Origin of the sequence: Stenotrophomonas sp. TWI169 (assembly GCF_039674705.1) — a bacterium.
In the GTDB taxonomy this organism is placed as follows: Bacteria; Pseudomonadota; Gammaproteobacteria; order Xanthomonadales; family Xanthomonadaceae; genus Stenotrophomonas; species Stenotrophomonas maltophilia_P.
In genome coordinates, this window is sequence record NZ_JBDJOB010000026.1 from 1 (window position 1) to 47,574 (window position 47,574).

Consider the following 47,574-nt stretch of genomic DNA (forward strand, 5'->3'; position numbering starts at 1 on the left):
CGCAGCTGGGAAGGACAGCGTTCGCGCCATCCGTTGGGTCGTGTGCTGGAACCGGTGCGTGCGCCGTGGGCGCGGTTGGCGGAAACGCTGCCGGATCTGGTGGAGGCACGCGGGTTACTTCCGCTCCAGCACCAGCAGCGGATCGATGCGGGTGTCGAACCAGTTCATGCCCCAGTGCAGGTGTGGGCCGGTGGCACGGCCGGTGGCGCCAACCGCGGCAATGACCTGGCCCTGCTCGACGCGATCACCGACCTTGACGTCGATGCGCGACAGATGCAGGAAGTTCGAGCTGACGCCGTAGCCATGGTCGATCAGCAGCGTGCCACCGGTCAGGTACAGGTCGGGGCCGGCAAAGGTGACCACCCCGGCGGCGGGTGCCTTCACCGGCGTGCCGGTCGGTACCGCGATGTCCATGCCGGAATGGCCGGCACCGGGCTGGCCGTTGTAGACGCGGGCATTGCCGAAGCGGCCGCTGATGCGGCCCTGCACCGGCCAGATGAAGGTCTGGGTGAAGTCGGTGCGGTCATCGTCGCGGGCACGCGCGGCGGTTACCTGTGCCTGCTCGCGCTTGATCCGTTCGGCAATGGCGGGCGGAGGATTGACCGTCTTCGGCGGTACACCGTTGACCCGTTCGGTCGGCCAGTCACGCGGCGTCACCGAGATGGTGGCCGTTTCGCTGCCGCCGTCCGGGCGCTGCACCTGCACGCGCAGCGGTCCCTTTTCATCACGGCCGATACCGAACACCACGCTGCCGTAACCGCTCACGCGCAGCGAGCGGCCGGCATACTGCACGCGGCTGCCGGCGGGAACCTTGCCGATCACCAGCGCGCCCTGCGACGCACTGGCAGGAAACACCACGCGGCTGTCGATCAGGCTGCCGATGCCATCCTGGGCCTGTGCCGCAGATACGGCCCAGAGGGGGGCGGCAACCAGCACCCCCAACATGAGGAACCCACGCATCAGCGGTCGTAGGTCAAGCGCTGGCCGGCCGGCTCGCCCACCAGCGTGCTGCCGTCCCACACCCGCTGGCCGTTGACCCAGGTGGAGGCGATGCGCGACCGGAAGGTCGTGCCTTCAAACGGCGACCAGCCGCACTTGGAGAGCACGTCCTCGCGCTTGACCGTGAACGGCACGTCTTCCACCAGCACGAGATCGGCGAAATAGCCTTCGCGCAGGAAGCCGCGCTGTTCCACGTCGAACAGCTGGGCCGGGGCATGCGCGAATTTCTGCACCACCTGCTCACGGGTCAGTTTGCCCTCGTGCACGCGCTCCAGTGCGGCCACCAGCGCGTACTGCACCAGCGGCAGGCCGGACGGCGCCTGCGCATAGGGCTTCTGCTTCTCCTCCCAGGTGTGCGGGGCATGGTCGGTGGCCAGCACGTCCAGCACGTCGTCGGCCAGCGCGGCGGTGATCGCCTCGCGGTCGGCCACGTCCTTGATGGCCGGATTGCACTTGATCAGGTTGCCCTTGGTGGCGTAATCCGGGCGGGCGAAGTGCAGGAAGTGCACGCAGGTTTCGGCGGTGATCTGCTTGCGGCTGCCATCGGCCCGGATCAGCGGGCCCTTCTCGAACAGTGCCAGTTCGTCGGCGGTGGAGATATGCAGGACGTGCAGGCGGGTGCCGTGCTTGCGTGCCAGCGACAGCGCCAGCCGCGTCGACTTGATGCAGGCTTCGCGCGAGCGGATGTCCGGGTGCATGTCCGGGGTCAGCGCGTCGCCGTATTTTTCCTGGAAGGCTTTCAGGTTGGCATCGATCATCGGCGTGTCTTCACAGTGCGTGATGATCGGGGTCGGACACTCGCGGAAGATCGCGTCCAGTGTTTCCGGGTTGTCCACCAGCATGTTGCCGGTGGACGCGCCCATGAACACTTTCACGCCCGGCGCCTTCTTCGGATCGAGCTGGCGGATGGCCTCAAGATTGTCGTTGCTGGCCCCGTGGTAGAAGCCGTAGTTGGCCCAGGCGCGGCCACGCGCCAGTTCGTACTTGGCTTCCAGGATGGTGGAGTCCAGCGTCGGCGGATTGGTGTTGGGCATGTCCATGAAGCTGGTCAGGCCACCGGCCACGGCCGCTGCCGATTCACTGGCGATATCGCCCTTGTGGGTCAGGCCCGGCTCGCGGAAGTGCACCTGGTCGTCGATCATGCCGGGCAACAGCCAGCGGCCGGCGGCGTCCACCACCTGGTCACCCTCGCGCGGCGCCAGCCCGGTGCCGATCTGCGCGATGCGACCGTTCTCGATGCGCAGGTCGCCATCGAAGGTGCGGCCTTCATTGACCATGCGGGCATTGGTGATGAGCGTGGAGGACATGTCAGTGTTTTCCTGTGCAACGGCATGAAGGGGTGTCGGTGCGTTCGGGCACGAGGTCGACACCGCCGGGGTGGAAGGGGTGGCAGCGGCCGAGCCGGCGCGCGGCCAGCCAGCTGCCGCGCAGCGGGCCATGCAGGGAGATGGCTTCCATCGCGTATTCAGAACAGCTGGGCACGAAACGGCAGCGTGGCCCCAGCAGGGGGCTGATGAAGCGCTTGTAGAAGCGCAGCAGGGCAATGAGCAGGCGCGAGATCACCCAGTCATCTTATGCCAGTTGGCATGAAGGCCGCATTTGTGCAGGATGGGCCGTTGGTCGCATGTCGCCGATGGCCTGCGACCGGTACCGGCACCTTCGGGTGCCGGCCAGGTTCCGTACCGCGCGAGGCGGTCCGTGTTCGTCGGACTGCCCCTTGGGGGCCTTGACTCCAGGACTGAATGGAGCGGGGCTGTCGAGGTTGCTGCTGCGGGTCGGGTAGGCTATAAAGGCCCGCTTTCCCGGGCCCCGGGGAATCCAAGGAAGAGCGTTTCGTGGCTGCTAAAAAAACTGCAAAGAAGGCCGCAAAGGCCGCCAAGAAAACCGCCAAGCCTGTTGTGAAGAAGTTGGCGGCAAAGCCCGTTGTCAAGAAGCCGGCGGCCAAGCCGGCGACGAAGGCAGCGTCCTCGCAACCGGCGGCCAGGAAGGCCACCGCGAAAAAAACGCCGGCCAAGGCAAGCAAAGCGGCCGTCAAGAAGGCCGCTGCGCCGGTCAAGGCCAAACCTGCTGCTGCCAGCAAGAAGGCGCCGGCAGTGAAAAAGGCCGCCAGCAAGGCGGTGCCGGTCAAGAAGGCTGCTGCCAAACCGGCTGCGAAGAAGCCGGCAGCGAAGCCGGCGCCGAAGGCGGCGGTGAAAAAGCCGGTTGCACCGCCAGCGGCAAAGAAGGCCGCGGCGCTCAAGCCGGCGGCCAAGCCTGCCGCTGTAAAGAAGGTCACCAAGAATATCGCCACGCCGGCTGCCAAGCCGGCAACGGCCCCCGTAGTGAAGTCCGCACCGAAGCCTGCCGCAACGCAGGCTCCGGCCAAGCCTGTCCCGGCCAAGACCGCGGCAGGTGCTGCAGCCAAACCGGCATCCAAGCCGGCCTCGGCCGCTGCATCTTCCGCATCGACCGCCCCGCAATCCAAGAATCCCGTGCCCGTTTCGAAATCGCCTGCCAAAACCGCCGTGAAATCCGATCCCGCTCCGAAGACCGTGTCGCGCCCTGTCGGCAAGGTCGCCGTGGCCGTCGCCGCCCGCTCGGCCGCGCCGGCCCCGCGCAGCAAGTACAAGGTTGTCGAGTACAAGACCGACGAGGCCACCGGCCGCCCGATCCTGCCGGCCGGTTACAAGCCGTCGTCGGAAGAGGAATACATGAGCCCGCTGCAGCAGGAGTACTTCCGCCAGCGCCTGCAGAACTGGCGCGCGGACCTGGTGGAGGAGTCCAAGCAGACCATCGAGAATCTGCGCGAGGAAGTGCGTGACATCGGCGACGAGGCCGAGCGTGCGACCCGTGAGACCGAGAACTCGCTGGAGCTGCGCACCCGCGACCGCTACCGCAAGCTGATCGGCAAGATCGACAGCACGCTCAAGCGCCTGGAAGCCGGTGATTACGGCTACTGCGTGGACACGGGTGAAGAGATCGGTCTGGAGCGCCTGGAAGCCCGTCTCACGGCCGAGCGCACCATCGACGCCCAGGAGCGTTGGGAACACCTGCAGAAGCAGCAGGGCGACTGATTCCCGGTCGTTGTCTCGTCATGCAGAAAACCCGGCCTTGGCCGGGTTTTTTGTTGGGTTCACGTTGGCTGTGTAGAGCAGCGCCTTCCGGGTATCAGGTGGAGCCCGCGGTTGGAGCCGGGCAGGACACGCTGCAAGTACATCCCTGTAAGCTCGGCCGCGGCATCCATGCCGCGGACGGTCCTGCCCGGCCCCACCCACAGGCTCTCGACACTTCCCTGCGTGCGCGGCCGATGTAGAGCCGAGCCCACGCTCGGCTCAGGCCGAAGCCGGAGGGCAAGGAATAGCAAAAGCAAAAGCAAAAGCAGCCAAGCATGGCTTGGCTCTACCAGGAGCGGTCATGCGTGCGCTCGCGGCTGTTGGGTCCGCCTTGTAGCGAGCCGAGCACCGCAGGGCACTGGCGCGCAGCGCCGGCTCGCGGATGGCGACGTGTTTCTTTGGTGACTTTCTTTGCACGAGCAAAGAAAGTTACACCCCGCCGCGGTCGCGGAAGAAGCCCGCCGGGCGCGGCCCGGCGCAACCGCTGCGTGGGCGCACGGAAATGCGCAGCCGAGCATGGGCTCGGCTCTACAGGTTCACTGCAGGTCGCGAAGATTCAACTTGCGCAGCGTCGGGTTCTTCCACGCGGTGATCCCGGCCACGCTCAGCACCGCGAAGCCCCCCAGCACCACTGCCGGTACCAGGCCCAGCAGCCGTGCCATCGTGCCGGCATAGAACGCGCCCAGTTCGTTGGACGAACTGATGAAGATGCCGTTGATCGACGATACCCGCCCACGCATTTCCTCGGGCGTCGCCAGCTGCAGGATGGTCGAGCGGACCACCACCGACACGCCATCGAAGGCGCCGTAGAACAGCAGGATCAGCGCCGACAGCCAGAAGTGCTGCGACAGCCCGAAACCGATCACGCACAGCCCGAAGCCCGCGACCGCAGACAACAGCACCCGGCCGGCGTTGCGGTGCAGGGGGTGCCGGGCAAGCCACAGGCCCACGCCGATCGAGCCCAGAGCGGGCGCAGCGCGCAGGATGCCCAGCCCTTCGGGGCCATGGTGCAGGATCTCATGCAGGAAGGCCGGCAGCATCGCCACCACACCGCCCAGCAGCACCGAGAACATGTCCAGCGCCATCGCGCCGACCATGATGCGGTTGCCGACCACGAAGCGGGCACCTTCGGCGATGCTCTGGAAGATCGGTGCTGCGGGGCCGCTGTGCACCGGTTCCTCCACCTTCAGCGTGGCCAGGCAGGCCACTGCCACCAGCGCGAAGGCCGTCGCCACGCCATAGGACAGCCCCTTGCCTCCCAGGCCGACCAGTACGCCGCCCAGCGCCGGACCCACCACCATGCCGGCCTGGAACACCACGGCGCCCAGTCCCGCACCGCGTGCGAACTGCTCGCGCGCCAGCACGCGGGCGAACAATGCATTGTAGATCGGCGAAAGAAAGGCACGGACCATGCCGGTCAGTGCGATCGCCGCATAGATCGGCCATACGCCGTGGAACGGCAGCCAGCCCATGGCGACGCTGGTCAGTACCAGTGCGGTGGCGATCAGGCCGGAGCAGGCGACCATTCCCAGCTTGCGCCGCGGTAGATGGTCGACCAGATAGCCGGCGAACGGGGCCACGCAGAAGAACGGCAGCACTTCGGCCAGACCGATCAGGCCCAGCGAGAACGGATTGCGGGTAACTTCGTAGATGTGCCAGCCGACGGTGACGGCCACCACCTGGTAGGACAACATGGCGAAGATGCGGTAGGCCAGCAGCTTGGCGAAGCCCGGCCGGGCCAGCAGGCCCAGCGCCGTGTCTTCGGCCGGGGCGGTCCCGCTCACGGGTGTCCGCGCTGCAGCTGGGCCTGCGCCGTCTCGCGGATGAAGGCCAGCATCGCTGCGACGCCGTTGCTGCGGGTCGGCGAAAGATGGCGGGCCAGGCCGATGTCCTGGATGTAGCTCGGCTGCGTGTCCAGGATTTCCTGTGCCGAGCGCCCGGAATAGACACGCAGGGCCAGGAAGATCAGGCCGGAGACGATCGCCGAATCACTGATGGCGTGGAAGCGCAGCGACTGCGCATTGCCTTCCGGAACGATCCAGACCATCGACTGGCAGCCGAGCAGGCGGTGTTCTTCGGTCTTCCACTCTTCGGGGAAGGCCGGCAGCTTGCGGCCGAGGTCGATCAGGTACTGGTAGCGCTCGGACCAGTCGCCGAAGAAGCCGAATTCCTCGGCGATGGCGGCCTGGGCCTCGGCGGTGGTGGGTTCAAGCGGGAACGGGGAGTCGATCACTGCAATCTCTTGGGTGGGGGCGTGGCGGGCGCGGATCAGCCGCGCTTGCGCGACCAGCGCACGCCCTGCGGGGTGTCTTCCAGCACGATGCCTTCGGCGGCCAGCTGGTCGCGGATGGCGTCGGAGCGGGCGAAGTCACGCGCCTTCTTGGCGGCGGCGCGTTCATCGATGAGGCCCTGGATGCGCGCATCCTCGCCATCATCGTGGGCAACGGTGCCGAACCACTGCGCCGGGTCGGCCTGCAGCAGGCCCAGCGCCAGACCCGCACCGAGCAGCTCGCCTTTCAGGCGCGCCTGTTCGGCCGGCTCGATGGCGCGGCGTGCTTCGGCGGCGATGCGCGCCAGTTCGGCCAGTGCCTGCGGCGTGTTGAGGTCGTCATCCAGGGTTGCCTCGATCGTGGCCGGGATCACCGCCACGGCCGGAACCGCGGCGAGCTCGCGCAGGGTGCCGTAGAGGCGGTCCAGCGTGCGCACCGACTGTTCGATCAGCGCGTCGGACCAGTCCAGCGGCTGCCGGTAGTGGGCCGACAGCAGGGCCAGGCGCAGCGCTTCCGGCGGGTGCTGGCGCACCAGGTCGTGCACGCGTTCGATGTTGCCCAGCGACTTGCTCATCTTGGCACCACCGAAATTGAGCATGCCGTTGTGCAGCCAGAAGCGGGCGAAGATCTTTCCGCCATGGGCGCATTCGCTCTGCGCGATTTCGTTCTCGTGGTGCGGGAACTGCAGGTCGACACCACCGGCATGGATGTCGATGGTCTCGCCCAGATGGGCGGCAGCCATCGCCGAGCATTCGATGTGCCAGCCGGGGCGGCCACGGCCCCACGGCGACGCCCAGCCCGGCAGGTCGTCGGTGGACGGCTTCCACAGCACGAAATCGCCTGGATCGCGCTTGTACGGCGCGACATCGACGCGGGCGCCGGCCAGCATTTCTTCCGGGTCGCGGCGGGAGAGCTTGCCGTAGCCATCGAAGCTGGCCACGGCGAACAGCACGTGGCCCTCGGCAGCATAGGCATGACCGTTGGCGATGAGCTGCTCGATCATGGTGATGATCTGCGGCATGTGCGCGGTCACTTCCGGTTCGATGTCCGGCGGCACCACGCCCAGCGCGGCCATGTCCTCGCGGTAGGCGGCGGCGAAACGGTCGGTGATGGTGCTGATCGGCACCCCCTGTTCGCGCGCGGCCGTGTTGATCTTGTCATCCACGTCGGTGATGTTGCGGGCGTAGCGAAGGGCGCCGAAACGCCGCCGCAGCAGGTCGGCCAGCACGCCGAACACCACCGGCCCACGGGCATTGCCGATGTGCACGTAGTTGTAGACCGTCGGGCCGCACACATACAGGGTCGGACAGGCCGGGTCGAGCGGAATGAACGGTTCGAGCTGGCGTGTCAGGTTGTTGTGCAGGCGCAGGGTCATGGGGGTGTGGCTGGGGGACAAGCCTGCGATTTTAGAACGTGTCGGCCCCCTTTGGGGCGACCGCCTGCCACCGGTGGACCCGGGGGCCACCCAGGTGGGGTGGGCAGGAGCGGCGCGGACGGGTAATGTTCAGCCCCTTGCGCTCGTCACTGCCTACACTATTGCCGTGTCCTTGCTCCCGTCGCCAATGAAATCCACCGCGTTGCTGACCCTGGCCTGGCTGTCGGCGTTGCCGGCCGTGGCTCTGGCCCAGGAGGGGGAGCCGCGCAACCGGGTGGTGATCGTGGAGAACGTGAAGTTCGACTACGCCCAGGTGCTGAACGTCGAGCCGGTGTTCCAGACCCTGCGCGCGACCCGGACCGAGGAGCACTGCGAGCCGGTGTCGACCCGGACCCTGGCCCCGGTGAATGTCACCGGCGAGGAGCCGACGGAGGACAAGGGCCGGATCAGCCGCTTCTGGGACTCGGTGCGCTCGATGTTCAAGCGCAGCGACGAGGAGGCGGTGGACGAGACCGCAGCCGAGGCGCCCACCGCGCCCACCGGTCCCACCAACAACGGGCCGATGCTGACCCGCGACTGCCGGATCGTTCCCGTCGGGCGCGAGTTCCGTCGGCCCATCGCGTACGACGTGGATTACGTCTACAGGGGCACCAAGTACCGCTCGCGCCTGCCGGAAGACCCTGGCAACCGGCTCAAGGTCCGGGTCTCGATCACGCCCTGGGTCGGCCCGGAGCAGGGCACGGCCAGCAATCCCTGATTCTGGGACCCCGGCCCCTTGCGCCGGCGCCGGCCGCGTGCAAAGATGCCCGGCCATGAAGCTCACCGACTTCCAGCACGACAGCAGCGCAGCCCGACAGGCGTCGGGTATGACCTCGCGTGCCCGTCGACCGGAACCCCACATTCTCGCTGGGTAACCGGAGCTTTTTGCTGTTCGTCCGATAGAAACCCAGCCCGCCGGCTGGGTTTTTTCGTTTCCGCTTCCTGAAAGCTTCAACTGCAACGATTTCACCCCACCTTTGGTTTCCGCATTTCCCTTCCACCGCGTCGAACCTGACGCCGCCACGCAAGGAAAGATGATGTCCCCCAAGCACTTCCTGAACACCCAGGACTGGAGCCGCAGCGAGCTTGATGCGCTGCTGACCCAGGCAGCGCTGTTCAAGCGCAACAAGCTCGGCGACCAGCTCAAGGGCAAGTCGATCGCGCTGGTGTTCTTCAATCCGTCGATGCGCACCCGCACCAGCTTCGAGCTGGGCGCGTTCCAGCTGGGTGCGCACGCGGTGGTGCTGCAACCGGGCAAGGATGCGTGGCCGATCGAGTTCAACCTCGGTACGGTGATGGACGGCGATACCGAAGAACATATCGCCGAAGTGGCCAAGGTGCTGGGCCGCTACTGCGACATCATCGCCGTGCGCGCGTTCCCGAAGTTCGTGGACTGGGCCTATGACCGCCAGGACATCGTGCTCAACAGCTTCGCCAGGTATTCGCCGGTGCCGGTGATCAACATGGAGACCATCACCCACCCGTGCCAGGAACTGGCTCACGTGATGGCGCTGCAGGAGCACTTCGGCACCCAGGACCTGCGCGGCAAGAAGTACGTGCTGACCTGGACCTATCATCCCAAGCCGCTGAATACCGCCGTGGCCAACTCGGCGCTGACCATCGCCACCCGCATGGGCATGGACGTGACCCTGCTGTGCCCGACCGCCGACTACATTCTCGACGACCGCTACATGGGCTGGGCCGAGCAGAACGTGGCCGAGAGCGGCGGTTCGCTGAAGATCAGCCATGACATCGACAGCGCCTACGCCGGTGCCGATGTGGTCTACGCCAAGAGCTGGGGCGCGCTGCCGTTCTTCGGCAACTGGGAGCCGGAAAAGCCGATCCGCGACCAGTTCAAGCACTTCATCGTCGACGAACGCAAGATGGCGCTGACCAACAACGGTGTCTTCAGCCACTGCCTGCCGCTGCGCCGCAACGTGAAGGCGACCGACGCGGTGATGGACTCGCCGCAGTGCATCGCCATCAACGAGGCCGAGAACCGCCTGCACGTACAGAAGGCGATCATGGCGGCGGTTGCCGGGCGCTGATTCTTTCCCATTCAAAAACCCCGCCGGGCATGGCCCGGCGCTACCAGGACATTACCCCCCATGAGCAACAAAGACGTCGTCCTCGCCTTCTCCGGTGGCCTCGATACCAGCTTCTGCGTGCCGTACCTGCAGGAGCGCGGCTACAACGTGCATACCGTGTTCGCCGACACCGGCGGCGTGGATGATGAAGAGCGTGATTTCATCGAGAAGCGTGCCGCCGAGCTGGGCGTGACCAGCCATGTCACCGTCAACGGTGGCCCGGCCATCTGGGAGGGCTTCGTCAAGCCGTTCGTGTGGGCGGGCGAGGGCTACCAGGGCCAGTACCCGCTGCTGGTCTCGGACCGCTACCTGATCGTCGATGCCGCGCTGAAGCGTGCCGCCGAGCTGGGCACCAACATCATCGCCCACGGCTGCACCGGCATGGGCAACGACCAGGTCCGCTTCGATCTGGCGGTGAAGGCGCTGGGCGACTACCAGATCATCGCGCCGATCCGCGAGATCCAGAAGGAGCACACCCAGACCCGCGCCTACGAACAGAAGTACCTGGAAGAGCGTGGTTTCGGCGTGCGCGCCAAGCAGCAGGCCTACACCATCAATGAGAACCTGCTGGGCGTGACCATGTCCGGTGGCGAGATCGACCGCTGGGAAGCTCCGGGCGAGGGCGCACGTGGCTGGTGCTCGCCGCGCAGTGAATGGCCGGAACAGGCGCTGACCGTCACCCTGAAGTTCGTCGAGGGCGAAGCGGTCGAGCTCGACGGCAAGGCATTGCCGGGCGACCAGATCCTGGCCCAGCTCAACAAGCTGTTCGCTCCGTACGGCGTGGGCCGTGGCGTGTACACCGGCGACACCGTGATCGGCCTGAAGGGCCGCATCGTGTTCGAGGCCCCTGGCCTGGTTTCGCTGCTGGCCGCCCACCGCGCGCTGGAAGACGCGGTGTTGACCAAGCAGCAGAACCGCTTCAAGCCGGACGTGGCGCGCAAGTGGGTGGAGCTGGTCTACGAAGGCTTCTATCACGACCCGCTGAAGACCGACATCGAAGCGTTCCTGAAGTCCTCGCAGGCCAAGGTCAACGGCGAAGTGGTACTGGAGACCCGTGGCGGGCGCGTGGACGCGGTGGCGGTGAAGTCGCCGCATCTGCTCAATACCAAGGGCGCCACCTATGCGCAGTCGGCCGACTGGGGCGTGGAAGAGGCGGAAGGCTTCATCAAGCTGTTCGGCATGAGCTCCACGCTGTACGCGCAGGTCAATCGCGGTTGACCGCGATTGCGCTGGGGCGCTCCAGCAGAGGCGATACGGTAGCGCCGGGCCATGCCCGGCGGAATTTCACAGGAACTGTTGATTCATGCTTGAACAGACACTCGATCACCTGCAGGCCCTGGTGTCCTTCGACACCCGCAACCCACCGCGCGCGATCAGCACCGCCGGCATCTTCGATTACCTGCGCGCCAACCTGCCGGGTTTCACCGTTGAAGTGATCGATCACGGGGCCGGTGCGGTCAGCCTGTATGCCGTGCGCGGCACACCGAAGTACCTGTTCAACGTGCATCTGGACACGGTGCCGGATTCGCCACACTGGACTGCCGACCCGCACGTGATGCGCCGCCTGGACGATCGTGTGGTCGGCCTGGGCGTGTGTGACATCAAGGGCGCTGCGGCGGCGCTGGTGGCTGCGGCCAATGCCAGTGACGGCGACGCCGCGTTCCTGTTCTCCAGCGACGAGGAAGCCAACGATCCACGCTGCATCGCCGCGTTCCTGGCCCGTGGCATTGCCTATGACGCGGTGCTGGTGGCCGAGCCGACCATGAGCGAGGCCGTGCTCGCGCACCGTGGCATCAGCTCGGTGCTGATGCAGTTCGCCGGCCGTGCGGGCCATGCGTCCGGCAGGCAGGATGCCGCCGCCAGTGCGCTGCACCAGGCGATGCGCTGGGGCAATCGGGCCCTGGATCATGTGGATTCCCTTGCATCTGCACGCTTCGGTGGCCTGACCGGCCTGCGTTTCAACATCGGGCGCGTCGAAGGCGGGATCAAGGCCAACATGATCGCACCGGCAGCCGAAGTGCGTTTCGGCTTCCGCCCCCTGCCCTCGATGGACATCGATGCGCTGCTGGCGACCTTCGCGGGTCTTGCCGAACCGGAAGCCGCGCTGTTCACCGAAACCTTCCGTGGCCCCAGCCTCCCGGCCGGTGACATCGCCGAAGCCGAGAACCGCCGTCTGCTGGCGCGTGACGTGGCCGATGCGCTGGAGCTGCCGATCGGCAACGCGGTGGACTTCTGGACCGAGGCCTCGCTGTTCTCCGCGGCAGGCTATACCACGCTGGTGTTCGGCCCCGGCGACATTGCCCAGGCCCACACGGCCGATGAGTTCGTGACGCTGGAGCAGCTGCAACGCTATACCGACGCCGTGCACCGCATCATCGGCGCCGGCGCCTGATCAACCCCACAACGCCGCCACGCCCCGGCATGGTGGAACTGCAACGCGGCGACCGCCGCCCGTGACGAAACCGAAATGTCTCCTGCCCTCCAGCCCCACCGCCAGACCCGCCAGACCATCGTGCGCCTGCTGTCCAGCATGGCCAGCGCGAAGGAGATCAGCCAGTACCTCAAGCGCTTCTCGCAGCTGGACGCCAAGCGCTTCGCCGTGGTCAAGGTCGGTGGCGCCGTGCTGCGCGACGATCTTGAAGCGCTGACTTCCTCGCTGTCCTTCCTGCAGGAAGTCGGGCTGACCCCGATCGTGCTGCACGGTGCCGGCCCTCAGCTGGACGCCGAGCTGTCTGCCGCCGGCATCGAGAAGCAGACCGTCAACGGCCTGCGCGTGACCTCGCCGGAAGCACTGGCGATCGTGCGCCGGGTGTTCCAGCAATCCAACCTGCGCCTGGTCGAAGCCCTGCAGCAGAATGGAGCGCGTGCCACCTCGATCACCGGTGGCGTGTTCGAGGCCGAGTACCTGGACGTGGACACCTACGGCCTGGTCGGTGAAGTGAAGAAGGTCAACCTGGCGCCGATCGAAGCCAGCCTGCGCGCCGGATCGATCCCGGTCATCACCAGCCTGGGTGAGACCGCTGGCGGACAGATCCTGAACGTCAATGCCGACTTTGCCGCCAACGAACTGGTGCAGGAACTGCAGCCGTACAAGATCATCTTCCTGACCGGTACCGGTGGCCTGCTGGACGAGGCGGGCAACGTCATCGATTCAATCAACCTGTCCACCGAGTACGACCACCTGATCGCACAGCCGTGGATCCACGGCGGCATGAAGGTCAAGATCGAACAGATCAAGGATCTGCTCGATCGCTTGCCGCTGGAATCGTCGGTGTCGATCACCCGCCCGGCCGATCTGGCCAAGGAACTGTTCACCCACAAGGGCTCAGGCACGCTGGTGCGCAAGGGCGAGAAGGTGCTGCGTGCGGCCACGTGGGACGAGTTGGATCTGCCACGCCTGAAGGGCCTGATCGAATCCAGCTTCGGCCGCACCCTGGTGCCGGACTACTTCCAGAAGACCAGGCTGCTGCGCGCGTACGTCAGCGAGAACTATCGGACGGCCGTCATCCTGACCAACGAGGCCGAAGGTGTCTATCTGGACAAGTTCGCCGTGCTCGATGATGCGCAGGGCGAGGGCCTGGGGCGTGCGGTCTGGAACGTGATGCTGGAGGAAACGCCTCAGCTGTTCTGGCGCTCGCGTCACGGCAATCCGATCAATCACTTCTACTACGCCGAATCCGACGGCTGCTACAAGCAGGACCAGTGGAAGGTGTTCTGGTTCGGTGCCGATGGCATCGACCGCATCCGCACCTATGTCGATCACTGCGCTGCACGCGCACCGAGCCTGCAGGGCTGAACGATGACCGTCACCGACACCTGGGCGACGGTGCCGACCCTGCGCGGCCAGCATGTGACGCTGCAGCCCTTGCAGCAGGGACACGTGGACGGCCTGCGTGCCGCGCTGGAAGGCAGCGGACTGGACCGGCTCTGGTACACCCAGGTGCCGGCGCCGGCACAGGCAGGCGCCTACGTACAGGCCGCACTGCAGGCGCAGGCGGAGGGCAGGGTGCTGCCCTTCGTCATCCGTGATGCCGCTGGCGACATCGTCGGCAGCACCCGCTTCTATGACCTGGATGCCGCCGTGCCCAGGCTCAGTCTCGGCTATACCTGGTATGCACCGCGCGCGCAGCGTACCGGTGCCAATACCGAGGCCAAGCTGTTGCTGCTGCAGCATGCCTTCGAAGTCATGGGCTGCATCAGCGTGGTGCTGGAAACCAGCTGGTTCAACACCACCTCGCGCACCGCCATCGCCCGCCTGGGGGCCAAGCAGGATGGCGTGCTGCGCAACCACAAGCGGCATGCCGACGGCACGCCGCGCGACACCGTCATCTTTTCCATCATCGATGCGGAATGGCAGGGCGTGAAGCGCCACCTGCAGTACCGTCTGGACAGCCACGCATGAACGATTCGATTTTCTCCCTGGGCATCATCGGTGCCCGCGGCCATACCGGTGCCGAACTGATCAAGCTCGTTGCCGCGCATCCGCGCCTGCGCCTGGCGTTCGTATCCTCGCGCGAACGTGCAGGGCAGCGCCTGTCTGACCATCACCCGGAAGTGCAGGGTGATCTGCGCTACGAGAACCTCGACGCCGACGCGGTGGCGGCCAAGGGCGTGGACGCGGTGATCCTGGCGCTGCCCAATGGCCTGGCCGCACCGTTCGTGGCCGCGCTTGAAAGCGCCCGGCCCGATACGGTGATCGTGGACCTGTCGGCCGATTACCGCTTCGACCACAGCTGGTACTACGGTCTGCCGGAGCTGACCCGCGGTCGCTACACCGGGCAGAAGCACATCAGCAATCCTGGCTGCTACGCCACCGCGATGCAGCTGGCGATCCATCCGCTGCTGGACCTGCTGGCCGGGCCCCCGCAGTGCTTCGGCGTGTCCGGCTACTCCGGTGCGGGCACCACGCCCTCCGACAAGAACAACGTCGAACTGCTGGCCGACAACCTGATGCCGTACGCGCTGACCAACCACGTGCACGAGCGCGAGGTGTCGGTGCAGCTGGGGGTGGCAGTGGAGTTCATGCCGCATGTGGCGCCCCATTTCCGCGGCATCACCCTGACCGCCAATCTGTGGTTGAACCGCGCACAGACGCGCGAGCAGATCGTCGAGCGTTTCCAGCAGGCCTATGCCGGCGAAGCACTCATCGAGGTGGTGGATGACGCGCCGTGGGTCAGCCGCATCGCCGGCCGCCACGGTGCCCAGATCGGTGGCTTCACCCTGGCCCCGGGTGGCAAGCGGGTGGTGGTGGTGGCGACGCTGGACAACCTGCTGAAGGGCGCGGCCACCCAGGCCATGCAGAATCTCAACCTTGCGCTGGGCATCGACGAACTGACGTCGATCCCGCACTGAACCCGCATCCGGAGCCCCCATGGCAGACCTTCTTTGGCAGAAACCCGGCGTCGCTGTCGACGCCCAGATCCAGACCTTCCTCGCCGGCGATGACGTGATCCTCGACCGTGAGTTCTTCCTGCATGACATCGCGGCCAGCGCCGCGCATGCACAGGGCCTGCAGCACATCGGCATCCTCGCCGCCAGCGAGCTGGAGGGCCTGCTGCGCGAGCTGGAGGTGCTGGCAGACGACTTCCGCGCAGGCCGTTTCGTGCTGGATACGCGCTATGAAGACGGTCACTCGGCGATCGAAGCGCGCCTGACCGAGCGGTTGGGTGATGCCGGCCGCAAGATCCACACCGGTCGCAGCCGCAATGACCAGATCCTGGTCGCCACGCGCCTGTGGCTGAAGGAAAAGCTGCAGCGCGTCGCCCAGCTCAGCGCCGAGGTGGCCAAGGTCGCGCTCGACCGCGCTCAGGCGGAAAAGGACCTGCCGTTGCCGGGCTATACGCACATCCAGCGAGCCGTCGTGTCCTCGGCGGGCATGTGGTGGGCCGGCTGGGCGGAAGCCTTCATCGACAATGCCATCCGTGCACGTGACACCCATGCGCTGGTCGATGCCAACCCGCTGGGTACCGCCGCCGGGTATGGCGTGAACCTGCCGCTGGACCGTGAACACACCACGGCTGCGCTCGGTTTCGCGCGCATGCAGGTATCACCGATCTACGCACAGCTGTCGCGCGGCAAGTTCGAGCTGGCCGCCCTGGAGGCGCTGGGTGGCGCTACCCTGGACCTGCGTCGCATCGCCTGGGACCTGTCGCTGTTCACCAGCGCCGAATTCGGCTTCGTCGCACTGCCGGCGCAGTACACCACCGGCAGCTCGATCATGCCGAACAAGCGCAACCCCGATGTGATCGAACTGATGCGTGCCACCCACGCCAGCGTTGCGGCGGCGCGCACCGAAATCGAACAGCTGCTGTCGCTGCCGTCCGGCTACCATCGTGATCTGCAGTCGTCCAAGGGGGCCATCTTCCACGGCTTCGGTCGCGGCCTGGCCGCGCTGGAACTGCTGCCGGCGCTGCTGGCCAATCTGGAATGGCGCGAGGACAGGCTGCGCGCGGCGATCGATTCCGGCATGTATGCCACCGACGTCGCGGTCGAGGCCGCCGTGGCCGGCGTGCCGTTCCGCGACGCCTACAAGGCCGCCGCGGCAGGTGCCGACAGCGCAGGGCAGGGACGCACGCCGGAGGGCAGCCTGGCCGCGCGTGTCTCGCCGGGTTCGGCATCGGACCTGCGCCTGGATGAGCTGCGCGCGCGCTGGCAGGCGCTGTCCTGATGGCGGGCACCGTCTATCTGGTCCTGGCCATGCGCCGGCCCGGCTTCAGTGCCACCGCTGTGCAGCCGCATCTGGATTTCCTCGATGGACTGCGTGCGCAGGGCCAACTGCAGCTCACCGGTGGTTTCGCCGACGGCAGCGGCGGTGCCTACGTGCTGTGCAACGTGGAGAGCCTCGCACAGGCGCAGGCCATCGTCGCCACGGATCCGCTGGTGACGATGCAGGCCTCCGAGCTGACCGTGCACGAATGGAATACCCGCTGAGAGCCCGGCCATGACCCCGCACGCCGCCCCCGTCGCTTCGCCGTTTCCCGAACAGGCGCTGCCGCCATGGCGACGTGCCGTCCTGAAGGTGGGCAGCAGCCTGCTCGCTGCCGATGGAGGCGGCCTGTCACCACGCCACGCGCTGGGCCTGGCCCAGTTCGCCTCGGCCAATGTGCTGGCCGGCCGCGAAGTGGTGATCGTCTCGTCCGGCGCGGTCGCCGCCGGCCGCGCGATCCTGCCGCGTGCCGATGCGCCGGGCGCTGCGATGGCCGCGCGGCAGGCACTGGCTGCGCTTGGCCAGGCGCAGCTGATCGGCCTGTGGCAGCGCTTCTTCGAGCGCCCGGTCGCGCAGGTGCTGCTGACCCACGACGACCTGCGCAACCGCCGCCGCTACCTCAACGCCCGCGCCACCCTCACCGAACTGCTGCGGCTGGGTGCGCTGCCGGTGGTGAACGAGAACGACACCGTCTCGGTGGATGAACTCAAGCTCGGCGACAACGACAACCTGGCCGCGACCGTGGCGGCGCTGGTCGATGCCGACGCATTGTTCATCGCCACCGACATCGATGGCCTGTACAGCGCCGATCCGCGCACCGTGGCCGACGCGAGGCCGCTGCACGATGTGCCGGAACTGGGCCCGGACGTGCTGGCGATGGCCGGCGGCGCCGGCTCGCGCGCGGGCACCGGGGGCATGCGTACCAAGCTGGAGGCCGCAGCCAAGGCCGGCCGGCTGGGTATCGAAACCTATCTGTTCAACGGCCGCAGCGGCGAGGTGGTGCGCGCGCTGGCGCAGGATCGCCTGTTCGGCACCCGGATCCATGCCGCACGCAGCCGTGAAGCGGCGCGCAAGCACTGGCTGCGCCATGCCCCCCTGGCCGATGGCGCGATCGTGATCGACGCCGGCGCGGCGCAGGCGATGCGCGAGAAGGGCGCTTCGCTGCTGCCCGGCGGCATCACCGGTGCCGACGGTGATTTCCGCCGGGGCGACATGGTGCAGGTGTGCTGGAACACCGCCGAAGGGCGGGTCTGCGTTGCCCGTGGTGTCAGCCAGTACGCGGCTGACGACGTGCGCCGCATCGCTGGCCGCCATTCGCGCGACATCCAGGCCGTACTGGGCTACAACTATGGGGGCAGCGTCGTCCATCGTGACGATCTGGTGCTGCCATGACCGGACCGCAGGACACCCCGATGAGTGACATCCAAGCACAGGCACGCGCCTGCCGTGACGCGGCCCAGGCGGTTGCAGGCCTCGACAGCGAAGCGCGGCGCGCGCTGCTGCAGGCCATGGCACAGGCACTGGAAGTGAATGCCGGCCAGATCCTGGCCGGCAATGCGCGCGACCTGGCCGCCGCGCGCGACAAGGGCGTCGGCAGTGCCATGCTGGACCGGCTGGCACTGGACCCGCCGCGTCTGCTGGCGATGGCCGACGCGGTGCGTGAGGTTGCCGCGTTGCCCGATCCAGTCGGGCAGGTGACCCGCGACGACGTCCGCCCCAATGGCATCCGCGTGCAGAAAGTGCGGGTGCCGCTGGGCGTGATCGCGATGATCTACGAGGCGCGCCCGAACGTGACCGCCGAAGCGGCCGCACTGTGCCTGAAGGCAGGCAACGGCGTGATCCTGCGTGGTGGCTCCGAGGCGATCCATTCCAATACCGCCATTGCCCAGGCATTGGCCGGTGCGTTGCAGGCCAACGGTGTTCCCCCCGCAGCGGTGACTGTACTGACCGACCTGCGGCGTGAGGCGATGCTGGAGCTGCTGCAGCTGCACGAGCTGATCGACCTGGCGATTCCGCGGGGCGGCGAAGGCCTGATCCGCTTTGTCGCCGAACACGCGCGCGTGCCGGTGATCAAGCACTACAAGGGCGTCTGCCATCTGTTCGTGGACGCCAGCGCCGATCTCGACCAGGCCGTCGGCCTGCTGGTCGATGGCAAGTGCAGCCGGCCGGCCGCATGCAATTCACTGGAGACGCTGCTGGTGCATCGGCGCGTGGCGGCGGAGTTCCTGCCGCGCGTGGCGCAGTCGCTTGGCGAACGGGGCGTACAACTGCGTGCGGATGCCCACGCGCGTCCGTTGCTGCCGGGCAGCACCGAGGCGACCGACGAGGACTACGCAGCCGAATTCCTCGATCTGGTGTTGGCCGTGCGCGTCGTCGATGATCTCGATGCGGCAATCGCGCATATCCGCCGCTACACCTCCGATCACACCGAAGTGATCGCGACCACCGATGCCGTCAATGCCGAGCGGTTCGTCAATGCGCTGCGCTCGGCGGTGGTGATGGTCAACGCGTCCTCGCGCTTTTCGGACGGCGGCCAGCTTGGGCTGGGCAGCGAGATCGGCATCTCCACCACGCGCCTGCATGCCTATGGTCCGATGGGGCTGGAGGCACTGACGGTCGAGCGCTTCGTGGTCCGCGGCGAGGGTCAGACGCGGGTCTGACCCGGCAGCCGCCAGGCCTGCGCCGGCGGCGAGCCGTTTACCAGAGGTCTTCCAGCTTTCGCGGCTTGCAGGCCACCCACGATGCGCACAGCATCAGCGTGGCGCAGCCGAACAGGAAGCCGAACGGCAGCGTCCAGCCGTTGCTGACGGTATGCAGCCAACCGACCAGGAACGGACCCAGGCAGCTGAAGCTGTAACCCACGCCCTGCATGAAGCCGGACAGCGCGGCGGAACCGGTCGGGGTACGCGTGCGCAGGTTGATCAGGGTCAGCGCCAGCGGGAAGGTCGAGGGGCCCACGCCGAGCAGGCAGGCCCACAGCAGCGGCGCCTTCATGGGGGCCAGCAGCAGGCCGGCAAAGGCGATCACGAATGACGAATAGCCGATCAGGACCAGCGGGAACGGATTCTGCAGGCGCACCGCCATCGACGGAATGACCAGCGACGGCAACAGGCCCAGCGCCGAGAACACCGCCACCATCACCCCACCGAACGCAGGTGTGGCGCCGGCTTCGACCACGATGCGCGGCAGCCAGGTGAACATCGAATAGGTCATCAGCGATGTCATGCCGAACATCAGCGTCATGCTCCAGCCCAACGAGGTGCGCCAGACCTTGCCGTGAGGCTGCGCGGTGGGATCGGCAACGTCGGCCTGCGGCTTCGGTGCGCGCCTGGCCAGTACCAGCCACGGCAGCGCGGCGGCCAATGCCAGCAATGCCCACATGCCCAGCGATACGCGCCAGCCGGCCGCGCTGGCCACCGGCACCGCCAGCAGTGCCGGCAGCATGGTGCCCAGCTGCAGCACGCTGATGTAGAGCGTGCTCATGGTGCCGACCTTATTGGCGAAGTAGCGCTTCACCAGCGGCGGCACCACCACGTTGCCGATGCCCATTCCAGCCAGCGCGACGACCGCGCCCAGCAGCAGGGTGCCGACGTTGCCGGCGCTGGAGCGCAGCAGCAGGCCTGCCGTGGCCAGGATCATCGCCAGCAGGGTGGTGCGCTCCAGGCCCAGGCGCCGGGCCACAGCCGGCGTGGCCACGCCGAACAGCGCGAACGAGGCGGTCGGCAGCATGCCCAGTACGCCGGTCATGGTGGTGCCGAATCCGAACTGCTGGCCCAGTACGTCCAGCAGCGGGGTGATCGAGGTGACGGCAGTGCGCAGGTTGACCGCCGCCAGCAGGATGGCGGCGAATGCCAGAACGCGGCCGTGCAGCAGCGACGGCGATTCGGGTGAGGAGGAGCTCATGGTGGTCCTTGCAGGTGTCGCACGCCGCCACAGTGGCGTGCAGCGCCGGCATCGGTCTACGCCGACGCGGCGGGTGGGGGAGTGGGCATCATTGTACGTGGCTGGCGGGCGGGGCGAGGTCCCGTCGGCGCAATCTGTCGCTATCGGCACTTTCCGGCACGCTGCGGCGCGCCTCTCCGGCGTCGCGTCCGGCGGGTCGCTGGACGGCAGACACAAAAAAACCCGGAGGACGATGGCGTCTTCCAGGCTTCTTGGTGACCACCGGAGTGGTCGGGGAGACAGGATTCGAACCTGCGACCTCTACGTCCCGAACGTAGCGCTCTACCAGACTGAGCTACACCCCGAAGGGAGCCGCCTATTCTAGCCATTCACCCCGATGGCGGCAAGGGGTGAACGCCGTTTCCTTCACGCTGCCGGGGGCAGCGGCTCTTCAGGGAACAAAAAAGCCTGGACGACTTCACCAGGCTTCAATGCGACCACCGAAGTGGTCGGGGAGACAGGATTCGAACCTGCGACCTCTACGTCCCGAACGTAGCGCTCTACCAGACTGAGCTACACCCCGAAGGAGCCGCCTAAGATACCGTGTGAAGGCCTGGGCGGCAAGGTTTTTTTACATTTCAGCGACGATTCTCTGTGTCGATGCGGTTCTGTTCGCGGGCTTCGAACCACATGCCGTTGAGGATGGCGACCGTCGAGGCGAGGCCGGCGCCGAGGATCCAGGCGAAATACCACATGTTCGGTTCTCCTTGGGAGGCAGGGGATCAGTAGGCGTTGGGGTTGCTGCCCATTTCATCGCTGGTGGTCTTGCCCTTGAGCACGCGGTACACCCAGGTGGTGTAAGCAAGGATGATCGGCAGGAACACCACCGTGGCCAGCAGCATGATCCACAGGGTCAGATGGCTGGACGAGGCATCCCACACGGTCAGGCTGGAGGTGGGCTGGCTGGAGGACGGCAGCAGGAACGGGAAGATCGCGAAGCCGACGGTCAGGATGATGCCGGCGATGGCTGCGCCGGAGGCGATGAAGGCCAGGCCGCCGCGACGGGCACGCAGCAGCACCGCGCTGGCGAGCAGGCCAAGCAGGCCGACCAGCGGCGCCAGCAGGGTCGCCGGCATGGTGCTGTAGTTGCGCATCCAGCCGCCGGCCGCGCCCAGCTCGGCGCTCTTCAGCAGCGGGTTGGTGGCGCCGTCGGTGATCACCTGCGAGGTGATCTGGTAGCCCGGCAGGCCGAAGGCCACCCAGGCTCCCCCCACCGCGAACAGTGCGAAGGCGATCAGCGCGGCAATGCTGCCAAAGCGTGCCGAGCGGTCAGCCACCGGGCCATCGGTCTTGATCACCAGCATCGCCGCACCGTGGGCCACCAGCATGGAAACACTGAGCAGGCCGGCCAGCAGCGCGAACGGCATCAGCAGCCCGAAGAACGAGCCGGTGTAGAAGATGCGCATGCTGTCATCGAAGTGGAACGGCACGCCCAGCAGGACGTTGCCCACCGCCACGCCCATGATCAGCGCAGGGATGAAGCCGCCGATGAACAGCGCCCAGTCCCAGGTGTTGCGCCAGCGCTCGCCCGGCATCTTGCTGCGGAACTTGAAGCCGACCGGGCGCAGGATCAGGGCAAACAGGATGACGAACATCGCCAGGTAGAAGCCTGAGAAGCTGACCGCGTACAGCGGCGGCCAGGCGGCGAAGATCGCACCGCCACCCAGGATCAGCCACACCTGGTTGCCTTCCCATACCGGGCCGATGGTGTTGATCACCAGCCGGCGCTCGGCGTCGGTGCGGGCCACGAAAGGCAGCAGCGTGCCCACTCCCAGGTCGAAACCATCCATCACCGCGAAGCCGATCAGCAGGATGCCGAGCAGCAGCCACCAGATCACGCGCAGCGTGGTGTAGTCCAGAAGAATGAAATCCATCTTGGTTTTCTCCTGCCTCAGGCCTGGCCGGCGGCCGGCGCTGCGGCATTGTGGGAAGCATGCGGGCGGGGCGACTGCAGCGACGGCAGCACCTCGTCCGGACCCTTGCGGATCGCCTTGAGCATCAGCTTGATCTCGACCACGATCAGTGCGGTGTAGATCGCGGTGAAGCCGGCCAGGGTCAGCACGATCTGGTGCAGGGCCAGGCCCGATGCCGCGTAGAACGTCGGCAGCACGCCATCAACCGCCCAGGGCTGACGGCCGTACTCGGCCACGAACCAGCCGCATTCGATCGCGATCCACGGTGCCGGCAGCGTCCACAGGGCCAGCGTGAGGAACCAGCGCTTGTCCTGGAAGTTGTTGCGGCACGAGTAGTAGAAGGCCAATGCGAAGAAGGCGATCAGATAGAAGCCCAGGCCCGCCATCACGCGGAAGGTCCAGAACAGCGGCATCACGCGCGGCACGGTATCCATTGCCGCCTGCGAGATCTGTTCGGGGGTGGCGTTGAGGATGTCCTCGCGGTAGCGCTTGAGCAGCAGCCCATGGCCCAGATCCTGCCAGTGGCGGTCGAACATCTCACGGGCTTCGACGTCGTTCTTGTTGGCGCGCAGGCGCTCCAGCGCACCGTAGGCGAGCTGGCCGCCGCGTACGCGGTGCTCGGCGCGCTCCACCAGTTCCAGGATGCCCGGGATCGGCTGGTCCAGCGAACGGGTGGCGATCAGGCCCATCAGGTATGGGATCTTCACCGCATAGTCGTTCTGGTGCGTCTGCTGGTTGGGAATGCCGAAGGCGGTGAAGTCCGCCGGGGCACGCTCGGTCTCCCACATCGCCTCGATCGCGGCCAGCTTCATCTTCTGGTGCTCGCTGGCGGCGTAGCCACTCTCATCGCCCAGCACCACCACCGACAGCGATGACAGCAGGCCGAACGCAGCGGCCACCGCGAACGAACGGCGGGCCAGGTCCTTGTGCTTGTTGCGCAGCAGGAACAGGGCACTGATCGACATCACGAACACCGCGCCGGTCACGTAGCCGGCGCTGACGGTATGCACGAACTTGGCCTGCGCCACCGGGTTGAACACCACGGCCATGAAATCGACCACTTCCATGCGCATGGTTTCCGGGTTGAACACCGCGCCGGTGGGGTTCTGCATCCAGCCGTTGGCGATCAGGATCCACACCGCCGACAGGTTGGTGCCCAGCGCCATCAGCCAGGTGACCGTCAGGTGCTTGACCTTGCTCAGGCGGTTCCAGCCGAAGAAGAACAGGCCGACGAAGGTGGCTTCCAGGAAGAAGGCCATCAGCCCTTCGATCGCCAGCGGCGCACCGAAGATGTCACCCACATAATGGCTGTAGTACGACCAGTTCATGCCGAACTGGAATTCCATGACGATGCCGGTGGCCACGCCCATGGCGAAGTTGATGCCGAACAGCACGCCCCAGAACAGGGTCATCCGGCGCCAGATCTCCTTGCCGGTCATCACGTAGACACTCTCCATGATGGCGACCATGAACGACAGGCCCAGGGTGAGTGGTACGAATAGGAAGTGGTACATCGCGGTCAGCGCGAATTGCAGCCGCGACAGTTCTACGACTGTCTGATCAATCATGGCCTGGCTACCTCGTTGGATAGTGCCGTTGCAGGTGGCGGGAAGGGTGGTCTACGACGTGAATGATGTGACCGACTACTTCAGACAGCCTTGATCCAGATCAATGTATGAACAGGTACGCGAAGAGATCGTATGCGGGCCCTGTGAAAACTGCGACCCCTGGCCGCAGGGGGAGGCTGTTGCCTGTGCCTACAATGCCATCCATCCTCCACTCCCTGTGAAGACCCTTTGAGCGCTGCCGAACCGACCGTCCTTTCGCCGGAAGCCGAGACGAACCGGCAGCGGCGTGCCCGCACCGCGTGGCTGGCCGACCTTGCGCGGGGGGCACGGGGCCGCCAGCGCCTGGCGGCCGTATGCATCAGCCTGTCCGGCGCGCTGCTGATCGGCCAGGCCGCCGCCATCGCCTGGCTGGTGCAGCAGGTTCTGGTGGAGCAGGCGCCGCTGTCCTCGGGCCTGCCGGTGCTGGCCGCACTGGCGCTGATCCTGTTGCTGCGCACGGCATTGGGCAGCGCGACCCAAGCTGCCGCCGGCGATGTTGCCGACACTGCCCGCCTGGCCCTACGCGAGCGCGTGTTCGCGCGCCTGCTCGGCCACGGGCCGCTGTGGCTGCGGCAGCGCCGCACCGGCGAGCTGGGCGAGCTGCTGCTGCATCACGGTGATGCGATCGAGAATTATTACAGCGGTTTCCTGCCGGTGCGCACTGAAGTGGTGGTGGTGCCCGTGCTGATCCTGGCCGCGGTAGCCTGGGTGGATTGGGGGGTGGCGCTGATCCTGCTGTTCACGGCGCCGCTGGTGCCGTTCTTCATGATGCTGGTGGGGTGGGGCGCCGAAGCGGCAGGTCGCGCGCAGCTGGGTGAGCTGGCGCGCATGAGCGGCCATTTCGCCGACCGCATCAAGGGCCTGGGCCTGCTGCGCGTGTACGGACGGGGCGAGGCCGAGCTGGCGGGAATAGAAGCCGCTGCCGAGGGCGTGCGGCTGCGCACGATGAAAGTGCTGCGGATCGCGTTCCTGTCGTCCACGGTGCTGGAGTTCTTCGCTTCCGTCAGCGTGGCGATGGTTGCGCTGTACCTGGGCTTGAGCTATCTGGGCATGATGTCGCTGCATGCGGCCGTGCCGACGTTGGGCGCAGGCCTGTTCTGCCTGCTGCTGGCACCGGAATTCTACGCGCCGCTGCGACGGCTGGCCGCGCATTATCACGATCGTGCCAACGCGCTGGCCGCGGCAGCCGAAGTGGAGCGCCTGCTGCAGTCGTTGCCGGATGAGCAGGGACTGATCGAGAACGAGGTCGTGCCGCTGGCAGTGGAGCCGGCCGAGGCCGCACTGCCGCCGCTGCAGGCACAGGGCCTGGTGCTGCGCCCGCTGGGCGCGTCGCAGGATGTGCTGCAGGGCGTGGATGTGCTGCTGGAACCAGGCCAGCGGCTGGCACTGGTAGGTGCCAGCGGCAGCGGCAAGAGCACGCTGTTGGAGGCGCTGGCCGGCTGGCTGCCGCCGCGCGCGGGCAGGCTGATGCTGCGCCCCGGCGTGCAGGTGGCCTATGCCAGCCAGCGCCCCTATCTGTTCCACGGCAGCATCGCCGACAACCTGCGGCTGGCCGATCCTGGCGCCAGTGATGCACGATTGCGCGCGGTGGCCGAGGCAGCGCAGGTGCTCACGTTCGCGCAGGGGCTGCCGCAGGGGCTGGACACGATCATCGGTGAACGCGGCTTCGGCCTGTCCGGGGGCGAGGCACGACGCATCGGCCTGGCCCGCCTGCTGCTGCGCGATCCGCAGGTGCTGTTGCTGGATGAGCCGACCGCCTTCCTCGATGCAGATACCGAGGCCGCGCTGCTGCGCAGTCTTGCCGCCTACGCGCGCGGTCGCAGCGTGGTGGTTGCCACCCACAGCCCGGCCGTGATCGCCTGGGCTGATCGCTGCCTGCTGCTGCCGGAAGGACGTCTCGTCGAGCCGGCGCAGGCGGTGCACGCATGAGCCGCTCGCCCGACACGCTGCGTGCGGTGTTCCTGCAGCAGCGGCCGCGTCTGCTGCTGACCATGCTGCTGCTGTGGACCACGATGCTGGCAGGCACCGCCCTGCTTGGCCTGTCCGGTGGCTTCCTCACCGCAGCGGCGCTGGCCGGTGCCGCCGGTCTCGGCCAGGGCTTCAACTTCTTTTCGCCTTCGGCCGGCATCCGTGGCCTGACCATGGCACGCATCGTTTCCCGCTATTTCGAGAAGCTGGTTGGCCACGATGCCACGTTGCGCATCGCCCGCGACCTGCGGGTATGGTTCTTCCGGCGCGCCCTGCCACTGGCGCCCGCGCGGCTGGGTGCCACCCGCACCGGCGAGCTGCTCGCGCGCCTGCTCGGTGATATCGGTGAAGTGGACGGCCTGCTGGTCCGCGCGCTGGGCCCGCTGGTCGCGCTGGGTGCCCTGTCGATGGTGGCCGTGCTGTCGGCGGCGATGATCCTGCCGTCCGCAGCGGTGCTGCTGGCGGTGCTGGCCGCGCTGATTGCCTTCGGTGTGCCGTGGCTGGGCGTGCGTGGCCGCGATGGCGAGGAAGCGGATCGCGCCGCGCATCGAGCCGCGCTGCGCACTGCCGCGTTTGAAGGACTGGAAGGCGCGGGTGATCTGGCGGCGCTGCATGCCGATGCGGCGTGGCAGCTGAAGGTGCGGGTGGCCGCCAAGCAGTTGGCCGCGCGTGATCGCCGTCGCCGCTGGCGCCTGATCGCCGCGTCGACACTGCACGGCAGCGTGGCCGGACTTGGCCTGGTCGCCATGCTGGCACTGGCCCTGCATGCGGCCGAGCAACAGCGCATCGCCGCTGAAATGGCAGCCGGACTGGTGTTCCTGACGGTGGCGCTGATCGAGCTGTGGGCGGGGATGGGCCTGGCATGGCAGTCGTTGCAGTCCGGTCGCATCTCGGCCGATCGCCTGCAGTCCATCGTCGAGCAGCCGCCGGCCGTGGACGAACCGCTGGCACCGCAGCCGGTTCCGGTGCACGCACGCGTGCACTGGGATGACGTCCACTTCCAGTGGCCGGGGGCGGTACGCCCGGTGCTGCGCGGGCTGCAGCTGACGTTGGCGCCCGGCGAGCGCATCGCCATCCGTGGCGACAGTGGCTGCGGCAAGACCACGTTGTCCAGCCTGCTGCTGCGCCTGTGGGATCCGCAGCAGGGCCGGCTGACCTATGGCGGGCGGGACCTGCGTGATTTCGCCCAGGCCGATTGGCATCGGCAGCTGGCCTGGCTGCCGCAGAACGCCCCGGTGTTCGCCGGCAGCGTGGCGGAGAACCTGCGCCTGGGGGATCCTGATGCCGACGATGCTGCACTGTGGGCGGTGTTGCACAGGGTGCGGCTGGGCGAGTGGGCCGAGCGCAATGGTGGCCTGCTGGCCTGGGTTGGCGAGAACGGTGCGACGATGTCCGCGGGTCAGGCGCGACGCCTGGCGCTGGCCCGCGCGCTGTTGCGCAACGCGCCGATCCTGTTGCTGGACGAACCGACCGAAGGCCTGGACGTGGACACGGCCCATGCGCTGCTGCAGGATCTGGCCGGCCTGCTGGACGGTCGCAGCCTGTTGATGATCACCCATGACGACCTGCCCGATGGCGTGGTCGACGCGCAGTACCGGTTGCGCGATGGCGTGCTGATCCGCGAGGCGTGAGCGGCGCGCCTCATCAGGAAAATTCGCGCAGCATCACGGCGATCGAGGCCACATTGGCCAGCACGCACAACCCGAACACCCACTGGAATGCGGCTTTGCGATGCTTGTGGCGGAACGTCGCCTGGCCCAGCAATGCGCCGGGCCAGCCGCCGGCGAAGGCCAGCAGCTGGAGTGTCCGTTCCGGAATGCGCCGGTGGTTGCGTTGTGCGGCGCGCTTGTCATGGCCATACAGGCCAAACGACACGGCACTGGCCAGCAGGCACCAGCCGCCCAGCCACAGGGGCAGAACGCCGCTGATCGTCAGTGCGATCAGCGCGCCGAAGGCGGCCAGCGCGAGATGACGCCGCCATCCCACTAGAGCGTGTCGAGGAAGCTGCGAACAGCCGGGCCGAACCGATCGAAATCGACCAGGAAGGCATCATGGCCCTGCGGCGAGTCCAGTCCGATGAAGCGTGCATCGGCGCCACCGGCGCGCAGGCCGTCGGCCACCTGCTGCTGCTGCTGCACCGGGAACAGGATGTCGGTGTTGGCACCGATGGCCAGCGCCTTGTCCACACGGATCCTGGCCAGTCCGGCCATGACATCGCCATCGGCATACTCGGCCAGGTCGAACCAGTCCATCGAGCGGCTCAGGTACAGATAGCAGTTCGGATCGAAGAAGCGCACGAAGCGGCGTGCGTGGCCTTCGAGATAACTTTCGACCTGGAACTCCAGGCCGAACGGATCGTCGTCGGCCTGGTCCGAATCCAGGCGCACGCGACCGAAGCGGCCGTCCCATTCCAGCGCCGAGCGGTAGGTGATCACCCCCAGCTTGCGCGCCATGCGCATGCCGGATTCCGGGTAGTGGTTATCGTCGTAGTGGCCACTGTTCCAGCGTGGATCGAGACGGATCGCCTCCCGCTGCAGCGATCGGATCGCGATGGAGAACGGCAGCGCCTGCGCACTGCCGGAAATGTTGATGTGGCTGCGCGCGATTCCCGGATGCAGCATCAGCACCGCCAGCGCGGTCATGCCGCCCATCGAGTTGCCGATCACGCAGGCCAGCCGTTCGATACCCAGCGCACGCACCACCTCGACGGCGGCGCGTGCGCCGTCTTCGATCGACAGTTCGGGGAAGCCGAGCCGGTACGGTTCGCCGGTCGCCGGATTGATCGATGCCGGTCCTGTCGAGCCCTTGCAGCTGCCCAGCGAGTTCACGCAGACCACGAACCAGCGGTCGGTATCGATCGGCTTGCCCGGCCCGAGCATCGCCTCCCACCAGCCCGGTGCGGGATTGCCTGCGTTGCCGGCGGCATGCGCGTCCGGCGACAGGCCGGTGACGATCAGGATCGCGTTGCCCCCATCGGCAGCCAGCGTGCCCCAGGTCTCGTAGGCCACGCGCGCACCGTGCAGGGCGCCGCCGCGCTTGAACGGGAAGGGCGAAGGCAGGGCATGGAAGCGGGTGCCGGGCGGAATGAATTCGGTCATGCGGGCATTCTAGCGGGGCGGCATGTGGAGCTGGCGACACGCTGGTTTCCATCAGCGGGCGAATGTCGCACGCCAACCCTCTGTGGGGCATGGCCCGGCGCTACCGATGGCAAGCGCGCAGGTAGCGCCGGGCCGTGCCCGGCGAGCGCAGCGGTGCGGTGTTACGGAAACCGCAGTTCCACCACGCCCTCATGCGGCAGGGTCACCTTTACCGGGAGGCTCTGCAGGTCACCGTCGCCGCGATTGGCACTGCCACTGCGCGAGATCCGCGCCAGCACTTCCACCTCGCGATGCGCTGACAGGGGCGCGGTGGGCATCGGACTGTCGCCGTCGCCAAGTCCGACCGTGCCGGGAAAACCAGCCAGAGGCAGCTTGCGCACCGCGACCGGCATCGGCGGGCCGCCGACCGCACGCGCCAGCACGAAGATCTGCGCGCCCGCCGGCCATTGCGCATGCTGCACGGAGACGGGCAGCTGCACACGCACCTGCAGCAGTGCAGGCGAGGTCGCCGGGGCTGGCTCATGTGCCTGTGCGGCCGCTTCGCGGGCAATGGCGATCTGTGCCTGCAGCGCCTGCGCGGCACCCGGTTCCAGGTGCGGCAGCAGGCCGCTCCAGACATCGGCGGCTTCGCTGTTGCGGCCGCGCTGGCGCAGGGCGATGCCGAGCAGCCAGCTGGCCCGTTCGGCATCGGGCGCCAGCGTGCGCGCCCGCTGCAGCCACGATACGGCGGTGTCGTCGAACTGCTTTCCGGCATCGGCCTGGGCGCGCGCCTGCGCCGCCTCCACCAGCACGCCCGGGTCGTCCGGTGCCAGTGCTACCGCGCGCGCGAAGGCTTCGGCAGCCGCGGCGGCGTTGCCCAGTTCGCTCTGCGAGCGGCCGAGCAGGGCCCAGCCATCGGCACGTTGTGGATCGCGCTGCAGCGCGCCCTGCAGGGCCTGCACGCCCTCGCGCAGGGTCGCCACCGATGGCGCCGGCTGCACCCGTGCCGCCTGCGGGTTCCCCACCAGCTGGTACAGGCAAGCGCCGGCGATGCCCACGGCAGCCACGGCGACGAGGAAGCCGGTGCGGCCTTGCCGCCGCAGCGGCCACAACACCAGCAGCGCAGTGAGCGCAGCGCTGGCGGCAGCCGCGAAAAGCAGCCAATCGTTCACCAGTCCTCTCCCACGTCGGCCGATGTCGGCGGTGCGGCGGCCACGGTACGGGCACGACGGCGGACGATGCCCACCACCACCAGCGCGCCGGCGCCCAGTACCAGCAGCGGACCACCCCACAGCAACCAGGTGCCCGGCTGCAGTGGGGGCTGGTAAAGCACGAAGTCGCCATAGCGGGCGACGAGGAAGCGCTTGATCTGCGTATCGTCATGGCCCTGCTGCATCAGCTGCAGTACCTCCCGGCGCAGGTCCTGGGCGATCTGGGCGTTGGAATCGGCCAGCGACTGGTTCTGGCACTGCACGCAGCGCAGCTGCGCGGCGAGGTCGTGGAAACGACGCTCCTCCGCTGCATCACGGAACTGCAGCGGCTTTGGGTCATGCAGTGGTTGCTGCGCCAGGCCGGGCAACGACCCGGCCAGCAGCAGTACCAGCAGCCCGCGCAGGCCGCTACGGAGCAACGCGCTGCGAACCGGCCGCATCGTTCTGAGCCTTCTCGATCTTCTCCAGCGCCGGGATCAGCTTCTCGTCGACCACCTTCTGCGTCATCGCTCCGCTGTACTTCCAGCGCACGATGCCGCTGCCGTCGACGAGGAAGGTCTCCGGCGCGGCCGTTACGCCCCAGTCGATCGCGGTACGGCCTTCGATGTCGCTGAGCACGACCATGAACGGATTGCCCAGCTGTTCCAGCCAGTGCAGGGCATCGGTGGGGTCGTCTTTCCAGTTGTAGCCGATCACGCGCACGCGCTTGCTCTCGGCGAAACGGGTGAGTACCGGGTGTTCCTCGCGGCAGGCCGCGCACCAGCTGCCCCAGACGTTCAGCAGATAGGGCGCACCGCGCAGTTCTTCGCTGCGCACGATCATCTGCGGATCGTGCAGCACCGGCAGCGCGAAGGCGGGGGCGGGCTTGTCGATGAGGGCCGAAGGCAGCACGTCGCGCTGCGGGTCGCCCGACTTCATCACGCCGTAGATCATCAACCCGAGCAGGCCGAAGAAGAACAGCACGCCGATAACGATGGCGACCGGCGGCAGCGGGCGGGAGGGGCGCGGGGCGGGGGACTCGGACATGGAAACTCCTACGGACGACGGAAGCGGCGGTCAGCGGCGGTGATGAATCCACCCAGGGCCATCAGCAGCGCGCCCAGCCAGATCCAGCGCACGAACGGTTTGATGTGGACGCGGACCGCCCATGCATTGTTGCCCAGCGGCTCACCCAATGCCACGTAGACATCACCGCCGATGCGCGCATCGATGCCGGCCTCGGTCATCACCTGGCCACCGCTGGCGTACTGCCGCTTCTCCGGATGCAGCAGGGCCAGTTCGCGGCCGTCGCGGAACACCCGCAGATGACCGCGGTCGGCAATGAAGTTGGGGCCCTCACGGTGATCCACGCCTTCGAAGCGCACTTCGTGACCGCCGACCACGATCTGCTGGCCCGGTGCCAGCGCCACTTCGCGCTGCACGTTCAGCGCTTCCACCAGCAACGCGCCCGCCAGAAACACGGCGACGCCGGCATGGGCAACGATCATGCCGAGCATTTCGGCAGTAAAGCGGCCATTGCCACGCAACCGCTGCCAGACGAAGCGGGCGGTGCCCAGCGCGACCCAGGCTGCCGCGGCGACGCCGATGCCGGCTTTCCATCCGTTCTGCGGCGCCTGCCACCAGGCCAGCGCACCGAGCAGTACCGCCAGGCCGAACCAGGGGGCGAGCAGGGCCATCGCGCGCGAAGGCTGGTCGCGCTGCCATTTCACCAGCGGGCCGAAGGGCAGCAGCAGCACCAACGGCGCCATCAACAGCAGGAACAGGCTGCCGAAGTAGGGTGGGCCGACCGAAATCTTGCCCAGCGCCAGCGCATCGGCCAGCAGCGGGTACAGCGTGCCGAGCAGGACCATCGCGCAGGCGGTGGCCAGCAGCAGGTTGTTGGCCAGCAGCAGCGTTTCGCGCGAGGTTGCGGTGAAGCCGCGGCGGGCATCATCGGCGTCGATGCTCAGCTGGCCCGCGCGCAGCGCGTACAGCAGCAGGCTTCCACCCACCAGCAGTGACAGGAACACGAGGATGAACAGGCCCCGCGAAGGATCGGCGGCGAACGAGTGCACGCTGGTCAGCACGCCGGAGCGCACCAGGAACGTGCCCAGCAGCGACAGCGCGAATGCGGCGATCGCCAGCAGCAGGGTCCAGCTGCCGAAGGTGCCGCGCTTCTCGGTGACCGCTTGGGAGTGGATCAGTGCGGCGCCGACCAGCCATGGCATGAAGCTGGCGTTCTCGACCGGATCCCAGAACCACCAGCCGCCCCAGCCCAGTTCGTAGTAGGCCCACCAGCTGCCCAGGGCGATGCCCAGGGTCAGGAACGCCCAGGCGACATTGGTCCATGGCCGTGTCCAGCGCAGCCAGCGTGCGTCCACGCGTCCCTCCAGCAGCGCGGCCACGGCGAAGGCGAACGGCACCGCAAAACCCACGTAGCCCAGGTACAGCATCGGCGGGTGGATGATCAGTCCCGGATCCTGCAGCAGCGGATTGAGGTCACGGCCCTCCAGCGGGGCCGGGTTCAAGCGCAGGAACGGGTTGGAGGTGAAGATCAGGAAGGCGAGGAAGCCCGCGCTGACGATGCCCATCACCGCCAGCACGCGCGCCTGCACGTGCCGGGGCAGGTGCCGTGAGAACAGCGCGACCGCGCCGGTCCACAGCGCCAGCACCAGCGCCCACATCAGCAGCGAGCCTTCGTGCGCGCCCCACACCGCCGAGTAGCGGTAGATGAGTGGCAGCAGCGAGTTGGAGTTCTCGGCCACGTAGCGCACCGAGAAGTCCTGCTGCACGAAGGTGGCGGTCAGCACCGCGAATGCACCGGCCACCAGCAGCAGCTGCGCGTAAGCGGCCGGCCGTGCCACCGCCATCCACGCCGCGTTGCCGCGATGGGCGCCGGCCAGCGGCAGGCCGGCCAGCAGCAGCGACGCCAGCAGTGCGCACAGCAGCAGGATCTGACCCAGTTCCGGCAGCACTCAGCGGACCTCGGGTGCCGTCACCGGCACGTCGTGCTTGAGATGGGCCTGGCCCATCTTGTCGGCCACTTCCTTCGGCACGTACTGCTCGTCGTGCTTGGCCAGCACTTCGTCGGCGACGAACACGGCGTTCTGCAGCGCGCCCTCCTGCAGGCGGCCGCTGGCGACCACGGCCGTGCCTTCGGCGAACATGTCCGGCAGGATGCGCGAGGTCGTCACCGCCAGCTGGGCATCGCCATCGGTGACCAGGAAGTGGGCTTCCAGCGAGCCGGGCGGGCGATTGAAGGAACCCTTCACCACCATGCCGCCGAGGCGGAACCGAGATTGCGGCTCGACGTCGCCACGCAGCACTTCGGAGGGCGTGTACAGGTAAGCAATGTTGCGCTCCAGTGCCATCGCCACCAGCGCGGTGGCCAGGCCGGAAGCGAGCAGGGCCAGCAGGACCCAGGCCAGGCGGCGGCGTTGGACCGGTGTCATCGTTCCAGCTCCGTGGACAGCGACGGTGGGACATCCTGGGCGCTGGCACGTGCCTGCTGCCGCTGCTGCCGGGCCTTTGCCATGCGCCGGGCGGCGCGCAGGCGCAGCCAGGAACCGAGCGCGTCGGCGCAGAGCACCAGCACGAACACCGCGTACGCACCGATCACGTAGGGCAGGTGGCTCATTGCGGGTTCTCCGCAGCAGCCTGCGCGGCGTCGATGCGGCCACCGACCCAGGCCTTGCCGGCCTCGCGGTCGAGATTGTCGGCGCGCGCCTTGGCCAGCACCGAACCGGCGAACCAGAACTTGGTACCGATCACCATCCACCACAGCGGGGCGATCATCGCACTGTCGATGGCCGATTCACCGAACACGTTGATCGACTGGCGCTGGTGCAACCCACCCCACCAGTCCACGGAATAGCGGATCACCGGCAGCAGGCTGACGCCGACGATGGCCAGCAGGCCGGCCGCACGGGCGGCACTGCGGCGGTCCTCGATGGCGTGGTACAGGCCGATCACGCCCAGATACAGGAACAGCAGCACCAGTTCGCTGGTCATTCGCGGGTCCCAGTCCCACCAGGTCCCCCACGTGCCCTTGCCCCAGATGCTGCCGGTGAGCAGGGTGATCAGCGTGAACCCCGCGCCCATCGGCGCGCACGCCATGGCCAGGATCTCGCAGACCTTGATCCGCCAGATCAGGGCAATGGCGGCGTACAGCGCCATCAGCGCGAATACGAACAGGCTCATCCAGGCGCTGGGCACATGGATGTAGAGGATGCGGAAACTGTCCAGCTGCCGGGCTTCCGGCGGCACCACCAGCAATGCCTGCCAGATTCCGACAAGCAGGACCGGCACGGCCGCGAGGTAGAACACCCGCGACCAGCGGGCGGCGAAACGATCGAACGTGGGCGGAGAACCGAGTTGGTGGAACCAGCGGACAATCGGATTCATGCGTGACGGCTATCCAGCAGGGGTGGATTGGCTCTCAGCTCGATCAACTCAGAGAAATACGAATCGCAGCGGCAGTCGCCAGCGGTGCCAGCACCAGTGCCACCAGCAGGCCGGCACCCAGCATCAGCAGCGCGCCGACCGGATCCTGTCCACGGCTGGCTGCAGTCAGGCTGCCTGCACCGAAGACCAGCACCGGCACGTACAACGGCAACGACAGCAACGCCACGAGAATACCAGAGCGCCGGATGCCCACGGTCAGTGCAGCGACCACACCACCGATCAGGCTCAGCAACGGTGTTCCCAGCAGCAACGATGCCAGCAACATCGGCAGCTGGTCATGCGGCAGATGCAGCATTTCCGCCAGCAGCGGGCTCAGTACGATCAGTGGCAGGGCCGTGGTGGCCCAGTGCAGCAGCACCCGCACCAGCACCAGCCACGCCAGTGGCACCGGTGCCAGCAGCCATTGCTCCAGCGAGCCATCCTCGGCGTCGGAGCGGAACAGCGAATCCAGCGCAAGCTGCCCGGCCAGCAGCACCGCCAGCCACAGCACTGCACCAGCGGTCGCCGCCAGCGGCTGTGGATCGCGTCCCTGTGCCAGTGCGAACAGCACCACTACCAGCAGGGCGAACAGCAGCGGCTGCAACGCATCGCCGCGGCGGCGCCAGAGCAGGCGCAGGTCACGCCTGACCAGGGCGCGCGCGGTCTGCCACAGGCCCGGTTCGGTACCCGGGGCGATCATGCGGCACCGCCGAGGTCGAGCTGGCGGGTACGCACCGGTGGTGCGGCGTAGGCCCCATGGGTGGTGACCAGGGCGGCGCCACCTGCACGCAGGTGTGCCGAAATCATCCGGTTGACCAGGGTGATGCCCTCCAGGTCGAGGTTGGCGTAGGGCTCGTCGAGCAGCCACAGCGGGGCGGGCGAGAGCCAGATGCGGGCCAGCGCCAGCCGCCGCTTCTGTCCGGCCGACAGGTGCCTCACCAGGGTGTCCTCATACCCGGCCAGGCCGACGATGGCCAGTGCATTGCCCGGCATCTGCCGCGCCCGGCGCCCGTGCAGGCCGCACAGGAAGTGCAGGTTCTCCAGTGTGTCCAGGTCCGGCTTCAGCGCGGGAAGATGGCTGAGATAGGCGACGTAGCGCGCCCGTTCGGCGTTGCTGGCGGGCCTGCCGTCGATCCGCACCTGGCCGGCGCCGGGTCGCGCAAGGCCGGCGAGCACGCGCAGCAGGGTGGTCTTGCCGGCACCGTTGCCGCCCTGCACGAGCAGCGCCTCGCCAGCATCCACGTGGAAGTCCAGCGGGCCGAACACGGGCGCGTCATTGCGCGAGAAGCTCAGGCCGCTGGCGGCCAGCAATGCAGGGGTGTCCAAGGGGCAGGGATCTTCATGCCGGAGTGCGGCGGCAATTGTAGCGATGAAATCCGCCCGGTAGCGCCGGGCCACGCCCGGCGAGCGTCAAGCGCGGTATCCCGCTGAAAGGGCATGTGCAAACAGCCGCCCGGCATGACCCGTCACGACCGGCCCGCGCCGCAGGCCGGGTCCGGATTTCGTACACTTCCAGCCCTTGTTCCCATTAGCCCAGGCCGATGCAACCCACCACCAAGCTGCCCAAGGTCGGTACCACCATCTTCACCGTCATGTCCCAGCTCGCTGCCGAGCACGGTGCAGTCAATCTGGGCCAGGGGTTTCCGGATTTTTCCGCGCCGCAGCGCCTGATCGACGAAACCGCCAGGGCGATGGCGGCCGGCCTGAACCAGTATCCGCCGATGACCGGTGTGGCGCCGCTGCGCCAGGCCATCGCGCAGAAGTCACTGGACCTGTATGGCGCCCAGGTCGACCCGGACACCGAAATCACCGTCACCAGCGGCGCGACCGAGGCCATCTTCAACGCCATCCACGCCGTGGTGCGTGCCGGCGAGGAGGTGATCGTGCTGGACCCCGCATATGACTGCTACGAGCCGGCCATCGAGCTGGCCGGCGCAACCGCCGTGCACGTGCCGCTGGACCCGCAGACGTTCGCCGTGGACTGGGACCGCGTGCGTGCGGCCATCACGCCGCGCACCCGCATGCTGATGGTCAACACCCCGCACAACCCCTCCGGTGCGATGCTGGACGAGGCCGACATGCAGGCGCTGGCCGAGGTGCTGCGTGGCACGCAGATCTACCTGATTTCCGATGAGGTGTACGAGCACATCATCTACGATGGCCGCCGCCACGAATCGGTGCTGCGCTACCCGGAACTGCGCGAGCGGACCTTCGTCATCTCCAGCTTCGGCAAGACCTACCACTGCACCGGCTGGAAGATCGGTTATGCGGTGGCGCCGCCGCTGCTGACCGCGGAATTCCGCAAGGTGCACCAGTACAACACCTTCACCACCTTCGGCCCGGCCCAGTATGGCTTTGCCGCGATGATCCGCGACGAACCGGAGCACCACCTGGAACTGGGCGCGTTCTACCAGGCCAAGCGTGACCGCTTCCGCGAGCAGCTGGCCGGTACGCGGCTGAGGCCGCTGCCGGTGCCGGGCGGCTACTTCCAGCTGGTCGATTACTCGGCCATCAGCGATCTGCCCGACCATGAGTTCGTGAAGTGGCTGACCATCGAGAAGGGCGTCACCGCCATCCCGCTGTCGCCGTTCTACGAAACCGCACCGACCGGCCAGCGCCTGGTACGGCTGTGCTTCGCCAAGAACGAGGCGACCCTGGACGCGGCGATCGAACGCCTGCGCCTGCTGTGAGCGGAGTGACGACCATGCAGGATCTGCGCATTTCCCTCGTCCAGGGCGACACCCGCTGGCACGACCCGGCCGGCAACCGCACCTACTATGGCGCGCTGCTGGCGCCGCTCGCCGGCACCACAGATCTGGTGATCCTGCCCGAGACCTTCACCAGTGGCTTCTCCAACGAGGCCATCGTCCAGGCTGAAGGCATGGATGGCCCCACCGTGGCGTGGGTGCGCGAACAGGCCCGGGCCTTGAACGCGGCGGTGGTCGGCAGCGTGCAGCTGCGCGACGGCGCGGGCGTGTACAACCGGCTGCTGTTCGCGACCCCCGACGGTGGACTGCAGTACTACGACAAGCGCCACCTGTTCCGCTATGGCGGCGAGCACGAGCGCTATGCCGCCGGCCGCGACCGGCTCTGCGTGGAATGGAAGGGCTGGCGCATCAATCCGCAGGTCTGCTACGACCTGCGGTTCCCGGTGTTCTGCCGCAACCGCTACAACGTGGAACGGCCCGAACAGCTGGATTTCGATCTGCAGATCTTCGTTGCCAACTGGCCCTCGGCGCGTGCCTACGCGTGGAAGACACTGCTGCGCGCACGCGCCATCGAGAACCTGTGCTTCGTCGCTGCGGTCAACCGTGTCGGCGTGGACGGCAACCAGCTGCACTATGCCGGCGACAGCGCCGTGCTGGATTTTTTCGGCCAGCCGCAGGTGGAGATCCGCGAGCGCGAGCAGGTGGTGACCACCACCATTTCGGCCGACGCGCTGGCGCTGCACCGTGCGCGCTTCCCGGCGATGCTCGATGCCGATGCTTTCCATCTGGACGTGCAGGCCTGAACGAAGGGCTGAACGCTGCCCGCATCACCGTGCGCGCCTGCATTCACCCTGCACGCGCGCGCTGCTAGATTCGCCGGCAGTCCGAACGCTGTGGAAGTCCTGCCGATGAACAAGTCCCTTGCCCTGCTGCTGGCGCTGGCCGCCACCTCCCTGGCTCCGGCCGCGCATGCCGGTGGCAACCTGGACTGCCACCTGCGCTACAACCTGTCCGGCTGGTCGCTGATCTACAAGACGGCCTCGGGCACCGGCACCGTCAGCTGCAGCAACGGTGCCAGTCTGCCGGTGCGCATCCAGATGAAGGGCGGTGGCCTGACCGTGGGCAAATCGAAGATCACCGACGGGCGCGGCAGCTTCACCGGCGCCGTCAGCGTGGATGAACTGCTCGGTACCTACGCGTCGGTCGGGGCTCATGCCGGTGCGGTGAAATCCAGCAATGCGCAGGTGATGACCAAGGGCGACATCTCGCTGGCGCTGTCCGGTACCGGCAAGGGCTGGGACCTGGGTGTGGACGGTACGGCCTTCACCATCAGCCGGCGTTGACCGGTTCCCGTCGCGGCGGCACCCGATAACGAAAAACCCCGGCCAATGCCGGGGTTTTTCATGTCAGGCGTGCTGCCGATCAGCCGCCGCGCGGGCCACCGCGACGGGGGCCACCCGGGCCACGATTGCCGCCGGGGCCGCCCGCACCGCGGTTGCCCCCCGGACCGCCGGGGCCGCGATTGCCACCGGGGCCACCCGGGCCACGGTTGCCGCCGCCGGGACCGCGGCTGCCCGGACGGGCACCCTGCGCCGGCTTCGGGCTGCCATACGGATTGAAGCCCGGGTTGGCGTGGTCGGACGGGAAGCTCGGGGCGTTGCCCGGATGCCCGTACGGATGCTTGTTGCCCTGCGCGCCCTGGCTGCGGTTGCCCGCGCCGGGACGGCCCTGGCCACCGGCGCCACCGCGACCCTGGCCGCCTGCGGCGCCCGGACCCTTCGGCTTGCCATAAGGACGGCCCTGGCCGCCGCCCGGACCACGCGCGCCCGGACCGGCGTTGCGGTGGCCGCTCGGGCCGGTGCTGACGCCATCGGGCACGTACCAGGTGCGGAACGCAGCCGGATTGCCTTCCGGCAGCGAACGGTCATTCTTCGGCTTGCGCTGCTTGAACGGCTTCTGCGACTGCTTGGCCGCGGCCTCGCCGCTGACCGTGAGGCCGCCCTTGAAGCCGCCCCCCTTGCCGTTGCGTCCACGGCCACGGTCTTCGCGCAGGGTGTCGAAACGGCGCAGTTCGCGCCCTTCGTCGGCCGTGCTGTGGCCATTGACATAGGCGTTGCCACGGCCACCTTCACGCACGCGCACGGTGGTCTTGGCGGCGCGGCGCTGGCCGATCACCGGCTGCAGGGTGAGGGCCGACGGAGCGCCTTCTTCCAGCTTCAGTTCAGCACGCAGCGCTTCGACCTGGGCGCTCGGCAGCTCGACCGACTGGCCACGGGCCAGTTCGCGCGGCAGGCTGACCCGGCCGTAGCGGGTGCGCTTGAGGCGACTGACCTGGCAGCCCTGCGATTCCCACAGGCGGCGCACTTCGCGGTTGCGGCCTTCCTTGACCACGACGCGGAACCAGTCGTGCGAATCGGTACCGCCGATGCGTTCGATCTCGTCGAACTTGGCCGGGCCGTCTTCCAGCGCGACGCCACGGGCAAGGCGGTCGACGATGGCATCGGCCACCTTTTCCTGGCCTTCCGGTGCACGCACGCGGACCACGTACTCGCGCTCGACCTCGAAGGACGGGTGCATCATCGCGTTGGCCAGTTCACCGTCGGTGGTCGCCAGCAGCAGGCCGGTGGTGTTGATGTCGAGGCGACCGATCGCGATCCAGCGCGCGCCCTTCAGCGGCGGCAGCGATTCGAACACGGTCGGACGGCCTTCGGGGTCTTCGCGGGTGGTCACTTCGCCTTCCGGCTTGTTGTAGACCAGCACGCGCGAGGGTTCGGACAGCGCCGTGGCGACGAAGCCGCGGCCGTCCAGTTCGATCTTGTCGCCGCTCTTGACCGACATGCCGGTCTGCGCAACTTCACCGTTGACCTTGACCAGGCCTTCGGCGATGCGCTGTTCCAGCGCGCGGCGCGAGCCAAGGCCAGCCTGGGCCAGGACCTTGTGCAGGCGTTCTTCCAACTTGAACTGTTCGGAGGTGGCTTCGCGCTTGAGCGAGAGCTTGTTCAACGACAGCTTGCGAGGGGTGTCACTCATCAGTTTTGCTCCGGCCGACGGTTTCGAGGTCGGCCTCTGGTTCGGAATCGGCTTGGTCAACAGCCACGGTCGTCGTCGCGACGGCGTTGTCTTCGCGTTCGTTCACTGGCACCGCGCGCTCGCCCGGCGCGGAATCGGGGTGCCCATCATCGAGGGGCGAAGGTGCTTGCTCATCGGTGGCCGCCGCAGGGACTGCGTCGGCGGAATACGGGGTGTTGCCACCGGCCAGGCCGGCATCATCATTGGCGGCCCCGTCCGGCTCGGCCGAAACGTCGGGGCCGTCGGCGCTGGCGGCGGCCGGTGCATCGCGGTCCAGGGCCAGCTGTGGTTCCAGCTCGCCCAGGTCCTTCAACTCCGACAGCGGCGGCAGCTCATCCAGGCGCTTGAGGCCGAAGTAATCCAGGAAGCCCTTGGTGGTGCCGAACAGTGCCGGCTTGCCGGGCACGTCGCGGTGGCCGACGACGCGGATCCATTCGCGTTCTTCCAGTGCCTGGATGATGTTGCTGCTGACAGCGACGCCGCGCACCTGCTCGATCTCGCCGCGGGTGATCGGTTGCCGGTAGGCGATCAGCGCCAGCGTTTCCAGGGTGGCACGGGTGTAGCGGGTCTTGCGTTCGGTCCACAGCCGGCTGATCCAGCCATGCACCTCGCCGGTGACCTGGTAGCGGAAGCCGGAGGCGACCTCGACCAGTTCCACGCCGCGGCCTTCGCAGCCTTCGCGCAGGTGCTCCAGCGCACGTTCGATGCTGCCCGGCGGTGCTGGTTCCTCCTCCGGGAACAGGTCCTTCAGCTGGGCCAGGGTCAGCGGCTGGCTGGAGGCCAGCAGGGCACCTTCGACAATGCGGTTGATCAGCGGTTGATCCATCGGCAGGCAGCGCTCACTCGTTCTCGTTGGCGGCGTCGTTGTCGTCGAACTCGCTGCTGAACTGCAGCGGGGCATTGGTGTTGCCGGCCGCCAGCGACTTCACGTAGATCGCCGCCAGCGGTTCCTCCTGGACGATGTCCAGCAGTTGCTCCTTGGCCAGTTCCAGCACGGCCAGGAAGGTGACCAGCACGCCCAGCTTGCCTTCTTCAGCAGTGAACAGGCTTTCAAAACGGTAGAACCTGCCGTCTTCCATGCGGCCGAGCACTTCGCCCATGCGCTGCCTCACGCTCAGCGCCTCGCGCTTGATCGCGTGGCCGCTGAACAGCTCGGCGCGCTTGAGCACATCGTGCAGTGCCAGCAGCATCTCCTTCAGGTCCACCGGCGGCGGCAGTTTCACCGTGGCGCGTTCGGGCATGAAGGCATGGGCCACCGTGGTGTCCCGGTCCTGGCGGGGCAGGGCATCGATGTCCTCCGCCGCCTGCTTGAAACGTTCGTACTCCTGCAGCCGGCGCACCAGTTCGGCGCGCGGATCGGCTTCATCGCCTTCGTCGCTGACCGGGCGCGGCAGCAGCATGCGCGACTTCACCTCGGCCAGGATCGCTGCCATCACCAGATACTCGGCCGCCAGTTCGAAGCGCAGCTCGCGCATCACGGTGATGTACTCCACGTACTGCCGGGTGATCTCGGCCACGGGGATGTCCAGCACGTCCAGGTTCTGCCGGCGGATCAGGTACAGCAGCAGGTCCAGCGGACCTTCGAAGGCATCCAGGATGACTTCCAGTGCGTCCGGCGGGATGTACAGGTCCTGCGGGATCTGCAGGACCGGTTGCCCATGCACGACGGCCAGCGGCATTTCCTGCTGCTGGGGGGCGGGCGGCCGGGTTGGCGGGTTCGCGTCGAGCGCGAGTTCGGAAGTCATCTAATGGACATCAGGATTGCAACGGACCAGTCGCGGCACCCGGCGCCGCGCGTGCACCGCGGGCCCCAAGGCACCAGGCGCGCCTGTCTCGGCGCGATTCCACACATATCAAACAGCAGGACGCGCCGCAGGAGACGGCAGCGACGGGACTACGGGGAGGTCGTCTACGTGGCCTGCCCGGAAGCGGCAGGTCGGTCGTCGGGGGCTGCGTTGGCCGCAAAAACCGACGGGTTGCTGCATCCAGCCACGTGCAATGGACTCTAGGGTAAGCCTTTGCCGCGCCAGTGTCCAGCTGCGGCCAGGGCGAGGGGGCTTTGGCTAGAATCGGCGGACCCGACAACGCGAGCGAGGAAATGCCGGTGTGGTATGTGATTGAAGGCTATGACGGCCAGGACGTGCTGACGCAACGGCTGCAGGCCCGGCCGGAACACCTGGCGCGGCTGCACGCGCTGCGTGATGAAGGGAGACTGCTGCTGGCCGGCCCCTGTCCGGCGATCGACAGCGAAGATCCAGGCCCGGCGGGGTTCAGTGGTTCGGTGGTGATCGCCCGCTTCGGGTCGCTGCCGGAGGCGCAGGCCTGGGCCGATGCGGACCCCTATGTGGCCGCAGGTGTCTACGTAAGGGTGCAGGTGCGGCCCTTCCGCCAGGTGCTGCCATGAACGCGGACCGGATCGAGCGGATCCGTGATGCGCTGCAGCAGGCGCTGGCCCCGAGCGTGCTCGAGATCGAGGACGACAGTCATCGTCATGCCGGCCACGCTGGCGCGCGCGATGGCCGTGGCCATTTCAACGTGCATGTGGTCAGCGAGCGCTTTACCGGCCTCGGCCCGCTGGCCCGCCACCGCGCGGTATACGCGGCGTTGGGCGCGATGATGGAGACCGACATCCACGCGCTGTCCATCCGCGCGCTGGCACCGTCAGAACAGGGCTGAGCCCTTGTCCCGCACTGTCATTGCCGGTCCGTGCGTGGACCGTCAGGGACAGATTTCCATGTCCATTTCAGGACATTCGTCTAACGGACAGTTTACAAGCCCAGATGGAAACGCTTACATTCCGCGCCAATGCTGGTAGGTCCAAGCCGTGGAGGGCGGCTTCGTGAACAAGGCAGCCATTACAATCAAGGATGTCGCACGCGAAGCCCGGGTCTCCGTGGCCACGGTTTCCCGCGCGCTCAACGGGCATGAAAATGTCGCCGAACCGGTCCGCCAGCTTGTGCTGGAGGTGGCCGCACGGCTGCGTTACACCCCGCACGCCGCCGCCCGCAGCCTGAGCAGCCGCCGCACCAACACGGTGGGCGTGGTGCTGCCGGACCTGTACGGCGAGTTCTTCTCCGAGCTGATGCGCGGCATCGACGGCGTTGCCCGCAGTCGCCGCCAGCATCTGCTGGTGTCCAGCTACCACGGCGACCAGGAGCAGCAGGGTGCTGCCCTGCGCGCCATGCGCGGGCGTGTCGATGGCCTGCTGGTGCTCTCGCCCTATGCGGAGAGCCCCGGCTTCCTGACCGACAACCTGCCGCAGTCGCTGCCCACCGTACTGATCAACACCTATCTGCCTGGGCAGGATCATCCGGTGTTGAGCATCGACGACCACGCGGGCGCAATGGCGATGACCCGTCATCTGCTCGATGCCGGTCACCGGCGCATCGCCTTCATTTCTGGCCCGGACCTCAACTTCGACGCGCGCGAGCGCCTGCGCGGCTTCCGTGACGCGCTGGCGGCTGCCGGCGGCAGCGCCGAAGGCATCGAGCTGCCCGGTGATTTCGACGAAGCTTCCGGCCATCGTGCCGGTCAGGAGTTGTTGGCAGCCGGCACGCTGCCCGATGCCGTGTTCGCCGCCAACGACATGATGGCACTTGGCTGCCTGTACGCCTTCGCGCAGGCAGGCGTCCATGTCCCGTCCGATGTCGCCCTGGCGGGTTTTGATGACATTCCGCTGGCACGTTTCGTTCACCCGTCGCTGACCACCATGCAGGTCAGCATCGCCGAGCTCGGCGATCGGGCGATGACGCGCCTGATGCAGTTGATGGACGGCACCTCCACGGAAGGGGCCGGGGACAAGCAGACCCTGGTACCCCGTCTCGTTGTTCGCGATTCCACCACTCCGCCATCCGGCCGTTGAAGCCGGAGGCGTTCCTTCTTTTTTGATTGATCGCAGGGGACCGCACACGCGGTCGCCGCCACCCGGAGATTGAGTTGATGATGCATTCCACTATCCGCACGCCGGCGCGCCGGCTGCTGAGCACCGCACTGGTCAGCTGCCTGATGCTGGCCGCCGCCCCGAACGCCCTGGCGCAGTCGGCCAACGCCAGCCTGCGCGGCCAGGTTGCCGGCGCACAGGCCGGTTCGGAGGTCACCGCCACCAACGTTGCGACCGGCACCGTGCGCCGCGGCACCGTCCGCGCCGACGGCAGCTACTCGCTGATGGGCCTGGACCCGGGCACCTACGACGTGGTGGCCAACGGCCAGACCCAGAAGGTCACCGTGACCGTGGCCTCCACCGCCACCCTGAACTTCGCTGGCGCTGCCAGCAGTACCCCGGGTTCAACCGCGGCCACCAACCTGGACACCGTCAACGTCGTCGCGCCGACCCTGCTGCAGGAAGTGCGCACGTCCGAAGTCGGCAAGACCGTCAGCCTGCAGCAGATCCAGACCACTCCGCAGGTGTCGCGCAACTTCCTGGAGTTCGCCGACGCGGTGCCGGGCCTGATCTTCACCCGTGATGCGAAGGGCAACACCTCGCTGCGCGGCGGCGCCACCAATGCCGATGGCACCAACGTGTACATCGATGGCGTGGGCCAGAAGAGCTACGTCAAGGGCGGCGGTGTGGCCGGCCAGTCCGGCAGCGCCGGCAACCCCTTCCCGCAGCTGGCCATTGGCGAATACAAGGTCATCAGCGGCAACTACAAGGCCGAGTACGGCCAGGTCTCGAGCGCTGCGGTGACCGCCGCGACCAAGTCCGGCACCAACGAATTCAAGGGTGAGGCGTTCTATCGCTACACCGACGAGGACATGCGCGCCAAGACCCCGGCCGAACGCCAGGGCGGCAAGGACAAGCAGGTGTCGGCCGAGAAGGAATACGGCTTCGCGCTGGGCGGCCCGATCATCCAGGACAAGGCCCACTTCTTCGTGACCTACGAAGCCAAGCGCTTCGACCTGCCGGTCACCATCGCACCGGACGGTGCGGTCACCGGTGCCGCCGGTCTGCTGCCGCCCGCCGGCGCCGCCGGTCTCGGCCCGGCCAGCCAGCCGTTCCAGCAGGACCTGATCTTCGGCAAGATCGACTTCGAGCCGACCGACAACGATCGCATCGAGCTGACCTTCCAGGACCGCGACGAAACGCAGTCGCAGTTCAGTGGCCAGACCTCGCCGGAAGCCGGCCGTGAAGTGGTCAATACCGACCGTCGTTACGCGCTGCGCTGGAACCACAGCGGCGAGCGCTACTACAACGAATTGATGGTCACCCACGAAGATTCGTTCAACAACCCGACCCCGCTGACCCTGGCCAACGGCATCACCTACACCGCGCCGGACGGTCCTGAAGACCGCACGATCGTGAAGATCGGTGGCGCCTCGGCACTGGACTCGCAGGTGAAGGGCCAGAAGGGCTGGTCGATCGAAGACAACCTGACCCTGGATGGCATCCAGTGGGCGGGCGACCACACCATCAAGATGGGCGTGAAGTACAAGCAGATCGACCTGTACGCTTCCGATGCGGCGCAGATCAACCCGACCTTCACCTACACCCTGGGTGATCCGGACTTCCCGGATTCCATTCCGTACAAGGCGCAGTTCGTCAAGCCGGTGACCGGCGTGTCGGGCGTGTCCGGCGAAGTACGCTCCAAGTCCAAGCAGTACGGCGTGTTCATCCAGGACGACTGGCAGGTCAATGACCACCTGCAGCTGAACATCGGCCTGCGCTGGGACTACGAGAAGACCCCGTCCTACCTGGACTTCGTGACCCCGCAGCAGGTGGTCGATGCCATCTATTCGCAGGATCCGCGCGCACCCGCCGGCCAGACCTACGCCGATTCGCTGGCGCTGGGCGGCCTGGACATCAGCGACTACATCAGCAACGGTCACAACCGCAAGGCATTCAAGGATGCCTGGCAGCCGCGCCTGGGCTTCTCGTATGACATCAACGCCGACGAGCAGCATGTGATCCACGGTGGTGCCGGCCGTTCCTACGACCGCGACCTGTTCGACAACCTGCAGCTGGAGACCACCAAGCTGGCCCTGCCGCAGCCGACCATCTACTTCCGCAACCCGGCCACCGGGACCTGCATCAACGGTCAGGCCGCCTGCTACGACTGGAATCCGAACCTGCTCAACGGCATCGGCAACCTGCAGGCGCTGGTGGGATCGACCAGCAACGCCGGCCTGGAGGTCGACCTGCTGAACAACAAGCTGAAGGCACCGTACTCGGATCAGTTCAGCCTGGGCATGAGCAACCAGATCGGTGACTGGCTGACCGATGCCACCATCGCCCGCACCCTGAGCTACGACGGTTTCGCCTTCACCCTGGGCAACCGTTACCCGACCGGCCAGTTCTTCGATGATCCGCGCCTGTGCGGCGGTACCGAGCCGGGCCTGAGCCAGGCCTGGAGCTGCAACGTGCCGGGCTTCGGCAGCCTGATCATCGGCCAGCAGGGCATCAAGACCCGTGCCACGCAGGTGCTGCTGTCGGCGCAGAAGCCGTTCACCAAGGAAAGCGGCTGGGGCACCTCGATCGCCTACACCTGGACCACCGCCCGCCACAACCGCGACATCAACGAGAAGTACGCCTTCGACCGTGGCCTGATCGGCGATTACCCGACCATCCGTTCCAACGGCGCTCCCCGTCACCGCCTGGTGGTGACCGGTTCGTACGCGGGCTTCTGGGGCATCACCTTCGGCGGCAAGATCACCCTGGCAACGCCGACGGCCGTCAACGACTGGTACCCCGTGCCGCAGGCCAGCGGCTACACCCTGCCGACCCCGCAGGCGGCCGTGCCCAACGCCAACGGCAAGTTCCTGGTGGGTGGCAAGATCTTCGGCTACCGCTCGGTCGACCTGCAGGCGACGAAGACGTTCAAGATGCCGGGTGATACCGAGCTGTACGCTCGTCTGGACATCATCAACGTGTTCGATTTCGACAACTTCTCCACCTACAACTACGTCAAGACCAACGGCAAGCTGCAGGCCAGCTACAACGAGACCGGTGACATCATCGGTACGCCCCGCCAGATCAAGGCGGAAGTGGGCTTCCGCTTCTAAGCGGGTATGCCTGCTGCAGGAGTCGATGGCGCCGGGTCGCCGGCGGCCTCGACACGGGCGCTGGTGGCGCTGGCCGGGCACCTTCCCGTGGCT

At 67.4% G+C, this 47,574-nt stretch carries 45 protein-coding genes, 2 tRNA genes and 1 pseudogene; 22 read left to right on the top strand and 26 right to left on the bottom strand.

All coding sequences use genetic code 11. The features are described from left to right. Window positions 1-111 (top strand): annotated as a pseudogene (locus ABE543_RS16345) (phytoene/squalene synthase family protein); the annotation flags it as partial. Window positions 112-114: 3 nt separating this feature from the next. Here ABE543_RS16345 and ABE543_RS16350 read toward each other — a convergent pair. From ABE543_RS16350 to yidD, 3 genes are read right to left on the bottom strand one after another with little or no spacing between them, the layout of a single operon-like run. Then, window positions 115-960 carry a M23 family metallopeptidase gene (locus tag ABE543_RS16350; RefSeq protein ID WP_065181928.1) on the bottom strand — a complete coding sequence of 282 codons (846 nt, stop codon included), beginning with the start codon at window positions 958-960 and terminating at the stop codon, window positions 115-117. Further along, entirely contained in the window at window positions 960-2,306 is a 1,347-nt protein-coding gene (locus ABE543_RS16355; RefSeq protein ID WP_277380891.1) for a dihydroorotase, read from the bottom strand. The genes ABE543_RS16350 and ABE543_RS16355 overlap by 1 nt, the downstream gene beginning before the upstream one ends. 1 nt (window position 2,307) lies before the next feature. Then, entirely contained in the window at window positions 2,308-2,562 is a 255-nt protein-coding gene (yidD, locus tag ABE543_RS16360; protein WP_053519683.1) for a membrane protein insertion efficiency factor YidD, read from the bottom strand. A gap of 272 nt (window positions 2,563-2,834) precedes the next feature. Between yidD and dksA the strand changes: the two genes are divergently transcribed. After that, window positions 2,835-4,052 carry an RNA polymerase-binding protein DksA gene (gene dksA, locus ABE543_RS16365; protein WP_346475903.1) on the top strand — a complete coding sequence of 406 codons (1,218 nt, stop codon included), beginning with the start codon at window positions 2,835-2,837 and terminating at the stop codon, window positions 4,050-4,052. Window positions 4,053-4,627: 575 nt separating this feature from the next. On the opposite strand, the gene ABE543_RS16370 is transcribed toward dksA, so the two are convergent. From ABE543_RS16370 to cysS, 3 genes are read right to left on the bottom strand one after another with little or no spacing between them, the layout of a single operon-like run. Beyond that, window positions 4,628-5,875 carry an MFS transporter gene (locus tag ABE543_RS16370; protein WP_180875549.1) on the bottom strand — a complete coding sequence of 416 codons (1,248 nt, stop codon included), beginning with the start codon at window positions 5,873-5,875 and terminating at the stop codon, window positions 4,628-4,630. Continuing rightward, the gene (locus ABE543_RS16375; RefSeq protein WP_053519686.1) at window positions 5,872-6,324 is read right to left on the bottom strand and encodes a SufE family protein; all 453 of its coding nucleotides are present in this window, start codon (window positions 6,322-6,324) and stop codon (window positions 5,872-5,874) included. The genes ABE543_RS16370 and ABE543_RS16375 overlap by 4 nt, the downstream gene beginning before the upstream one ends. A 35-nt stretch (window positions 6,325-6,359) precedes the next feature. Next, complete coding sequence (gene cysS / locus ABE543_RS16380) at window positions 6,360-7,736, bottom strand: cysteine--tRNA ligase (protein ID WP_065181932.1); 1,377 nt, start codon at window positions 7,734-7,736, stop codon at window positions 6,360-6,362. A gap of 187 nt (window positions 7,737-7,923) precedes the next feature. Between cysS and ABE543_RS16385 the strand changes: the two genes are divergently transcribed. From ABE543_RS16385 to ABE543_RS16435, 11 genes are all read left to right on the top strand, one after another. Beyond that, window positions 7,924-8,493, top strand: a complete 570-nt coding sequence (locus ABE543_RS16385; protein WP_193396139.1) for a hypothetical protein — start codon at window positions 7,924-7,926, stop codon at window positions 8,491-8,493. Between the two features lie 319 nt (window positions 8,494-8,812). Next, window positions 8,813-9,823, top strand: coding sequence for an N-acetylornithine carbamoyltransferase (locus ABE543_RS16390; RefSeq protein ID WP_053519689.1), 1,011 nt, complete (start codon window positions 8,813-8,815; stop codon window positions 9,821-9,823). A 60-nt stretch (window positions 9,824-9,883) separates the two neighbouring features. After that, window positions 9,884-11,080 carry an argininosuccinate synthase gene (locus ABE543_RS16395; protein ID WP_053519690.1) on the top strand — a complete coding sequence of 399 codons (1,197 nt, stop codon included), beginning with the start codon at window positions 9,884-9,886 and terminating at the stop codon, window positions 11,078-11,080. Between the two features lie 85 nt (window positions 11,081-11,165). Further along, window positions 11,166-12,254: an acetylornithine deacetylase gene (locus tag ABE543_RS16400; RefSeq protein ID WP_053519691.1), complete on the top strand. Its 1,089-nt coding sequence runs from the start codon at window positions 11,166-11,168 to the stop codon at window positions 12,252-12,254. A gap of 75 nt (window positions 12,255-12,329) precedes the next feature. Then, on the top strand, window positions 12,330-13,658 hold the full coding sequence (locus ABE543_RS16405) for an acetylglutamate kinase (RefSeq protein ID WP_053519692.1): 1,329 nt from the start codon (window positions 12,330-12,332) through the stop codon (window positions 13,656-13,658). Window positions 13,659-13,661: 3 nt separating this feature from the next. Then, a complete protein-coding gene (locus ABE543_RS16410) occupies window positions 13,662-14,264 on the top strand; it encodes a GNAT family protein (protein ID WP_065175501.1) in 603 nt (200 codons plus the stop codon). After that, a complete protein-coding gene (gene argC / locus ABE543_RS16415; protein WP_053519694.1) occupies window positions 14,261-15,214 on the top strand; it encodes an N-acetyl-gamma-glutamyl-phosphate reductase in 954 nt (317 codons plus the stop codon). The genes ABE543_RS16410 and argC overlap by 4 nt, the downstream gene beginning before the upstream one ends. Window positions 15,215-15,233: 19 nt before the next feature. Then, complete coding sequence (argH, locus tag ABE543_RS16420) at window positions 15,234-16,529, top strand: argininosuccinate lyase (RefSeq protein ID WP_346475904.1); 1,296 nt, start codon at window positions 15,234-15,236, stop codon at window positions 16,527-16,529. After that, window positions 16,529-16,792, top strand: a complete 264-nt coding sequence (locus ABE543_RS16425; RefSeq protein WP_053519696.1) for a YciI family protein — start codon at window positions 16,529-16,531, stop codon at window positions 16,790-16,792. The genes argH and ABE543_RS16425 overlap by 1 nt, the downstream gene beginning before the upstream one ends. Window positions 16,793-16,802: 10 nt before the next feature. Beyond that, window positions 16,803-17,960 carry a glutamate 5-kinase gene (proB, locus tag ABE543_RS16430; protein WP_346475905.1) on the top strand — a complete coding sequence of 386 codons (1,158 nt, stop codon included), beginning with the start codon at window positions 16,803-16,805 and terminating at the stop codon, window positions 17,958-17,960. Continuing rightward, window positions 17,957-19,228 (top strand): glutamate-5-semialdehyde dehydrogenase, encoded by a 1,272-nt coding sequence (locus tag ABE543_RS16435; protein ID WP_277380889.1) that lies wholly within the window; start codon window positions 17,957-17,959, stop codon window positions 19,226-19,228. Before proB ends, ABE543_RS16435 begins: the two co-directional genes overlap by 4 nt. A 37-nt stretch (window positions 19,229-19,265) precedes the next feature. Here ABE543_RS16435 and ABE543_RS16440 read toward each other — a convergent pair whose 3' ends face one another. The 6 genes from ABE543_RS16440 to ABE543_RS16465 form a co-directional block, all read right to left on the bottom strand. Beyond that, window positions 19,266-20,471, bottom strand: coding sequence for an MFS transporter (locus ABE543_RS16440; RefSeq protein ID WP_277380888.1), 1,206 nt, complete (start codon window positions 20,469-20,471; stop codon window positions 19,266-19,268). A 267-nt stretch (window positions 20,472-20,738) separates the two neighbouring features. Continuing rightward, a tRNA-Pro gene (locus tag ABE543_RS16445) sits at window positions 20,739-20,815 on the bottom strand. Window positions 20,816-20,956: 141 nt separating this feature from the next. Next, window positions 20,957-21,033 (bottom strand) — tRNA-Pro (locus ABE543_RS16450). Between the two features lie 55 nt (window positions 21,034-21,088). After that, window positions 21,089-21,205: a cytochrome bd-I oxidase subunit CydX gene (cydX, locus tag ABE543_RS16455; protein WP_053520342.1), complete on the bottom strand. Its 117-nt coding sequence runs from the start codon at window positions 21,203-21,205 to the stop codon at window positions 21,089-21,091. 27 nt (window positions 21,206-21,232) lie between these two features. Further along, window positions 21,233-22,384 carry a cytochrome d ubiquinol oxidase subunit II gene (gene cydB / locus ABE543_RS16460; protein ID WP_346475906.1) on the bottom strand — a complete coding sequence of 384 codons (1,152 nt, stop codon included), beginning with the start codon at window positions 22,382-22,384 and terminating at the stop codon, window positions 21,233-21,235. A 17-nt stretch (window positions 22,385-22,401) separates the two neighbouring features. Beyond that, window positions 22,402-23,991: a cytochrome ubiquinol oxidase subunit I gene (locus ABE543_RS16465; protein ID WP_053520344.1), complete on the bottom strand. Its 1,590-nt coding sequence runs from the start codon at window positions 23,989-23,991 to the stop codon at window positions 22,402-22,404. Between the two features lie 228 nt (window positions 23,992-24,219). Here ABE543_RS16465 and cydD point away from each other — a divergent pair, with 228 nt between their 5' ends. Together cydD and cydC are read left to right on the top strand one after the other, a co-directional pair. Beyond that, window positions 24,220-25,959 (top strand): thiol reductant ABC exporter subunit CydD, encoded by a 1,740-nt coding sequence (gene cydD, locus ABE543_RS16470; RefSeq protein ID WP_346475907.1) that lies wholly within the window; start codon window positions 24,220-24,222, stop codon window positions 25,957-25,959. After that, window positions 25,956-27,629: a thiol reductant ABC exporter subunit CydC gene (cydC, locus tag ABE543_RS16475; RefSeq protein ID WP_053520346.1), complete on the top strand. Its 1,674-nt coding sequence runs from the start codon at window positions 25,956-25,958 to the stop codon at window positions 27,627-27,629. The genes cydD and cydC overlap by 4 nt, the downstream gene beginning before the upstream one ends. 13 nt (window positions 27,630-27,642) lie before the next feature. Here the strand turns inward: cydC and ABE543_RS16480 are convergent, their stop codons facing one another. From ABE543_RS16480 to ccmA, 11 genes are all read right to left on the bottom strand, one after another. Continuing rightward, window positions 27,643-27,984 (bottom strand): DUF1294 domain-containing protein, encoded by a 342-nt coding sequence (locus tag ABE543_RS16480; RefSeq protein WP_053520347.1) that lies wholly within the window; start codon window positions 27,982-27,984, stop codon window positions 27,643-27,645. After that, entirely contained in the window at window positions 27,984-29,096 is a 1,113-nt protein-coding gene (locus ABE543_RS16485; protein WP_197571230.1) for a homoserine O-acetyltransferase, read from the bottom strand. The genes ABE543_RS16480 and ABE543_RS16485 overlap by 1 nt, the downstream gene beginning before the upstream one ends. 161 nt (window positions 29,097-29,257) lie before the next feature. Further along, window positions 29,258-30,247, bottom strand: a complete 990-nt coding sequence (locus tag ABE543_RS16490; protein ID WP_197600307.1) for a tetratricopeptide repeat protein — start codon at window positions 30,245-30,247, stop codon at window positions 29,258-29,260. After that, on the bottom strand, window positions 30,244-30,726 hold the full coding sequence (locus ABE543_RS16495; protein WP_231107762.1) for a cytochrome c-type biogenesis protein: 483 nt from the start codon (window positions 30,724-30,726) through the stop codon (window positions 30,244-30,246). Before ABE543_RS16495 ends, ABE543_RS16490 begins: the two co-directional genes overlap by 4 nt. Beyond that, on the bottom strand, window positions 30,695-31,312 hold the full coding sequence (locus ABE543_RS16500) for a DsbE family thiol:disulfide interchange protein (RefSeq protein WP_053516864.1): 618 nt from the start codon (window positions 31,310-31,312) through the stop codon (window positions 30,695-30,697). The genes ABE543_RS16495 and ABE543_RS16500 overlap by 32 nt, the downstream gene beginning before the upstream one ends. 8 nt (window positions 31,313-31,320) lie before the next feature. Beyond that, window positions 31,321-33,240, bottom strand: a complete 1,920-nt coding sequence (locus tag ABE543_RS16505; RefSeq protein WP_346475908.1) for a heme lyase CcmF/NrfE family subunit — start codon at window positions 33,238-33,240, stop codon at window positions 31,321-31,323. After that, on the bottom strand, window positions 33,241-33,717 hold the full coding sequence (ccmE, locus tag ABE543_RS16510) for a cytochrome c maturation protein CcmE (protein ID WP_111186423.1): 477 nt from the start codon (window positions 33,715-33,717) through the stop codon (window positions 33,241-33,243). It abuts the gene before it with no gap. Next, window positions 33,714-33,902: a heme exporter protein CcmD gene (gene ccmD / locus ABE543_RS16515; protein WP_346475909.1), complete on the bottom strand. Its 189-nt coding sequence runs from the start codon at window positions 33,900-33,902 to the stop codon at window positions 33,714-33,716. The genes ccmE and ccmD overlap by 4 nt, the downstream gene beginning before the upstream one ends. Further along, a complete protein-coding gene (ccmC, locus tag ABE543_RS16520) occupies window positions 33,899-34,669 on the bottom strand; it encodes a heme ABC transporter permease CcmC (RefSeq protein ID WP_065181944.1) in 771 nt (256 codons plus the stop codon). The genes ccmD and ccmC overlap by 4 nt, the downstream gene beginning before the upstream one ends. Window positions 34,670-34,712: 43 nt before the next feature. Next, window positions 34,713-35,408 carry a heme exporter protein CcmB gene (gene ccmB, locus ABE543_RS16525; RefSeq protein ID WP_346475910.1) on the bottom strand — a complete coding sequence of 232 codons (696 nt, stop codon included), beginning with the start codon at window positions 35,406-35,408 and terminating at the stop codon, window positions 34,713-34,715. After that, a complete protein-coding gene (gene ccmA, locus ABE543_RS16530) occupies window positions 35,405-36,034 on the bottom strand; it encodes a heme ABC exporter ATP-binding protein CcmA (RefSeq protein ID WP_053516874.1) in 630 nt (209 codons plus the stop codon). Before ccmA ends, ccmB begins: the two co-directional genes overlap by 4 nt. A gap of 215 nt (window positions 36,035-36,249) precedes the next feature. Between ccmA and ABE543_RS16535 the strand changes: the two genes are divergently transcribed. From ABE543_RS16535 to ABE543_RS16545, 3 genes are all read left to right on the top strand, one after another. Continuing rightward, on the top strand, window positions 36,250-37,398 hold the full coding sequence (locus ABE543_RS16535; RefSeq protein WP_346475911.1) for a pyridoxal phosphate-dependent aminotransferase: 1,149 nt from the start codon (window positions 36,250-36,252) through the stop codon (window positions 37,396-37,398). Between the two features lie 14 nt (window positions 37,399-37,412). Next, complete coding sequence (locus ABE543_RS16540) at window positions 37,413-38,219, top strand: amidohydrolase (RefSeq protein WP_346475912.1); 807 nt, start codon at window positions 37,413-37,415, stop codon at window positions 38,217-38,219. 105 nt (window positions 38,220-38,324) lie between these two features. Further along, window positions 38,325-38,759 carry a hypothetical protein gene (locus tag ABE543_RS16545; protein ID WP_053516878.1) on the top strand — a complete coding sequence of 145 codons (435 nt, stop codon included), beginning with the start codon at window positions 38,325-38,327 and terminating at the stop codon, window positions 38,757-38,759. Between the two features lie 79 nt (window positions 38,760-38,838). On the opposite strand, the gene ABE543_RS16550 is transcribed toward ABE543_RS16545, so the two are convergent. Genes ABE543_RS16550 through ABE543_RS16560 form a run of 3 tightly spaced genes read right to left on the bottom strand, consistent with a single transcriptional unit; the run spans window position 38,839 to window position 42,230 of the window. After that, window positions 38,839-40,446: a pseudouridine synthase gene (locus tag ABE543_RS16550; RefSeq protein ID WP_053516879.1), complete on the bottom strand. Its 1,608-nt coding sequence runs from the start codon at window positions 40,444-40,446 to the stop codon at window positions 38,839-38,841. After that, window positions 40,439-41,311: an SMC-Scp complex subunit ScpB gene (scpB, locus tag ABE543_RS16555; protein WP_053516880.1), complete on the bottom strand. Its 873-nt coding sequence runs from the start codon at window positions 41,309-41,311 to the stop codon at window positions 40,439-40,441. The genes ABE543_RS16550 and scpB overlap by 8 nt, the downstream gene beginning before the upstream one ends. A gap of 13 nt (window positions 41,312-41,324) precedes the next feature. Beyond that, window positions 41,325-42,230: a ScpA family protein gene (locus tag ABE543_RS16560; protein ID WP_053516881.1), complete on the bottom strand. Its 906-nt coding sequence runs from the start codon at window positions 42,228-42,230 to the stop codon at window positions 41,325-41,327. Window positions 42,231-42,589: 359 nt separating this feature from the next. Between ABE543_RS16560 and ABE543_RS16565 the strand changes: the two genes are divergently transcribed. From ABE543_RS16565 to ABE543_RS16580, 4 genes are all read left to right on the top strand, one after another. Beyond that, a complete protein-coding gene (locus ABE543_RS16565; protein WP_065175545.1) occupies window positions 42,590-42,889 on the top strand; it encodes a YciI family protein in 300 nt (99 codons plus the stop codon). Next, a complete protein-coding gene (locus ABE543_RS16570) occupies window positions 42,886-43,161 on the top strand; it encodes a BolA family protein (protein ID WP_065181947.1) in 276 nt (91 codons plus the stop codon). The genes ABE543_RS16565 and ABE543_RS16570 overlap by 4 nt, the downstream gene beginning before the upstream one ends. Before the next feature lie 148 nt (window positions 43,162-43,309). Next, a complete protein-coding gene (locus ABE543_RS16575) occupies window positions 43,310-44,347 on the top strand; it encodes a LacI family DNA-binding transcriptional regulator (protein ID WP_053516884.1) in 1,038 nt (345 codons plus the stop codon). Between the two features lie 77 nt (window positions 44,348-44,424). Then, a complete protein-coding gene (locus ABE543_RS16580; protein ID WP_053516885.1) occupies window positions 44,425-47,481 on the top strand; it encodes a TonB-dependent receptor in 3,057 nt (1,018 codons plus the stop codon). Window positions 47,482-47,574: the final 93 nt, after the last annotated feature.

Coding starts and splice junctions, on each gene's coding strand:
- ABE543_RS16425 (WP_053519696.1), top strand. CDS start 16,529: ATGGCGGGCACCGTCTATCTGGTCCTGGCCATGCGCCGGCCCGGCTTC.
- ABE543_RS16435 (WP_277380889.1), top strand. CDS start 17,957: ATGACCGGACCGCAGGACACCCCGATGAGTGACATCCAAGCACAGGCA.
- cydX (WP_053520342.1), bottom strand. CDS start 21,205: ATGTGGTATTTCGCCTGGATCCTCGGCGCCGGCCTCGCCTCGACGGTC.
- ABE543_RS16350 (WP_065181928.1), bottom strand. CDS start 960: ATGCGTGGGTTCCTCATGTTGGGGGTGCTGGTTGCCGCCCCCCTCTGG.
- ABE543_RS16385 (WP_193396139.1), top strand. CDS start 7,924: ATGAAATCCACCGCGTTGCTGACCCTGGCCTGGCTGTCGGCGTTGCCG.
- scpB (WP_053516880.1), bottom strand. CDS start 41,311: ATGGATCAACCGCTGATCAACCGCATTGTCGAAGGTGCCCTGCTGGCC.
- argC (WP_053519694.1), top strand. CDS start 14,261: ATGAACGATTCGATTTTCTCCCTGGGCATCATCGGTGCCCGCGGCCAT.
- ABE543_RS16485 (WP_197571230.1), bottom strand. CDS start 29,096: ATGACCGAATTCATTCCGCCCGGCACCCGCTTCCATGCCCTGCCTTCG.
- ABE543_RS16535 (WP_346475911.1), top strand. CDS start 36,250: ATGCAACCCACCACCAAGCTGCCCAAGGTCGGTACCACCATCTTCACC.
- ABE543_RS16495 (WP_231107762.1), bottom strand. CDS start 30,726: ATGCGGCCGGTTCGCAGCGCGTTGCTCCGTAGCGGCCTGCGCGGGCTG.
- ABE543_RS16400 (WP_053519691.1), top strand. CDS start 11,166: ATGCTTGAACAGACACTCGATCACCTGCAGGCCCTGGTGTCCTTCGAC.
- ABE543_RS16570 (WP_065181947.1), top strand. CDS start 42,886: ATGAACGCGGACCGGATCGAGCGGATCCGTGATGCGCTGCAGCAGGCG.
- ABE543_RS16560 (WP_053516881.1), bottom strand. CDS start 42,230: ATGACTTCCGAACTCGCGCTCGACGCGAACCCGCCAACCCGGCCGCCC.
- ABE543_RS16440 (WP_277380888.1), bottom strand. CDS start 20,471: ATGAGCTCCTCCTCACCCGAATCGCCGTCGCTGCTGCACGGCCGCGTT.
- ABE543_RS16545 (WP_053516878.1), top strand. CDS start 38,325: ATGAACAAGTCCCTTGCCCTGCTGCTGGCGCTGGCCGCCACCTCCCTG.
- ABE543_RS16500 (WP_053516864.1), bottom strand. CDS start 31,312: ATGTCCGAGTCCCCCGCCCCGCGCCCCTCCCGCCCGCTGCCGCCGGTC.
- ABE543_RS16540 (WP_346475912.1), top strand. CDS start 37,413: ATGCAGGATCTGCGCATTTCCCTCGTCCAGGGCGACACCCGCTGGCAC.
- argH (WP_346475904.1), top strand. CDS start 15,234: ATGGCAGACCTTCTTTGGCAGAAACCCGGCGTCGCTGTCGACGCCCAG.
- ccmC (WP_065181944.1), bottom strand. CDS start 34,669: ATGAATCCGATTGTCCGCTGGTTCCACCAACTCGGTTCTCCGCCCACG.
- ABE543_RS16580 (WP_053516885.1), top strand. CDS start 44,425: ATGATGCATTCCACTATCCGCACGCCGGCGCGCCGGCTGCTGAGCACC.
- cydC (WP_053520346.1), top strand. CDS start 25,956: ATGAGCCGCTCGCCCGACACGCTGCGTGCGGTGTTCCTGCAGCAGCGG.
- ABE543_RS16405 (WP_053519692.1), top strand. CDS start 12,330: ATGTCTCCTGCCCTCCAGCCCCACCGCCAGACCCGCCAGACCATCGTG.
- ABE543_RS16395 (WP_053519690.1), top strand. CDS start 9,884: ATGAGCAACAAAGACGTCGTCCTCGCCTTCTCCGGTGGCCTCGATACC.
- ABE543_RS16390 (WP_053519689.1), top strand. CDS start 8,813: ATGTCCCCCAAGCACTTCCTGAACACCCAGGACTGGAGCCGCAGCGAG.
- ABE543_RS16550 (WP_053516879.1), bottom strand. CDS start 40,446: ATGAGTGACACCCCTCGCAAGCTGTCGTTGAACAAGCTCTCGCTCAAG.
- cysS (WP_065181932.1), bottom strand. CDS start 7,736: ATGACCCTGCGCCTGCACAACAACCTGACACGCCAGCTCGAACCGTTC.
- ABE543_RS16410 (WP_065175501.1), top strand. CDS start 13,662: ATGACCGTCACCGACACCTGGGCGACGGTGCCGACCCTGCGCGGCCAG.
- ccmE (WP_111186423.1), bottom strand. CDS start 33,717: ATGACACCGGTCCAACGCCGCCGCCTGGCCTGGGTCCTGCTGGCCCTG.
- cydB (WP_346475906.1), bottom strand. CDS start 22,384: ATGGATTTCATTCTTCTGGACTACACCACGCTGCGCGTGATCTGGTGG.
- ccmD (WP_346475909.1), bottom strand. CDS start 33,902: ATGAGCCACCTGCCCTACGTGATCGGTGCGTACGCGGTGTTCGTGCTG.
- ABE543_RS16465 (WP_053520344.1), bottom strand. CDS start 23,991: ATGATTGATCAGACAGTCGTAGAACTGTCGCGGCTGCAATTCGCGCTG.
- ABE543_RS16355 (WP_277380891.1), bottom strand. CDS start 2,306: ATGTCCTCCACGCTCATCACCAATGCCCGCATGGTCAATGAAGGCCGC.
- ccmB (WP_346475910.1), bottom strand. CDS start 35,408: ATGATCGCCCCGGGTACCGAACCGGGCCTGTGGCAGACCGCGCGCGCC.
- proB (WP_346475905.1), top strand. CDS start 16,803: ATGACCCCGCACGCCGCCCCCGTCGCTTCGCCGTTTCCCGAACAGGCG.